This window comes from Methylomonas koyamae (assembly GCF_019669905.1).
Taxonomy (GTDB): domain Bacteria; phylum Pseudomonadota; class Gammaproteobacteria; order Methylococcales; family Methylomonadaceae; genus Methylomonas; species Methylomonas koyamae.
The window spans coordinates 565,794-621,842 of the sequence record NZ_AP019777.1; the positions used below are offsets into that span (position 1 = coordinate 565,794).

Genomic DNA, 56,049 nt, shown 5'->3' on the forward strand with positions numbered 1-56,049 from the left:
TCAGCCTGTTTCGGAGCCGGTTGCGGCGGCGAAAGTTCCAGGTTTACTGAGCCATTTTTAGCGCAGTAAAAATCAAGACGAAGCCGAAGTAACGTTTCAGTCTGTCTGCCGGTAAACGGTGCGCCAACTTGGCCCCGATAGGGGCGGTGAATACGCTGGTCAACGCGATGCCGGCGAATGCTGGCAGGTATAGATAGCCGAAGTGGCCGTGCAACCAGTCGTTTTCACCCCATCCGAGGACGGCATAACTCGCCGCCGCGGAAAACGCGATCGGTACTGCACAAGCGCTCGACGTGGCAACTGCATTTTTGATGCCCATGCCGCTGCCGGCCAAATAGGGTACGGTCATCGTGCCACCGCCGATGCCCAAGATCGACGATAGCCCGCCGATCAAAAAGCCGGCGATATAGTCGAGACGGTATGCGCTGGTTTGCAACATGGGTTTGTTTTGTCTCGGCCATAACATTCCGCTGCCGGTGAAGAGCAAATAGGCGATGAAACACCAGCGCAGCACATCCGGGCTAATGTGGTCGGCTGCTACTGCGCCGCCGGCAGCCCCGGCCAACAGGCTCGGAGCCAAACGCGATACGCGTCGCCAGGCGATGTTGCCCAGTTGATGGTGGGTGTGTGCCGAAGCTGCTGACGTCAATAAGGCCGTCGCCAGGGACGTGGCGACGGCCGAAAGCATGATCTGTTCCGGGGCGAAATCCTGGGTTTGGAACAGCCAGACCAAGGCCGGCACGATAATGGTCCCGCCGCCGATACCGAATAATCCGGCGGCAAGGCCGGCGAGCAATCCGAGCAATAAGCTGGCGAAGAATATCTCAGTCATCAGGTTTTCGATCCACGTTGTTTAGGTTGCGGGCAGAGCCAAGCATTTGTTTTTTATTTGGCTTTGGCTGCGGGTTTGTTCCGGGCATTCGGCGGTTGGAATAAGGCGGACGCCATCATAGCGACTCATTTATACTGTGTCTTTTTTGAAAATGCGGATTCGTTAGGCATGAAAACATATCTGGTCGGCGGCGCGGTGCGTGATCGTTTACTGGATTATCCGGTCGAAGAGCGCGATTGGTTGGTGGTCGGCGAAACGGCCGAGACGATGCTGGCGCGCGGATTTCGGCCGGTGGGAAAAGATTTTCCGGTATTTTTGCATCCCGACACCCATGAAGAATACGCCTTGGCCAGAACCGAGCGCAAAACCGGGAACGGCTATAAAGGCTTTGCCGTCCACGCCGCTCCCGACGTGTCGTTGGAAGAAGATTTGCAACGGCGCGATTTGACGATCAATGCGATGGCCATCGGCGACGACGGCGTATTGGTCGATCCGTTTCGCGGCCGGTTCGATCTCGAGCAAAGGTTACTACGGCATGTGTCGCCGGCTTTCAGCGAAGATCCGGTCCGTATTTTACGCGCGGCGCGCTTTGCCGCCCGATACGCTCATCTCGGCTTCCGGGTTGCCGATGAAACCATGGCGTTGATGGAGCGCATGGTCGCGGCCGGCGAGGCCGATTATCTGGTATCCGAACGAGTATGGGCGGAGTTGCACAAGGCGCTGTTGGAGCGCACGCCGCAGGCGTTTTTTCAGGTTCTGCGCGATTGCGGCGCATTGCGCGTCGTTTTTCCGGAAATTGATGCGCTGTTCGGAGTGCCGCAGCCGGAAAAATACCATCCGGAAATTGATACCGGAGTGCATGCCCTGATGGTGCTGGAACAGGCGGCGCGCCTGTCCTCCAAAGCCGAAGTGCGTTTGGCGGCGCTGCTGCACGATTTGGGTAAGGCCTTGACGCCGGCCGAGCATTGGCCTAGCCACCACGGCCACGAAAAAAAGGGTTTGCCGGTGTTGCAACGCTTTTGCGAGCGGTTACGGGTGCCGAAGCCGTTTAAAAGTTTGAGCGTGCAGGTCATGGAATACCACACCCATTGCCACCGGGCGTTGGAGCTGCGGGCCGATACCTTGGTCGACATGTTGCTGGCGATAGGTGCATTTAAGCCGGAAAATCGGCTGGAAGAATTTCTGGCGGCCTGCGAGGCCGACGCCAGAGGCCGTACCGGTTTCGAAGGCTGCGACTACCCGCAAGCGGACTATATCCGCGGCGCCGCAGCCGCCGCGGCCGTCGCCGATACCGATGGCCTGCTTGGACAAGGTTTGCGGGGCGAACAGATCGGTGCGGCGATTCGCAGATCGAGGATACAGGCCGTCAATAATTACAAAACCCGTTACCAATCGTCCGTTTTATGAATACCGTTCTGACTTCCGCCGGGCTGCTGGTGTGCAGCAATGTCTTTATGACCTTTGCCTGGTATGCCCATCTGAAAGAGTTGAACAATAAGCCGTGGTTGCTGGCTGCCTTGGTCAGTTGGGGGGTGGCTTTGTTCGAATACTTGCTGCAAGTTCCGGCGAACCGTATCGGCTATACCGCGCTCAGCGTCGGCCAGTTGAAGATCATGCAAGAGGTGATTGCGTTGAGCGTATTCGTGCCGTTCTCGGTGTATTACCTGAAGGAGCCGCTGAAACTGGATTATCTGTGGGCCGGATTGTGTTTGCTCGGCGCGGTGTTTTTTATCTTCAGGGCCAAATTCAATTAAACGAACACGGCAGCGGCCGCAACCACGGAATCCAATATGCTCAGTTACCGACACGGTTTTCACGCCGGCAATTTTGCCGATGTTTTGAAGCACAGCCTGCTGGCTCTGACCATCGCAGCGTTGAAGCAGAAACCCAAACCTTTCGTATATATCGATACGCATGCCGGAGCCGGCAAGTACTCGCTTAAATCGGAATTCGCCGAAAAAACCGGCGAGTATCGGCAAGGCATCGTCCGGGTGTGGCGCGAATCGGAACCGCCGGCCGAATTGCGCGACTATCTGGCGGCAGTGCGCGCCGAAAATACCGGCAGGCAATTGGCGCGTTATCCCGGTTCTCCACAGTTGGTGAGGCGCTTGGTCCGGCCCCAAGATCGGTTATTATTGTCCGAATTGCACGGCTCCGACGCAACAGCATTGCAGCAATTGTTCGCCGGAGATAAGCAAGTGGGCGTGGCTAAGGAAGACGGCTTAAACATGCTGCCGAAAAAGTTGCCGCCGATTCAGCGCCGCGGGCTGGTTTTGATCGACCCAAGTTACGAGATGAGAGACGAATACAAAAAAGTGGTCGCCGCTTTGGTAAGCGCCTATCGGCATTTCGCCACCGGTATCTATGCGGTCTGGTATCCGGTCATCGAACGGGCCGCAACCGAAGCTTTTATCGCTAAGCTGGCCGAGACCGGCATTCCCAGGCAATTGCGCATCGAGCACTGCGTTGCTGACGACGGAGCCGGGAGAGGGATGACCGGTTCCGGTATGCTGTTTATCAATCCGCCGTGGCTGTTGGCGAGCCAGGCGCAAACGCTGTTGCCCTGGCTGGACCGGGTCCTGGCTGACGGTGGCGGGCGCTGGAAAGTCGAATGGACTGTGCCAGAGGCCGGTGCGGATAGCGGGTTACGGAAATAGCCATGTTGAGAAAAAATCTCGATTTGATCGTCGTCGGTTTCATCGTGCTGGCGCTCGTCATGTACGACGTGACGCTGGAATTGCTTGGCGAATTGATGCATCTGATGTTCGAGGGTCTGCACGTGGCTTTCGAGTACGTCGAGTTGGGCATTGAGGAGGCGGTTGAGCTGGTGTTTCACGTGCTGGACGTCGGCGAGATTATCGAATATTTGTTCGAGTCCGATCGCCACGGCAGCCAAGTCGTGACCTTTTATATCCTGATGTCGATTATCGGTTTCGGATTTTACAAATTGTGGAAAACTCTGCCGCGGCTACACGCGTTTTTAAAACAGCGGCTATTGAATATCTGGGTCCGGCGCAAAACCGAGTTGCAACTGTACTGGTTGTCGCTCACCACCCGCAACAAAGTGGCCCTTGCCATTACCGTAGTGCTCGTCGCATACATTGCCTCGTTTTTCGTGATGTAGCTGCGGCGCTTTACCATACCGTTTTTGAGCTATCCGATGCCATTAGAACAAGTCACGCAATCCATTTTGGCCGGCAACGGCCTGCAAACCCAGGACATAGACCGAGTGATGTCCGCGCTGCTTAGCGCGCCGGTGGATGCCGCCGATATTTATTTTCAGTCCAGCCATTTCGAATCCTGGTCTTTGGAGGGCGGTATCATCAAGGAGGGCAGCCATTCCATCGAGCACGGTGCCGGGGTGCGCGCCGTCAGCGGCGATAAAACCGGATTCGCTTACAGCGATCGGATCGAGTTGCCGATTCTGCTGGAAGCCGCCAACAACGTTAAGGCCATTGTCCGCCATGGACAACAGGCGCAGCGTAGGGTCGAGAGCTATCGCAACGCACCTTGCCTGTACCGGCCCGTGAATCCGCTAAAGTCCTTGGATGATCGGCAAAAAATCGAACTGCTGATGCGCGTCGACCGGGAAACCCGCAAGTTGGATTCGCGTATCGAAGAAGTTATGGTCAGTCTGATCGCCGCCTATGACCACGTGCTGATAGCGAACCAAGACGGCTCGTTGGCGGCCGACATCCGGCCGCTGGTGCGGATGAACGTCACCGTGATCATGGCGGCAAACGGCCGGCGCGAACAAGGCAGCATGGGCGGCGGCGGCCGTAGCGACTACGCTTACTTTCTGGAGGACGACCGCGGCTTGGAATACGGCAGGGAAGCGGTGCGCCAGGCGCAAATCAATTTACAGGCTCAGGAAGCGCCGGCCGGCAATATGACCGTGGTCTTGGGCTCCGGTTGGCCGGGCATTTTGCTGCACGAAGCCATCGGCCATGGTTTGGAGGGGGACTTCAACCGCAAGGGGACCTCGGCCTTCAGCGGCCGAGTCGGCGAGCGGGTGGCTTCCGATCTGTGCACCGTGGTCGACGACGGCACGCTGCAAGGCCGGCGCGGTTCGTTGAACATCGACGACGAGGGCACGCCGACCGAAAATACCGTATTGATCGAGAAAGGCATTTTGAAAGGCTATATGCAGGATAAGCTGAACGCCCGGCTGATGGGAGTGGCTCCGACCGGCAACGGTCGCCGCGAATCCTATGCCCATCTGCCGATGCCCAGAATGACCAACACCTACATGCTGCCGGGGCAAAGCGATCCGGAAGAAATCATCGCCTCGGTCAAAAAAGGCTTGTATGCGCGCAATTTCGGCGGCGGCCAAGTGGATATCACCTCCGGCAAATTCGTATTCTCGGCCAGCGAAGCCTACCTGATCGAAAACGGCAAAATCACCCGGCCGGTGAAAGGCGCCACGCTGATCGGCAACGGTCCCGACGTACTGACTAAAGTATCGATGGTGGGCAACGATATGGCGCTGGACAGCGGTGTCGGCACCTGTGGCAAAGACGGGCAAAGCGTACCGGTCGGCGTTGGCCAGCCGACGCTGAAAATCGATGGGTTAACGGTCGGCGGCACCGGCGTCTGAAGCAAACAACTGCGAACGTATCGGCCTTCGCGCGTAACGATTAAACAAGAGATTTACCGTGCAAAACCAGGAAGAAATCAATCGATTAAAAGATGTTGTCCAGCAATTGTTGGACGAGGCCAGGTCGCAAGGCGCCACTGCCGCGGAAGCGGCGTTCAGCGTCGATAACGGTCTGTCGGTATCGGCTCGCCTTGGCGCAGTGGAAACCGTGGAATACCATTGCGACCAAGGTATCGGCGTCACGGTGTATTTCGGCAAAAAGAAAGGCTCGGCCAGTACCAACGACATTTCCGCGGGATCGTTGAAGGAAACCGTCAAAGCGGCGTGCAGTATTGCCCGCTATGCCAGCGAAGACGAGTTTGCCGGGCTGCCCGATCTGGAGTTGCTGGCCACCGAGTTTCCCGATCTGGATTTGAATCATCCTTGGGCCTTGAACGCCGAGCAGGCTATCGACGTGGCGATCGAATGCGAAAATGCCGCGCGCGAATATAGTCCGGCGATCAGCAATTCCGAGGGGGCTTCGGTCAATACCCATCAGGGCACTAGGGTGTTCGGTAATTCCTTGGGTTTTTTGCAAGGCTACCAGTCCAGCCGCCATTCTTTGAGCTGTTCCGTGCTGGCGGGTAGCGGCGATTCGATGCAGCGCGATTATTGGTATAGCGTGGCGCGTAGCCCGCTCGATTTGGAATCCGCCGCGCAGGTCGGCGAAAAAGCCGCACAACGTACGTTGGCCCGGCTTGGGGCGCGGACTCTCGGGACTCGGCAATGCCCGGTGTTGTTTGCACCCGAAATGGCTTCCGGTTTGATCGGCGCCTTGCTGGGCGCGATCAGCGGCGGCAGCCTTTACCGAAAATCTTCGTTTTTATTGGATAGTCTGGGTACGCGGGTATTGCCCGAGTTTGCGCGGATACACGAGCAACCGTTGTTGAAGTGCGCACTAGGCAGTGCCAGCTACGATGCGGAAGGCGTGGCAACGCGGGCGCGCGACATTGTCTGCAACGGTATTTTGAAATCTTACATTCTCAGCACTTATTCCGCTCGCAAACTGGGCATGCAGACCACCGGTAACGCCGGCGGCGTGCATAACCTGATTGTCGAGCCGGGCGAACGCGATTTTGCCGATATGCTGAAGCTGTTGGATACCGGTTTGTTGGTAACCGAATTAATGGGCCAGGGCGTTAATCGCGTTACCGGAGATTATTCGCGCGGAGCGTCCGGGTTTTGGGTTGAGAACGGCACGATTCAATTTCCGGTACAGGAGATCACGATCGCCGGTAACCTGAAGGAAATGCTGCGCAATATCGTCGCGATTGGCAAAGACGTGGACTTGCGCGGTAACATTCGGGTCGGTTCCATCTTGGTGGAGCGGATGGCCATCGCCGGCGAGTAGCCGTTGCCGTTTTGGTTGTGGGAATCTGTTTGCCACGGAAGCAGGGAGTATGTCCGGCTTCCGTGTACGGATAGTCTAGGCTTTACGGCGTAAGCTAAACCAGCCGACAAGGCTGGAACCAAATAACCATATTGTTGCCGGTACAGGAACTGCGGCGATCTCCGCTAACACCGCGTAATGAACTTGGGATTGGGCGCCGTCGACCAGAGACACGAAGGCAAAATCGTTGAAAGGATCGTAATCTTCGGTATGGAAACGCCAGTCGAAACTGAATGACTCGCCGGCCAAGGCCGTTAACGCAAACGTATAAAGTTCGCCGTCGGAGCCGAACTCGTTTTCGGCGTTAGCGTAGCTTGAGGTATCGACGGGTGTAGTCGGATTGGTTCTCAAGTATTGTCCGTAACCGGCAAGGTCGAGAAAGGACTCTACGCCCGAATCGCCTTCGTCACTGACCCCAATAATCACTGTGCCGGTAAAATCTGCGGCAAATGTATAGTTGAAGGTTTGAAGGCCGGAATCTCCGAAACTGGGTACAAAAATCGTTTCCGCGTGGGCAATGCCGGTTGCGGCCAGCGTTAAAAGTATTCCGAATAGGCAGTGTTTCATTGTATGCTCCAATTGAACTGAGATTGATAGGAATCTCTCCCCTTCAAGCTTTTCAGCATAAATCGGGCCAATAAAAATTATTCAAATAATTTTATGGTCTTATCTGGTTTTTGGCTTAGTGTCCAAAGCGAGTTTGTAAAAACGGTCGACGGTTTGCCGGTTGGGTCGATTAACAGGCTAAAGGGATTGGTCGTCGTCGGATCGGGGCGGCAGCGAATCTAAAATCTCTTCGATTAATTTCGGTCCTCGGTAAATCAAGCCGCTATATATTTGGATCAAGCTGGCTCCGGCATCGAATTTCTCTTGGGCGTCTGCGGCGCAGAGAATGCCGCCGGCGGCGATAATCGGGATACGGTTTTGCAGTGCATCGGCCAGGCCCTTCACCACGTTAGTTGCGGCATCCTTGACCGGCGCGCCGCTCAAGCCGCCGCTTTGTTCGGCGTGAATGTGGCCCTGGATTTTGTCGCGTGCGATCGTGGTGTTGGTCGCGATGACGCCATCAATGCCGAAATCCAACAGCAGGCTGGCGATGTGCCGGATTTCGGCATCGTTCAGATCGGGCGCGATTTTCACCGCAATCGGCGTGTATTTGCCGTGTTGGGCGTGCAACAGGCTTTGCTCGTTTTTCAGCGCTTCCAGCAGACGCTTGATTTCGTCGCCTTGTTGTAACTGGCGTAGATTTTTCGTATTCGGCGAGGAGATATTGATCGTGATATAGCTGGCGGCGGCGTAGCTCTTGCGTAAGCCAATCAGATAATCTTCGGTTGCCTGCTCCAGCGGCGTATCGGCATTTTTGCCGATATTGATGCCCAGAATACCTGTGTGGCGCCGCTTGCCGGCTTGTTCCAGCAGGTGGTCTATGCCCAGGTTGTTGAAACCCATCCGATTGATGATGGCTTGGTATTCCGGTAAGCGAAACAGGCGCGGTTTGGGATTTCCGGGTTGTGGCCTAGGGGTTACCGTGCCGATTTCGATGAAGCCGAAGCCTAATGCCGCGAGTGCATCGATGTAATCGCCGTTTTTATCCAAGCCGGCGGCCAGGCCCAGCGGATTCTCGAACTTCAAGCCCATGACCTCAACCGCCCGGCTTTCCGAATCGGCTTTGATCAAATTCGACAGGCCGCTCAAATGCGCCAGCTTTAACAAGTCCAGCGTCACGTGATGCGCTGTTTCCGGGTCGAGAGAAAAGAGTAAAGGGCGGATTGCGGGATAAAAATTCATGATTTAGCGTGTTCGATTCGGCGAATAAGGAGTTGGATCGATGTGGGTTGGGCGTTGCAATACCAAGTCGGCCAGCAATTGCGCCGCTGCCGGACCCATGACCAAGCCGTTACGGAAGTGGCCGGCGTTGATATAAAGATTTTCGAGGTCCGGATGGCGGCCGATGTAGGGGATGCCCTGCGGGCTGCCGGGGCGGAGACCGGCCCAATGGTGGCTGACCGGGTAGTCTTTCAGGGTTGGCAGCAGTTGCGTGGCAAACTGGTAGAGTTGGTCGCGGGCCTGTTCCGTAGTGGTTTTGCTGAAACCGGCCTGTTCGACTGTGCTGCCGGCCAGAATTTTGCCGTCGCGGCGCGGAATCAAATACTGGTCGCCGTCCAGTGCCATAAATTGCAGCGTGTCCGGTTTGGCGTCGAAGAGCAGCATTTGGCCGCGGACCGGTTTAATGTCGATGTCGACCGGCCAATCCGGCAATAAATTGTTTAAAAATTCGCTTGTCCATGCGCCGGTGCTGACGACCAATTCGTTCACGGCAAATCGGCCGTGTCTGGTTTTTACTCCGGCGATGCGGCGATTGACGATGTCGATTTGCTCGATTTCGGTATCGTTGATGAATTGGGTGCCGAGTTGGGACAGGTGTGCGGATAGAGATTTCAACAGGCGCGGATTGCGGGCCTGGGCTATGCCGGGCAGCCAGATCGGCCGCTCGAATCGGGTCGTGAGCGCTGAGGTCAGTTCGGCGGGTATGGTGGTTTGGTATGCCACCTTGTAGTGTCCGCACCAATCTATCGCGGCTTCAAGGTCCGGGGTTTTGCAAATCAACATGCCGCATGGTTGCCATTCCGGGTCGATTCCGGTCCTTTCCAGCAGTTCCGCGCTCAATTCCGGATACAGTTTCAGGCTCTGTATCGCCAGCTCGGAAATTGCGGGAGCCTGCCGCCACGGATAAATCGGTAGCAATATGCCGCCGCCGGCCCAGGAAGATTCCAGGCCGGGCCCGGATTTGTCGATGATTGCGACTTCGCGTCCGGCGTTGTGGAATTCGCGGGCGGCAAGTTGGCCGCTAATGCCGGCGCCGATGATCAAAATGTCAAGGTGGTGGGTCATGCGGAATAGGGGGATGTCGGGCTATAGTTGCCTTTTTAAGGTACCACGAAGCCGCGGTGCTCGGTAGGCTTGAGGTGTTTGTGTTGTCTGTGTTAAAAAGCAAAAGAATGTTGTTTATTTTTGACAATTTTTGATTTTGGATTACAAGTTTTCTATATCCATTTGAAATTAATGTATTTTTTTTGAGTGAAAAAATAAGCTCAAAACTTGTATGGCTGGTATTTTGCTGCTATTATTGCCCGCGTGAAGAAATCCTGTGTTGCTATAAAGCCAATTCAGTCTTAACAATAACAACCCTTGGGGGGGAACAACAATGAGTTTTACTAAAACCAAACTAGCGCTGGGCGTTGCCGCAGCGACTTTGACAATGGCTGGAGCGATGGTTGCCCCGCAAGCCCAAGCAGCTGACAACAAAGCCGAGCGCGTTGCCGACGCCGCCGCCAGAAAGGCTGAAGCGCTGGAAGCGCAAATGGAACAAATGAACAGCATGATGCAGCAGATGCAAGCCGAGTTGAGCCGCGTCAAATCTGCCGCTGCGAAAGACACTACCGAAACCGCCAAAATCCAAGAATTGGATCAGTGGATGGCTTCTGTTAAAGCTGCTCCGGCCGCGTCCGGCGCTAAAGACAACCTGGTTGCGGTGCGCGGCGGTTGGACTCGTCTGGATCAATCCAGAAAAGCAGGCGCTAATCAGCCGGGAGCTATCTTAAGCGGATCCGATTTGTTGTCTGATAACGGAAACGCAGACGGCTTCTACTTTGGTGGTGCTTTCGATTTCAACGTTAACAACGATTTGTTCGGTTTGATGGATGACACCTCATTTGGAATCGAATTGGGTGTTGAGTATTCCGAATTTGGTACGGGTACAAACAATTTGACAGGTACCTATGCTCAGGCTTTAACGGGAGTGGCTGGCACCGCGGTAAATCCGGGATCCTCAACTGACAATCGTTTGCGCATTAATGCCTCTCCTAAAATCAAATTCATGCACGGCAGCAAATTGCGTCCATGGATCATTCCGGTAGGTCTGGAGTTGAACATCCTAGGTGTTCCTTCGCGAGCGGTTTCCGTTCTTAATTCAGGTATGCAGTTCGGCGGTGGTTTGGAGTACGAATTGTTTAGAGGTATCGTGCTGGGTTCCGACGTGCGCTACCACTATTCAACCAGCAAGGTCGATGGCACGGAAACCGATGGTTTCAGCGCCGGCGGTTCTGTAGGTTTCAAATTCTAAATTCTCAAGCAAATTTGCTTGATCGCAAAAAGGGAAGGCTCAGCCTTCCCTTTTTTTATGCCGTAAAGACTTTGCTATACTGCCGCGCCCCGGCACTGCTGATGAGGCCGTGCTTGTCCAGTCGCATCTAATTAGAAGGCAATGAAGTCTCTTTATCCCGAAATCACTCCATTCCATACCTTTTTTCTGGAAACCGGCAGCGACCATCGCGTCTATGTCGAGCAATCCGGCAATCCCGCCGGGATTCCGGCGATATTTTTGCACGGCGGTCCCTGTTCCGGCACCAAGCCCGATCATCGGCGTTTCTTCGATCCCAAGCGCTACCACATCATTTTGATGGACCAGCGCGGATGCGGGCTGTCGGAGCCGTTCGGCGAGTTGTCGGGTAACACGACACAAGATTTGTTGGCCGATATGGAGCGTGTTCGCGAGCGCTTGGGTATCCGCCAGTGGTTGTTGTTCGGCGGCTCTTGGGGCGGAACCTTGGCCTTGCTTTACGCCCAGCGGCATTCGGAGCGAGTGTCGGCCATGATTCTACGCGGTGTGTTCCTGGCTCGGCGCCTCGATATGGACTGGTTTCTCAGTGTAAATGGCGTGAGCCGGATCTATCCGGAATTGTGGCAGCAGTTGCAGGATAATCTGCCGGATTTGCCGGGCGGCACCATGCTGGAGCGCTTCTGCGAAGCGGTATTTAGTGCCGATGTGGAGGTGGCCAAGCGTGCGGTAGGACTATGGCAGGCATGGAGCGGGCAAGTGGCGCTAGGTAACGATTACCAAGAAAGTCTGGAAGCGGTTAACGAAAAAATGCTGCGCCAAGTCAAGATGGAGTTGCACTATGCCGCTCATGATTATTTTATCTCCGAAAATCAGGTGTTGGCCGATTGTGCCGGTCTAGGCGGAATTCCAGCGATCATAATCCACGGCCGTAACGATTTGACGTGCCCTATCGAATCGGGTTGGCGGTTGCATCGGGCGTTGCCGCAAGCGCATTTCCGGGTTTTGCCCAATGCCGGCCATATTGCCCGCGGCGATGAAATGATCGATGCCTTGGTGTCGGCTACCGATGAAATGGCAGCGGTTTTGGCTTAAGGATTGAAGAATATGGCGGATATCAGGCGGATTGTGATCGGCATGACGGGGGCTACCGGTGCGATTTACGGTGTGCGGATGTTGGAAATCTTGCGCGCACGCGGTGGCTGGGAGACTCATTTGGTCATCTCGTCCGCGGGTTTGGTCAATCTGAAGTACGAATTGGATATGGATCGGGCCGAACTATACCGAATGGCCGATTTTACCCACGGCATCAACGACATCGCATCGTGTATCGCCAGCGGATCGTTCAAAACCGAAGGCGTGGTGATTGCGCCTTGCTCGATGAAGACTCTAGCCGCCGTAGCTCACGGATTCGGCGACAACTTGATTTCCCGGGCGGCGGATGTGGCGCTCAAGGAGCGGCGGAAAACAGTGTTGGTGCCGCGGGAGACGCCGTTGAATCTGGCGCATATCCGCAACATGGCTGCGGTGACTGAAATGGGCGGTATTATCTTTCCGCCAATGCCGGCCTTCTACAACAAGAGCGATTCGTTGCGCGCAATGGTGGATGAAGGGGTGGGTCGCATCCTGGAAATGTTTGGCGTCGATGCCTGTGGCTTATACAAGCCTTGGACCGGTCTGGGCGGCTGAATGCCGTCTATCCCGCGCCGGATTAAGGTTTTTCGCCCGGAAATAGCTGCTCTTCAATTGACAGGGCGCCACGTTCTGATTTAGAGTTGCCCCACTCGCTTTAACCGCCCACTGACAAAGGCTTGCGGCGCTCTCGATTTGGCGACAAAAGAGAGGTTTACGGTAGGGGTGGGTCTTAAAAACAATAACTGTAACTACAACAATCGGAGCACATAAATATGGCAAGACCATTAATTCAAATGGCGTTGGACTCTTTGGATTTCGACCAAACCGTAGCTTTGGCAGATAAAGTAGCGCCTTACGTCGACATCTTTGAAATCGGTACCCCTTGCATCAAATATAACGGCATTAACTTGGTGAAAGAACTGAGAAACCGTTACCCAGACAAATTGTTGTTGGTCGACCTGAAAACCATGGACGCCGGCGAATACGAAGCAGGCGCGTTCTACGCAGCCGGCGCAGACATCTGCACCGTACTGGGCGTATCCGGCCTGGCCACCATCGGCGGCGTAATCAAAGCAGCGAAAAAACACGCTGCTGAAGTCCAAGTCGACCTGATCAACGTGCCTAACAAAGCGGAGTGCGCACGCGAATCCGCTAAATTGGGCGCGCAAATCATGGGCGTTCACACCGGTCTGGACGCGCAAGCGGCTGGCCAAACTCCGTTCGGCGATTTGAACGAAGTTACTTCTTTGGGTCTGAACGTTCGCGTTTCCGTTGCCGGCGGTATCAAACCTGCCACGATTGACCAAACCGTCAAAGCCGGTGCGAACATCATCGTCGTCGGTGCGGCTATCTACGGTGCGCCATGCCCTGCAACCGCTGCTCGCGAAATTCGCGAACTGGTTGACGCTGCAGCTGCATAAGCCAACGTTGGCAACGCCTAGTTTCTAGGAAATACTGAGGACGGGTGGTTCGCGCCACTCGTCCTTTTGTTTGTTATATCCCCAGTTTTTTAGCGTGGCCCCGATCAAGGGTCTGCTAGCATCAATTCAAAGATTCAATTAGGAGACCAACATGCCTTCGCGTCGAGACTTAGCGAACGCCATCCGCGCACTTAGCATGGACGCGGTACAGAAAGCCAATTCAGGACACCCTGGAGCCCCGATGGGGATGGCCGATATCGCCGAAGTACTGTGGAACGATTTTCTGAACCACAACCCGAACAACCCGAAATGGGCCAACCGCGACCGCTTCGTGCTGTCCAACGGCCACGGCTCCATGCTGATTTACTCGTTGTTGCACCTGTCGGGCTACAACCTGCCGATCGACGAACTGAAACAGTTCCGTCAACTGCACTCGAAAACCCCGGGCCATCCTGAATACGGCTACACCGACGGCGTCGAAACCACCACCGGCCCGCTGGGCCAAGGCATCACCAATGCCGTCGGTTTCGCCATTGCCGAACGTGCCCTGGCCGGCCAATTCAACCGCCCAGGCCACGACATCGTCGACCACCACACCTACGTATTCCTGGGTGACGGCTGCTTGATGGAAGGTATCTCCCACGAAGCCTGCTCGCTGGCTGGCTCCATGAAACTGGGCAAACTGATCGCCTTCTACGACGACAACAACATCTCCATCGACGGCGAAGTCCGCGGTCACGGCAACGTTACCGGCTGGTTCCTGGACGATACCCCGAAACGCTTTGAAGCCTACGGCTGGCACGTCATCCCCAAAGTCGACGGCCACAACGCCGACGCGGTGAAAAAAGCCATCGAAGAAGCCAAAAAAGTCACCGACAGACCGAGCATCATCTGCTGCCAAACCACCATCGGTTTCGGCTCGCCGAACAAACAAGGCAAAGAAGAATGCCACGGCGCTGCCCTGGGTGAAGCCGAAGTCGCCGCCACCCGCGAAAACTTGGGCTGGTCGCATGCGCCATTCGAAATTCCGGCCGACATCTACGCCGGTTGGGACGCCAAAGCCAAAGGCGACCGTTTGGAAAGCGCCTGGAACGACAAATTCGCCGCTTATAAAGCCGCGCATCCGGAACTGGCTGCCGAATTCGAACGCCGCATGGCCGGTAAACTGCCTGCCGACTGGGCCGAAAAAGCCAACGCCTTCATCGCCGACGTCAACGCCAAAGCCGAAACCATTGCCAGCCGCAAAGCCTCGCAAAACACCCTGAACGGTTTCGGCCCGTTGCTGCCGGAACTGATGGGCGGCTCCGCCGACCTGGCCGGCTCCAACCTGACCCTGTGGAAAGGCTGCAAAGACATCAATGCGACCGGCCACGACGGCAACTATGTCTACTACGGCGTACGCGAATTCGGCATGAGCGCCATCATGAACGGCATCACCCTGCACGGCGGCTTCAAAGCCTACGGCGCCACCTTCCTTATGTTCTCGGAATACGCCCGTAACGCTCTGCGCATGGCCGCCCTGATGAAAGCGCCGACCATCTTCGTCTACACCCACGACTCCATCGGCCTGGGCGAAGACGGCCCGACCCACCAACCGGTCGAACAAACCGCCACCCTGCGCATGATACCCAACATGCACGTCTGGCGCCCGTGCGACGCGGTCGAGTCTGCCGTCAGCTGGAAAGCCGCCATCGAACGAACCGACGGCCCGAGCACCCTGATCTTCTCCCGGCAAAACCTGCCGCACATGGCGCGCAGCCAAGCCCAGATCGACGCCATCGGCAAAGGCGGCTACGTTCTGAGCGGCGAAGGCAACCCGGACGCCATCATCATCGCTACCGGCTCCGAAGTCGAACTGGCGGTGAAAGCGGCCGAAGCGTTGAAAGCCAAAGGCAAAAACATCCGCGTAGTGTCCATGCCGTCGACCAACGTGTTTGAAGCGCAGGATCAAGCCTACAAAGACAGCGTCCTGCCGCCAAGCGTGACCAAACGCGTCGTCGTCGAAGCCGGCGTCACCGACAGTTGGTGGAAATATGCCGGCAGCCAAGGCCGCGTCGTGGGCTTGGACCGTTTCGGCGAATCGGCCCCGGCCGGCCAACTCTTCAAAGAGTTCGGCTTCACCGTGGACAATGTCGTCGCTAACGTCGAAGCAGTGCTTTAAACTAAGAAGCTGTAAAACACGCGCCCTTGCCGGTTTGCCGGCAAGGGTTTAGTTCGAATGGTAAAGTAAGGTGGGGAATATGAAAGACATTAAACTAGCTGCTGTAGCTTTTGTTGTATCAATGTTCGCCGTGCCGTCCGTATGGGCCGTTGATTACCCGGCGGCGGATTTTCAGCCGAAAGTCGTCTACCGTGATCCTTCTATCGTCGAGGTTGCCCCGGCACCGGCGAGCGCCGCCGCAGCAACCGCAAACGTAGCAACGCCATGCGTCAATCAGCAACAACAGGCTGAGGCCGATCCGAAATATCCGGCCGCCAATTTTCAGCCTAAGGTTGTCTACAGCGGTTCTGGTTCGTAACGTGGCGAACGGTTTTGTGGCACTCTCTCGGTAGTGGGTCGCCGCTGTTGGTGTGTAGGCCGCAACATATAAAAATTATTACATTCAGGAGTATTCTCAAATGACAACAAGCAGTTTGATGAATAGCCTATTCGGCTTTTTATTCGACAAACCAACAGATGACGGTAGCTGGCTGGATGCCGATTCGAGCGTCGCCGCTGGCGATGGCCAACTGACCGGCGTCGCTCGTTATTTACAAAAACTCGAGCCGCCGAAGCCGGAGCTGGAGCTGGACGAAAACGGCGAGCCATTGACCGGGGTGGCGAAGTATCTGGCTATGCAGCGCCAGGCCGAACAAGTAGTGCAGCCGGCCGCTGAAGAAGTTGAGGTCGAGTCGGTTGCCGAAGAAGTCGAAGAAGCAGTAGAAGCAGTAGAAGCAGTAGAAGCAGTAGAAGCAGTGGCTGTGGAAGTCGAGAGCGAGCCCGCTCCAGCAGCCCCGACCGGCGTCGAGAAATATCTCAGCCAGCAGGCGGATAATCCGGTAACCCGCGTTACCAAATACTTAATCAAAGAATCGATACAAGCCAAGGCTGCGCCGGTGACTGGCGTATCCAAGTACGTCACCAAGCATGACCGTGAAGAGCCGGGTGTGACGGGGGTGGCCAAGTACGTTATCCGCCAGAATATGACGCAGCAGCCTGCAGTGACCGGGGTGGCCAAGTATGTGTTGAAAAAGGGGCTTGCGGCAAAAGACGCGCCTTTGGCAACGTCGGTCAGTAAATATCTGGCCAAGCAAGCTTTGGTAATCAAGGATGCGCCGATCATTACCGGAGTCGAGAAATATTTGATCCGCCAGGAACGTCTGCTGAAAGCGCAAGAGCCGGCAACCGGCGTAGCCAAGTTTCTTGCCGAACAAGCGCTGGCTGCAAAGAAAACCGCGGCGGCGGCATTGGTTGCGCGCTACGTTGAAGCCGAAGCGAAATTACAAGCCGAAAAGGCTGAGGCCCTGAGGAGTCAGCCGCAACCTGAAGATTTGATTGCCGATGCCGAGGTGGCGGTCGAGGGCTCGGCGGTCGATCGCTACCTGGCGCGGCAGGCCGCCGCCCAGGATAGTGCGCCAAAGCCGACCGGTGTGGCTAAATATTTAGCCCGTCAAGTACAACTGCAAAGCCAGGCCGAGCCATTGACCGGTGTGGCGCGTTACTTGGTAAAACAGGCGATTGCCGCCAAGCAAATGCCGACTCCTACAGGAGTCGCCAAATATGTTGCTAAGCAACGCTTGGTTGTCAATCCGGTCCAGCCGCTCAGCTCGGTAGCCAAATACGTGGCCAAACACGAGGCTGAGGAAAAGGCGGCCGGAGAAGTGACAGGCGTGGCCAAATATATGGCCAAGCAAGACGTCCGGCAAGTCGAATCCGCGGCTGTTTCCGGTGTGGCCAAGTATGTTGCGCGGCAGGCTTTGAGTGACGGCGAAGCCCCGTTCGCCAGGACGACCGGCGTCGAAAAGTATTTGCGTAATCAAGCTTAGCTGTTTGTGCTGCGATTAAGCCGGCATCTCGTAAGGGATGCCGGCTTTTTTGTCTCTAGGGTTTCTGTCCGGTAAAGGGCGCGGCCGATACAGCAAGCGAAAACTATATTATTATTGCCTGCCGTAATTAGCCTTAGAGATTCCGATGCGCCTCTTGATTCGCTGCCTTTCGCTTGTATTTGCTCCCCTAGCTGCGGCTCAGGCTGCTCCGGACGAACCGGCTCCTGTGCCTGAGCCACCGGATTTGCCGGCCCCGGTGCAATCGGGCGAGGAGATGGAACCGGATATCACGATCATCCGTAAAGGCAAGGATACGATCCAGGAATTTCGCCGCAACGGCAAGCTGTATATGGTCAAGATTCAGCCTCAGGTCGGACCGCCTTACTACATGCTCGATACCAACGGCGACGGCGAGCTGGACGTGAAGAAGAACGACTTGGACGAAAACACCAATATCAATAAATGGACCTTGTTCGAGTGGGATTGGCCTTGACGATTACGGCGCCCCTGGCGCGACCGTCCTGCGGACGGGCGCCGGGCGTTGCTATTCCGAAACTTTAAGCAGCCAGCCTTCTTCGGCGCTGCACTTTTCGAATTTTGCTTTCAAAGTGACCGATACCCGTACTGTGGCATTCTTAATGTCGGCGGGTAATTTGCCTTTAACCAGGTAAAACGTGTCTTTATCTTCCACCGTTATCGGTATCTGCTGTTGTTTGATGCTGACATGAATGTGGCCGGGGCCGTTGCTACCGGACGCGGCAAATGAAAATTCCGCTCCGGGCGCCACAGTGGACAAATGCTCGGGTTTGATCCGACTGACTTTGGCGCGGATGCAGCCGGATTCGCTGGCGTTTCCGCCGTGGCCAATATGTCCTGTCGATTGGCTCCAGCTCGGGTAGCTAAACCCGAGAGCCAGCAGTGCCGCGAGAATTTTTGAAGTTTGCATGGTTCCCCCCGTGTTTTGAAAATTAGTATTGCCCATCGCCATTGATTATAGGGCCGGGGTCGGGAAGTTTGAAGTTCGGGGTGTCGTTAGCGGCCCGGATTGCGCGATTGATGTTTCGCTACAAATTGATTACATTGGAATTTGCGGGTTGCGGTCCGTTTTCATAACAATAAATAAAAAGGAAGGGCGGGGTATGTATTTTTTAGCGAAGCTATTCGGAATTTTAACCTTGGTTTGGTTCTATATGACGGCCAAAAACCAGAATGCGCCTTTAATCAATTGGTCGATTATCGGTCTGGTCGGCTATTGGTTGACGTGGTGGCTGGCCAAGTTCTTTGTGTTGGAGCCATTATCCAAGTTGGTTGCCAAGCATTCGGTGATGGAGATGGTTTTGACTCAAGTCCCGGTGGCCTGCGCCGTACTGGCTTGTGTTTTTATCCGCAAGAAGTTGATAGCCAGCATTTCTGCGAATTAGTGCGTCCGCACAATGCCTAAAGTTGTAGTTGTCACCGGGGCCGCCCGGCGTATCGGAGCCGCTTGCTCCAGGATGTTACATGCCGCAGGCTACAACGTGGTGTTGCACTATAAAAACTCGGAGGCCGACGCGCTAGCCCTTTGCCAAGCGCTAAATGCGATTCGGAGCGATTCGGCGGTTCCGGTCAAGGCGGATTTACAGGGAATGAGCGGTATTGAGCGGTTGGCGGCGGGCGCTGTATCGGCTTGGGCTGGGGTGGATGCTTTGGTGAACAGTGCTTCCGTGTTTTATCCGCGACCGGTCGGCCAAGTGACCGAGCAAGACTGGGAGTTGACCTTCGCCGCCAATTTGAAAGCGCCGTTTTTTCTGTCGCAAGCTTTATATGCTTCGCTGAGGGCTAGGCGCGGATGTATCGTAAATATCGCTGATATCCACGGCGAAGCCGGTTTGCCGGGTTTTCCCGTCTACAGTATTGCCAAAGCCGGGTTGTTGGCTATGACACGTTGTTTGGCCAAAGACATGGCGCCGGACGTCCGGGTCAATGCCGTGTCTCCAGGTGCCATTTTGTGGCCGGAGCAAGGCGGCTCCGAAGCGGAACGCGTTGCGATTCTGGATAAAGTGGCGTTACGCCGCTGCGGCGAGGCTGACGACATTGCGAAAACGGTGAGATTTCTGCTTGAGGATGCCGGCTATATCACCGGGCAAACGATCAATGTCGACGGTGGCCGAAGTCTGTATCGTTAGGGGCGGCGTTTTTCTAATTTTCGCATTTGCCGAATGCTGAGCAGGCGTAGTTTAGACTTGCTCTGAACTTTCCAATTTTCGTTGCCTGATTTCGCGTTTGTCGAACTTTTGCCACAAATCGGCGTAGCTAACTTTGGTGATGGGGTGTGTCAAGTTGGGTGCTATTTCGGCCAACGGTTGTAATACGAAAGCGTATTTCTCGATTTCGTCCCTGGGGATTTGCAGGCGGCCGTCGTTGATAATTTCGTCGCCGTAAAGTATCAAGTCCAGATCCAAAGTTCTGGCTGAAAACTTTTGGCTATCCCTGCTGCGGCCGTGGTCCAACTCCACCTGTCTGAGTAATTTGGCGACGCTTTTGGCCGGCAGTTCGGACTGAAACCCGACAACCAGATTGTAAAAGCTGTCGCCGACGAAGCCGACCGGTTCGCTTTCGTAGATGCTGGATACCGTTAATTCGCCGAATAAGTCGCGCAGCGCATTCAGGCTCGACGGAATGTGGATTTCCTTGTCGATGTTGCTGCCGATGCTGATATATCCGGTGGGCATCGCGCTATCTTTGGCCGCGTTCAATGATGATGCCGACATCGCGCGCCCGGCTGATGGCGCCCTTTTTGTTCAGCGTGATTTTGATCCAGGGAATTTTGAATTCGCCGAGCAGAATGTTGGCGACTTCCTCGATTAGGGTTTCCACCAAGTAAAATTCACTGCGTTCCACGAAGTCCACTACCCGGTCCGAGACGGTTTTGTAGTCGAGAGCGTGGGCGATGTCGTCGCTGGCGGCCGCTTTGCGAATGTCGCAGCCCATTTCGATATCTAAAATGACTTTTTGTTTGATTTTCCGTTCCCAGTCGTAAATTCCTATCACGGTGTCTATTTCGAGGCCGCCTAAAAAGATGATGTCCATCGTTGCTTTCCGGTTATTATATTTCGTAACAAAATTGCCGCAGTATCGAGTAAATGGCTGCGCTGTACAAGCATTGATGTGAGGTTGGCTGAATGATGGATTGGTTGTTGGTGCCGGTGGCCTACTTGGCCGGTTCGGTATCGAGTGCGATTATTGTCTGTAAAATGATGGGCTTGGCCGATCCACGTGAAAATGGTTCCGGCAATCCCGGAGCGACCAATGTGATGCGCATCGGCGGCAAAAAAGCTGCGGCGATCACGCTGGTCGGCGATGCGCTAAAAGGTTTGTTACCGGTGTTGGTTGCCAAAGCATTGGCGGTCGATAGCTTGGTATTGTCCGCGGTGGTGTTTGCCGCTTTCATCGGCCATTTGTATCCGGTATTTTTTCAATTTAAAGGCGGCAAGGGTGTCGCGACTTCGCTGGGCGTGACGTTGGGAGTGACTTGGCTGTTGGGCGTGGCTGTCGCCGGAACTTGGTTTATCGTCTATAAGTTGGGCAGAATCTCGTCGTTATCTGCGCTGGTGGCCGCGACCTTGGCTCCGATCTACACCTGGCTGATTGTCGGTGATGCGTATTTGACGGCCACGTTTACTTTAATAGCCCTGATTTTGCTTTGGCGCCACAAAAGCAACATCCAACGGCTTTTGGCCGGTCAGGAGTCCTGATCACAACTGCGGTAGCTGTTCCATCGGCCAGCGCGGCCGGGCAAAAATTTCCAGGTTTTGTGTTTGTCCGGCCATCAATCGTTGGCCGCCGGCATAAGCGATCATGGCGCCATTGTCGGTGCAGAAGTCCGGTCGCGGGAAATAGATCTTAATGTTTGCGCTGTCGGCCATCGCCGATAGTTGTCGGCGAATTTCCCGGTTGGCGCTGACGCCGCCGGCAACAACCAGGGTTTTCATGCCGGTCAGTTGAATTGCGCGGCGGCATTTGATGGTCAAAGTCTCGGCAACCGCCTGTTGAAAGGCAAAAGCGATGTCGGCTTTGTCTTGCGGGGATTGGCCGGTTTCGTTCAATGCGTTCAAGGTGAAGGTTTTAAGGCCGCTGAAACTAAAATCTAAGCCAGGGCGGTCGGTCATGGGCCGAGGGAATTTGAAGCGGGGGTGGCCTTGGTTGGCTAGTTCCGCTAGTTTGGGGCCTCCGGGGTAGTAGAGGCCTAACATTTTTGCGGTTTTGTCGAATGCTTCGCCGGCAGCGTCGTCCAGCGATTCGCCCAGTAAGCGGTAGTTGCCGATGCCTTGTACTTCGATCAACATGGTGTGGCCGCCGGAAATCAACAGCGCGACAAACGGGAATGTTGGCGGAGTATCCTCCAGCATGGGCGCCAGCAAATGGCCTTCCATGTGATGGACGGCAATGGCCGGTATCTGCCAAGCCCAGGCCAGACTCCTGGCTGTGGCGGCTCCGACAAGCAGCGAGCCCATTAGGCCTGGGCCGGCTGTGTAAGCGATGCCGTTGATGTGCTTGGCTTGCAAGTCGGCTGCGGCCAGCACGGTTTTGATTAATGGAACCAGTTTGCGGATATGGTCGCGAGACGCCAGTTCCGGTACTACGCCGCCGTATTCGGCGTGGGTGGCGATCTGGCTGAATAGGGTGTGGGCAATCAAGCCTCGGTTGGCGTGGTAAACCGCGACCGCCGTTTCGTCGCAAGAGGTTTCTATGCCGAGAACAAACATTAGTTTTTGGAATAAAAGATATTTGTGAGTATAATCGGCCGTTTTCGGTGGGCAAGGTTCGCCGATAGCTTGAAAAGATACTAACACAATTCGGATTATTGATAATGCCATCAGTTAAAGTTAAAGAAAACGAACATTTCGACATTGCGATTCGCCGCTTCAAACGCGCTTGTGAAAAGGCTGGCGTGTTGGCTGAAGTCCGTCGCCGCGAGTTCTACGAAAAACCGACTACCGAGCGCAAACGTAAAGGTGCCGCAGCGGTAAAGCGTCATTTGAAGAAGTTGGCTCGCGAGCGTTATGCGTTGAAAAATTTGCGCCGCGGCCGTCCGCAGGTTTAAGGCTGTTAAATGGATGTGTTGAAGGAGCGTATCAAGGAAGATATGAAAGCCGCGATGAAAAGCGGCGACAAGGCTCGGCTCGGTGTCATTCGTATGATCTTGGCTGCGATCAAGCAAGTCGAGGTTGATGAACGAATCGAGTTGAGCGATGATCGAGTTATTTCTGTTCTCGACAAAATGCTTAAGCAGCGCCGCGAGTCGATCAAACAGTTCCGCGATGCCGAGCGCCACGATCTGGCCGATATCGAAGAGGCCGAGATTGTGGTGATTCAGGATTTTCTGCCGCAGCAACTCACCGATGCCGAGATTGATGGCATGGTTGCCGAGGCGATTGCCGAGGTCGGTGCTGCTTCGCTGAAAGACATGGGCGCTGTTATGGCTTTGCTGAAGCCGAAAATGCAAGGCAAAGCCGACATGGCTGTCGTAAGTGCTCGAATCAAGGCTCATTTTATAGCCTAATGTTCTGTCGGTAGTATGTCCGGCAGGATACCCCGCCAGTTTATCGATGATCTGTTGGTGCGGGTCGATATCGTTGATTTAATCGACTCGCGCGTTCCTCTTAAAAAATCAGGCGCCAATTATGTTGCGCGCTGCCCATTTCATACCGAAAAAACCCCCAGTTTTTCAGTAAACCGCGTGCGGCAGATTTATCATTGCTTCGGTTGTGGCGCCAGCGGCAACGCTATCGGTTTTTTAATGGAGTTTAATCATTTAGGCTTTGTCGAGGCGGTCGAGGATTTGGCGGCTTTTGCCGGTGTGGAGGTGCCTAGAGAGGCGGGCGATGGTTTCAATGCTCCTGCTGTAGATAAGCAAAGTTTGGTACGGCTTTACCGGGTATTGTCGGATGTCGCCGGATTTTATTCTGAGCAGTTGCGGTCGAGTCCGGAGGGTAGGCGAGCCCAGGAATATCTGCGTAAGAGAGGCGTCGGCGGCGACGTCGCCAAAAATTTTCAGTTGGGCTATGCGCCGGGCCGGTGGGATGCGCTTTTAGGGCGATTCAATCGCGAAGATCTAATTGAGGCCGGGTTATTGGTTGCCAAGGATGACGGCAAGGTATATGACCGGTTTCGCGGGCGATTGATGTATCCGATCCGCGACAAGCGCCAGCGTGTCGTGGGCTTCGGTGGCAGGGTGTTGGATGATTCTCTGCCTAAATATCTGAATTCCCCGGAAACTCCGGTTTTTTCCAAAGGTAAGGAGTTATACGGGCTATGCGAGCTGTTGCAGCGCAATGCCAAGCCGGCGCGGGTCTTGGTGGTCGAGGGCTATATGGATGTGATTGCCCTGGCGCAGTTTGGTATCGATTATGCGGTAGCTGCGCTCGGAACGGCGACATCTAAAGCGCAGATCGATTTGCTGTTCAGATTTACTTCCGAGTTGGTGTTTTGTTTCGACGGGGATAATGCCGGACGCCAAGCTGCCTGGAAGGCGGTCGATGCGTCGTTGCCTTGTTTGCGTGACGGTAGGCAGATCAAAATCATGTTGTTGCCGCAAGGGCAGGATCCCGATTCTTTGCTGCGGTCGGAGGGAGTTGAAAGTTTTTTGGAACGAATCGGCTCCGCCGAGGTCTTATCCGATTACTTTTTTGCAAATATTGGGGCTAGGGTCGATATTGCCACCGTCGAGGGTCGGGCGCAAATGTTGGCCGTTGCCAAGCCGGCATTGGATAAAGTCCCGGCTGGTTTTTTTCGGGAAATGATGTTCGCGCGCTTGCAGGCTTTAGTCGCGTTGCCGGGAGCGGTGGATGTTGTCGAAAAGCGGTCTAGAATTAAGGGCGGCCACAAAGAATTGGTAGCCGGCAAGGCTCCGCGGCATCTATCGCTTTCTCGCAAAGTTATCGCTTTGTTGGTGCAGCATCCCGGGCTTGCCGATTTGGTCGAGCGGCAGGGCGTCGAGCTCGAAGAGCTGGATTTTGTCGGTGTCGAAATGCTTAAGGATGTGTTGCGGGTCGTTGCTCTTGAAAAGCCGGAAAACAGCGCCATTTTGTTGGAAGCCTACCGGGGTTCCTCTCAGGAAAAGACGGTTAAGGCATTGGCGGCGTTGGAGTTGGATGTGCCTGCCGGCGGTGAGGAAGCTGAGTTTGGTGGGGCGTTGCGGCAGCTTTGCCGGCAAGCCAAGGAGCGCATGTTGAATGGGTTGATTGATAAGGAAGGCCGGGAAGGGTTGGTGTCCGAGGAAAAAGAGCTGCTACGGAAATTGTTGAGGGATAAGCTTTAGTATTTGAATGTGATGTTTCTAAAAGGCAAAAGCGTTGGTTGCGTCCGCTTGGCGGTGATGGCGCTGGCAGCGGCTTTTAGGTGACCGAGTCGGGATTTATCGTTATAATTTCCTGTTCTGCGGCGCTTGGTGCTGAAAACGTATTGTGAGTAAAGAATGAATCAAGAACAACAGCAATCCCAATTAAAACAACTGATAGCGAAAGGCAAGGCGCAGGGTTATTTGACTTATGCCGAGGTCAACGACCATTTGCCCAGCGATATCATCGATCCCGAACAAATCGACGATATTATCGGGATGATCAATGATATGGGCATTCAGGTTTATGAGGTTGCGCCCGATGACGACGATTCGCTGATTACTTCCGATGCGGTGGTTACCGCGGACGACGACGAAGAGGTTGCGGAAGTTGCGGCGTTGGCTTCGGTCGACAGCGAGTTTGGGCGGACGACCGATCCGGTGCGGCTCTACATGCGCGAAATGGGCTCGGTAGAGTTGTTGACCCGCGAAGAGGAATTGAAAATTGCCAAGCGTATCGAAGAAGGGCAGCGGCAGGTTGTCGGCGCGATTGCTCGATCCGGTTTTATTGTCGAATCGTTTATCGAGGCTTTCGATTCGGTGAAAGACGACGACTCCGGCGTGCGGCTCAACGATTTGGTGATGGGGTTTGCCGATTTTACTGAGGTCGAAGACGTCGATGTTAGCGGCATCGAAATCGAAGAGCCCGCCGAAGAAGCTGAGGAAGAGTCCAAGACGGTCGATTACGAAGAAGTCAAACAAAAAGTGGATGCCCTCCGTAAGGCGTTAAAAGCGGCGTTCGCTTCCGTTAAAAAGCACGGTTACGGGCACGATAAAACCGAAAAGGCTTTTGACGCTTTGGATGGGATATTTTGCGAATTCAAGTGGACTCCGCAGTATCTGAAAAAGATGGTATCCACTTCCGAGGAGTTGATGGCGGCGATTCGCGATGAAGAGCGTGCGATTCTGGATGTTTTCGTCAAGAAAGCTAAGGTTCCGCGTAAAGACTTTATTAACGCATTTGCCGAAAACGAGGCTAATTTCGACTGGCTTGGCCAGTTCGTCGCCAACCACCCCAGTTATGCCGATGCGCTGACCGAGAATGCCGAAACAATCAAGGCGGCACAGCAAAGATTGGCGGATATCGAAGCGCGCCATGGTTTAAGCATTGCCGTGCTGAAAGGTATTTGCCGGAATATTTCGCTGGGTGAAGCGAAAGCGAGGCGGGCGAAAAAAGAAATGATCGAAGCTAACTTGCGTCTGGTTATTTCGATCGCCAAAAAATACACCAACCGTGGCTTGCAATTTCTGGATCTGATTCAGGAGGGTAATATCGGTTTGATGAAGGCAGTCGACAAATTCGAATACCGTCGCGGCTATAAGTTTTCGACCTATGCCACTTGGTGGATTCGCCAAGCTATCACGCGCTCGATTGCCGATCAGGCACGTACCATTCGGATTCCGGTGCATATGATCGAAACCATCAACAAGCTGAATCGCGTGTCCAGACAAATTTTGCAAGAGCTGGGGCGCGAGGCGACTCCGGAAGAGCTTGCCGAGCGGATGGAGATGCCGGAAGACAAGATTCGTAAAGTGTTGAAAATTGCTAAGGAACCGATTTCGATGGAAACCCCGATCGGCGACGACGAAGATTCGCATCTTGGCGATTTCATTGAGGATTCGAAGATGCTATCGCCTATCGAATCTGCTACAATCGCCGGTCTACGCGAGTCTACCCAAAACGTGTTGGCGGGATTGACCGCACGGGAAGCCAAGGTTCTGCGGATGCGCTTCGGCATCAATATGAACACCGACCACACGCTGGAAGAGGTCGGCAAGCAATTTGACGTTACCCGAGAACGTATCCGCCAGATCGAGGCCAAAGCGCTGCGTAAGTTACGGCATCCGTCGCGCTCCGAGCAATTGAGATGTTTTCTCGACGGTGAGTAAAGCGTAGATAGCGTCTCAGATGCACCGGCAATTTCGGGCCCTTAGCTCAGTTGGTCAGAGCTTCCGACTCATAATCGGCAGGTCGTAGGTTCAAGTCCTACAGGGCCCACCATAGATACCAGGCCGTTTACGCGGCCTTTTTTTATACGCGCAAGTTTTCTTTTGACGAGGGTGTTAACCGTGAATAAAAACTACCTTTTTACCTCAGAATCCGTATCGGAAGGCCATCCGGATAAAGTAGCGGACCAGATTTCCGACGCAGTGGTCGACGCCCTGTTAGCCCAAGATCCTCGTTCGCGGGTAGCTTGTGAAACTCTGGTTAAAACCGGCATGGTGGTGTTGGCCGGTGAAATCACGACTAATGCTTGGGTCGATACCGAAGAATTGGTCAGAAAAGTAGTGTGCGAAATCGGCTACGATTCCGGCGACATCGGTTTCGACGGCAACAGTTGCGCGGTATTGAACGCAATCGGCAAACAATCCGCCGACATCGCGATGGGTGTGGATGAATCCGCAAACCACGAACAGGGTGCAGGTGACCAAGGATTAATGTTTGGTTATGCCAGCAACGAAACTGACGTATTGATGCCTGCTCCGATCACTTATGCTCACCGCCTGGTCGAGCGCCAAGCGCAAATTCGCAAAAACAAAACCCTGCCTTGGTTGCGTCCCGATGCGAAAAGCCAGGTGACTTTCCGTTACGAAAACAACAAACCGGTAGCTATCGATGCTGTAGTTTTGTCGACTCAGCACTCGCCGGAAATCGGTGGCAAACTGCTGGAAGAAGCGGTAATGGATGAAATCATCCTGCCGACTCTGCCGAAAGAATGGTTGCATAAAGACACTAAGTATTTCATCAATCCAACCGGCCAATTCATCATCGGCGGTCCCGTCGGCGACTGCGGTTTGACCGGCCGTAAAATTATCGTCGATACCTACGGCGGTATGGCTCGTCACGGTGGCGGCGCGTTCTCCGGTAAAGATCCTTCCAAAGTCGACCGTTCGGCGGCCTATATGGGGCGCTACGTGGCGAAAAACATCGTGGCCGCGGGTCTGGCCGAGCGTTGCGAGATTCAGGTTTCTTACGCTATCGGCGTTGCCGAGCCAACCTCGATCAGCATCGAAACTTTTGGTACCGGCAAAATCGAAGAAGAACGCTTGGTCAAGATTGTCCGCGAACACTTCGACCTGCGTCCGAAAGGTTTGATCGCGCAACTCGGCTTATTGAAACCGATTTACCGTCCGACTGCGGCATACGGCCATTTCGGCCGCAACGAAGCGACTTTCAGTTGGGAAAAAACCGACAAAGCCGAGGCTTTGAAAGACGCTGCCGGCATTTAATTAAGGATCAGGAAACTCAAATGACTCAAACCGATTACAAAGTAGCCGATATGGCCTTGGCCGAGTGGGGCCGCAAGGAAATCAAAATCGCCGAAACCGAAATGCCTGGCTTGATGGCGCTGCGTGCCGAATACGGCGCGCAACAGCCGTTGAAAGGCGCCCGGATTGCCGGCTGCTTGCATATGACGATTCAAACCGCCGTGTTGATCGAGACCTTGACTGCGCTGGGCGCGGAAGTGCGTTGGTCGTCTTGCAATATTTTTTCTACCCAGGACCATGCGGCGGCGGCGATTGCGGCGGCCGGCGTTCCGGTATTTGCCTGGAAAGGCGAAACCGAAGCCGAAGCCGAATGGTGCATCGAACAAACCATTCTGGGACCTAACGGCTGGCGGCCGAACATGATTCTGGACGACGGCGGCGACCTGACCAACATGATGCACGACAAGTTTCCGGAAATGATGGCCGATGTCAAAGGTTTGTCGGAAGAAACCACCACCGGCGTTCTGCGCCTGACCGAACGCGTCGCCAAAGGTACGCTGAAAGTGCCGGCATTCAACGTCAACGACTCGGTGACTAAATCGAAATTCGATAACCTGTACGGTTGCCGTGAATCCTTGGTTGACGGTATCAAACGCGCGACAGACGTGATGGTGGCCGGCAAAATTGCTATCGTCTGCGGTTACGGCGACGTCGGTAAAGGCTGCGCGCAATCGCTACGTGGTCTCGGCGCTACTGTTTGGATTACCGAAATCGATCCGATCTGCGCCTTGCAGGCGGCGATGGAAGGCTATCGCGTGGTAACTATGGACGAAGCGGCGGCGCAAGGCAATATTTTCGTTACCGCCACCGGCAATGTGCACGTTATTACCCACGAGCACATGAAAGCCATGCGCGACCAAGCCATCGTCTGCAATATCGGCCACTTCGATTCCGAAATCGACATTGCCTCGTTGCGCCACTACACCTGGGAAAACATCAAGCCGCAAGTTGACCACGTGATTTTCCCTGACGGCAAACGCATCATCGTCCTGGCGGAAGGCCGTTTGGTGAATCTGGGTTGCGCAACAGGCCATCCTAGCTTCGTGATGTCCAACTCGTTCTGCAACCAAGTCTTGGCACAAATCGAGCTGTGGAACAATGCCTCGGCTTACGAAAACAAAGTCTACATTTTGCCGAAAAAACTCGACGAAAAAGTAGCGCGTTCGCATTTGGCGCAGATCGGCGTAAAACTGACCCAGTTGTCCGCTGAACAGGCCGCCTACATCAACGTGCCGGTCGAAGGTCCGTACAAGCCGGAACATTACCGTTACTAATCGGTAGCGAATCCGCTATAAAGGGGCGCAAGCCCCTTTTTTGTGCATGCCATGAATAATCGAACGATAGTAGAACGCGACCTTGCCGTGCTGTGGCACCCGTGTAGCCAAATGAAGGATCACGAGCGAAATATGCCGATGATTCCGATCAAATCCGGCCGGGGGGTATGGCTGGAAGATTTCGAAGGCAAGCGTTATCTGGACGCGATCAGTTCCTGGTGGGTCAATTTGTTCGGCCACAGTAACCCCACCATTAACGAGGCGCTCAAGGCGCAGCTCGATACTTTGGAGCACGTCATCCTGGGCGGCTTTACCCATCAAGCGGCGTTGGAACTAGCGGAAAAATTGGTCGAGATTACCCCGCCAGGCCTGGATAAATGCTTTTATGCCGACAACGGTTCGTCGGCGATCGAAATCGCTCTGAAAATGAGCTTCCACTATTGGCGCAATCTCGGCCAAACCGGTAAAACCAAATTCATCACGCTGGAAAACAGTTACCACGGCGAAACGCTGGGCGCCTTGGCGGTCGGCAATGTAGCTCTTTACAAAGAGACTTACGGCCCTCTATTGATGGAAGTGATCACTGTGCCCGGCCCGGACTGTTACTACCGCGAGCCCGACGAAAGTTGGGAGGCATACTCGATTCGCCGGTTTGCCGATATGGATCGGGCGCTCGCGGAACACGCGGATCAAGCTTGTGCGGTCATCGTCGAGCCGCTGGTACAGTGTGCCGGCAATATGCGCATGTACCATCCCGTATATTTGAAATTGTTACGGGAGGCTTGCGATAAATACGGTGTGCATTTGATTGCCGACGAAGTCGCGGTTGGATTCGGGCGTACCGGTACCCTGTTCGCTTGCGAACAGGCCGGCATCAGCCCGGATTTCATGTGTCTTTCCAAGGGCTTGACCGGCGGCTACTTGCCGTTGTCTGCGGTCTTGACCGGCAACCGGATTTACCAGGCGTTTTACGACGATTATCAAAACTTGACCGGATTCCTGCATTCCCATAGTTACACCGGTAATGCGCTTGGTTGCCGAGCGGCGCTGGCGACCATCGGGATATTCCAAACAGAGGATGTTTTGCAGAGAAACCTTAGATTGGCGGCGGCAATGGCAAAGGCATTGGAGCGCTTTCGCGATCACCCGAATGTGGGCGAAATCAGGCAAACCGGTATGATTGCCGCCATCGAGTTGGTGAAGGACAAGCAGACCCGGGAAGCCTATCCCTGGCAACAGCGGCGTGGATTGCGGGTTTACCGCCATGCATTGGCGCATGGCGTATTGTTGCGGCCGCTCGGGAACGTGATTTATTTCATGCCGCCTTATGTGATAACCGAACAGGAGATAGCATTGATGGTGGACACGGCTTGGCAAGGCATTCAATTGGCGGTGCAAGACTGATGCGGGTGTCGCGTCTGTACGTCGATGTGGCGCTGAACGTTGGCCAACAGGTTGAGTTGAACGACGCCGCCGGACATTACCTGCGCACGGTTTTGCGTCTGAAGCGGGATCAGGGCATCATTCTGTTCAACGGCCGGTGCGGCGAATACCGCTGCCGGCTCGACGAAGTCAGCCGCAAGCGGGTAAGCGTAGCCGTCGAACAATTTATAGACCGCAGTGTCGAATCGCCGTTGGCTGTTCATCTGGGGCTGGGTATTTCGCGCGGCGACCGGATGGATTGGGCTGTGCAAAAAGCGGTCGAGTTGGGTGTCGCCAGCTTGACGCCGTTGATCAGCGAGCGCTGTGTGATCAAATTCGACGACGATAAAAAACAGCAACGCCAACAGCATTGGCAAGGCATCATTCAGCATGCCGCCGAACAATCCGGGCGTACCCGCTTGCCGAGTCTAAATCCTCCGTGCGAGCTGGCGGAATGGGTCGACGGTCAGAGCGGCCTGAAATTGTTTTTGGACCCCTATGCCGACCAGGTGTTATCCGGCCTGAATCCGGAGGGCGAGGGTGTGACTTTATTGTCAGGGCCGGAAGGCGGATTCAGCGACCAGGAGCGCCAATACGCCAAGGCCGCCGGGTTTGTTCCGGTCAGAATGGGCGGCAGAATCTTGCGCAGCGAGACCGCGGTGCTGGCGGCGTTGGCTGCCGTGCAAACCTTGTGGGGCGATTTTCGCTGATGCGCGGGCTAGCTTCCGCTCTGGCTCCCTTGTTACTGCTGGTGATGCTGGCCATGCTTGCCGGCTTGCTGGGCTACGCCGTGCTGAAGCTGGTCGGAGACGTTCTGCCCTTAGCCAAGATTGTCAGCAAAATTACGCTGGTATTATTGTTGCTCTGCGTATTTCCGTTCAAAAAATATCTGGATTTGAGTTGGGCGGATTTGGGATTTGCGCCGTGGCCCCAATTTATCGGACAAGCCGGCCGAGGCTTTGCTTTGAGTTTGGCCACTTTGCTGCCGGTCTTGCTGATGCTGTACCTGTTGCAAGTACATGTCTGGGACGATAGCCGGGTTTGGACTTGGCAAATGTTCGCCGGTAAAGCCTTGCTGGCTTTGTTATTGGCGATGCTGATTGCCGTCGGCGAAGAGTTGTTGTTTCGCGGTTTGCTATTGAGCGGCCTGCGCCGGCAAATGCCGTTGTATGCGGCTATGTCGGTCAGCTCGCTGTACTATGCGGCGCTGCATTTCTTGAAAAGTTCGACGCCAGTCGCTTACGCCAATCTCACTCCGCTGAGCGGTTTGCCGTTACTTTCGGAAGCCTTTGCCAATTGGCTTAATCCGGCAATCGGCAGCGCTTTTGCCGCTTTATTCGCGGTCGGACTGTTTCTCGCCGTGCTGAGAAACCTTAAGGTGCAAGGATTGGGGTGGTCGATTGGCTGCCATGCCGGCTGGGTCTGGCAGATCAAACTCAGTCGGGATTTGTGCAACGTCAATTTGCAAGCCGATTCGGTGTATCTGGTCAACACCTATTACGACGGTGTGATCGGGCCGTTGGTGGCCGCGTGGCTGATGTCGGTATTGGTTGGGTACGGTGTGTACGCCCGCTACCTTCGGTCTCGCTAAGCCAAGCGGTGCCGAGGCGGTGGATTGAAAAAACCGTTGCAACAGCTCGAACTGTTTTGCAATATTCCGTTAATTTTTTGTTTTTACTGCGTAACAAGAGGACATGATCATGCGCAATAACAACTGTCTGCTGGTTTCCCTTATCTTGCCTGTTTCGGCGTTACTGGTTGGCGGATGTGCCAGCGAGCCGGCGCCGAAGGCGTCCGCCGAAAAAATATTGTCGGGCGAACAAATGCTGCGCGACAGCCAGGGCATCGCCCAATTGGGCAGCCGTTGGCAGGAAGGTAAACAGATGGTAGAGCGTGGACAGGCTATGCAACGCGAGGGTCAGATCAAAATCGACGAAGGGCGCAATTTGATCGAAGAAGGCCAAAAAATCATGCGCGAAAGTGAAGAAGGCTACAAAAATTTGAAACAGTAAATTCGCTTACCGAATCGGTTCGAGCGGGCGTCGCTCGCGCCGGTTCTTTATGCCGTTTCCAACGCGGCAAGCGGCCGGTGCCGGCAACACACCCGCATCAAGCCGGTGAGCAGGAGCCGGATTTTGGTCTGCGGGCGATTCTTAACACAGTTTTCGGTTTCGACCGTTTTGCCGCGCGGATTTCATCCGCTTCCAAGGCAATGTTGCTGCACAACACACATAGCCCGGCATCCGGCAAAAACTGCAATTCATCGGGCGGGATATCGTCACCGCAACGCGAGCAAAAGGTTAGCGGCTTTGAAATCGGTTTCATAATCTCCCTCCTGGTCGTCGTTCTGGATGAGGATAAACGCAATCTAAGCTACCTTTTGTCGATACTTCGTCACTTTTAAGCATGCGCCGTTTCGTCATTGTGAAAAAGTCGAAAGTTCCGGCCGTAAACCGCTCTAAAGTTCGAATGTCGTTGTCACCGCCACATTTCCCGTTTTTGCGAAAAAAACGCCGCCTATTTTCGCATTAAATATTCACTCGAATTCGAAATGAGCGCTATTATTCATTGAAAACATTCGAAGAATATAAGCCGGTAGTTATGCCGGCTGAGCTCGGAGCCATCGGCGTTGAATCAGACAACAAAAAAGCAAAAATGAATCGACTTTTCTTGCGCATATTAATGCTAACGGCTGCAGCAATGCTACTGAATGCTTGCGGCGGCGGTACGCCTGTCAAACGCGACAGAGTCGCTAGCGTCAGGCCCAACTATATTCCCCAGCGGCCTGCCTACCAGCCGCAGTCTCCGGCTTATCGGCCCACCAGTTATTCGGGGATTTTCCCGAAGCCGGGGCCGCTGGAGCCGGCCGTGGAATTCTGGCGTAAAACCTACGCGGTCTGGCAGCGCTCCGAAGTCGCCTTCCACGACGACCGCTATTTGGATGTGATCTACGAAGTGATGACGTTGCCGGGCTATGTTGCCGAAGGACTGACGGCCGAGCAAAAAGATTTGGTCAGCCGGCGGCGCGATTATTGGAAGGCGCAATTGGCCGGCTTGGAAAGCAAATTGCGCTACGGCGCTGCGTTGAGTCCGGCCGATAAGCAATTGATCGCTAAACTGGAGGCTAGCGGCCGTTCGTTGGCAAACGTTTTGCCCGGCGCCGATAGCCGCGTGCGTTCGCAGCGGGGGACGCGCGAGCGCTTCAAACGCGGTCTGGAAATCAGCGGACGTTACGACCTACAGTTCAGAAAAATTTTCCGTGATGCCGGGTTACCGGAAGACTTGGCCTATCTGCCCCACGTCGAATCTTCGTTTCAGCCCGCCGCTCGATCTTCCGCAGGTGCGGTCGGCATGTGGCAGTTCACCAAAGCGGCCGCTAAAACCTTCATGCCCGGTGGCGGCGTAGTCGATCAACGCTTCGATCCGTTCGTTTCGGCTACCGGCGCGGCGCGATATCTGAGTTACGCCTACGGTAAATTAGGCGACTGGCCGGCAGCGGTCACCTCTTACAACCACGGTATCGGCGGTATGAAACGCGCCCAGAACCAAGTAGGCAAAGATTTCGCCCAGATCGTGGAGACTTACGACGGACCGGCATTCGGTTTCGCATCGCGCAACTATTACGCTCAATTTCTGGCGGCGCGCGAGATAGCGTCCAATCCGGAGCCTTATTTTCCGGAGGGAGTGCGTTACGAGGCGCCACTGGCTCCCGGACAATATTTAGCCGAAGAATAGGTCGGCGTCGGCCGGTTCGACCGGCGCAGTCCGGCTGAGTCGTCGGCTGAGGCCAATGTATGTCGGGCCAATTCCGGGGTGCTAAGGCCTTCGAACATGTCGCGTGCCGGCCGTGTCGGTTGGCTCGCATCAACGCTAACGCCTCGCCCCGTCATCATTTCCGTATTTCCGTAACGGCGTATTGCCAGTTACCTGATAAACCGAGCGGCGTTTCGATTGTCGGAGCGGTATTGCGTCGGCGACGCGTTACTTATAGTCGAGCTCGTTTATGAATTACCAATCTGCGACCGGAACGGTTATCGACAGCAACAAAAACCGGCCAACATTATCCGGGCCGGCGCCAATCCGTTTTGTAGCATCAGGCCTCTTAATATCCGGATTCGGTTTTAACCGTCCCGTTCAGCGGTTCGGGCGGCGCCTGGGGCTGGTTACTCTGCTGTTTTGTTTTGTATTTGGCGCCGTAGCGGAGCCGCCGCAACGTAGCGCGCCAGGTTACGGCGCGCTGCCTTTCCAGCCGCCGAGTCCCGGCAGCTACGCATTACCGGCCGTTGGCCAGGCGGCGGACGGCGAGGTGTTGGATACGGCTAATCGGCCGCTGCGCTTGCACGACCTGATGGGCGATAAGCTGGTGTTACTCAGCTTTATTTATGCGGCCTGCAGCGATGTTAACGGTTGTCCGTTGGCGACGCAGGTATTGCATAAAATCAGCCGCCAATTGCAAAAACAACCCGAGCTGGCGGATAAACTGCGCCTGCTGACCCTCAGCTTCAATCCGGCCCAAGATACACCGGAAATGATGCGCCATTACGGCGAAGGTTTTAAAACCCCCGGCTTTGATTGGCAGTTTTTGACCACTCGCGACGAACGGGCGCTGCAGCCTATCCTCGACGGCTATCAGCAAAACGTGCAGAAGATCTACGATGAGCGCGGGCAGTTTACCGGAACGTTCTCGCATCTACTGCGGGTCTATCTGATCGATAAACAAAAAAACGTCCGCAATATCTACAACGTTGATTTTTTGCACGCCGATACCGTGCTCAACGACGTCAAAACCCTGCTGGCCGGTACCGAGGCGCAATCCGCGTTGGCGCAAGTCGATGCCGGCCGCCTGTACCAAGCCGGCGACAACAAACAGGATTACCGCGCAGCGGACTACCGGACCCAGTCGTTGGCTCTGGCGCAACGGCGCGGCAAGCCCGCCAATTTGCTGGAATTTGCCCGCAAGCCGCCGTTGGGTCTGCCTGTACTACCGGTTCCAAAAGACAATCCGCTGACGCCGGCGAAAATTGCGTTGGGCCGCAAACTGTTTTACGACCGGCGTTTGTCGTTGAACAATACCTTTTCCTGCGCGATTTGCCACATCCCGGAGCAAGGCTTCGCCAACAACGAAATGGCGACCGCCGTGGGCGTGGAGGGGCGTAGCGTGCGACGCAATGCGCCATCGCTGTATAACGTCGGCTATGCCGAGCTGCTGTTTCACGACGGCCGAGAAAACAGTTTGGAACAACAAGCCTGGGGGCCGTTATTGGCCCACAACGAAATGGCCAACCCGTCTATCGGCCGTGTGGTGGACAAATTGAAAACCACTGCCGATTATCGCGGCTTGTTCGAAAAAGCGTTCAACAACAAAGGGCCGGGCATGGAAACGATAGGCCAGGCCTTGGCAAGTTACCAGCGGACGCTGAATTCCGCGGATTCGGCGTTCGACCGCTGGTACTTTGCGAAACAAGCCGATGCGCTCGCCGATTCGGCCAAGCGCGGATTCGAATTATTTACCGGCAAGGCGGCGTGCAGCGGTTGCCACACGATTGGCCGAAGCTCGGCATTGTTCACCGACCAAAAGCGGCATAACACCGGCGTCGGTTACGCGGAAGCCATGCAAACCGTGGACGGCAAACGCCGGATACAGGTTGCGCCGGGCGTATTTCTGGACGTCGACAGCGAGAATCTCCAGGGGCTGGATACTGTAAAGGCCAACGACTTGGGTTACTACGAAACCAGCCAGAATCCGTTGGACCGGTGGCGCTATAAAACTCCGTCGTTGCGCAATGTGGCATTGACCGCACCGTACATGCATAACGGCAGTTTTGCGACCTTGGACGACGTGGTACGGTTTTATAATCGAGGCGGAACGCCAAACGAAAATCTGTCGCCGCTAATTAAACCGTTGGACCTGTCTGAGGCGGAACAAGCCGATCTGGTCGAGTTTTTAAAAGCGCTGACCGGTGCCAATGTCGGTGCCCTGGTTGCCGACGGTTTTGCCGCGCCGGTTGGGGAAGCGGGCGGCGCGCCCTGACGCGCTCAACTGCGCTACTGCTCGGCTTCGGGTCTTTTTTGTCATAAAAGGGTAATATAGCGCTGCTAAATTCTGCATATCCTCGGAATCATTAGACTAAAGATGACTATGTCGAATTTGAACGTCCTGGTTGTGGAAGACGAAGATGCCATCAGGGAAATGTTGGTGATGGTGTTGGAGCAAGCTTCTTTTAAAGTGTTGGCGGTGGCCAGTGCCGAGCAGGCGCGGGAAAGCTTGGCCGATAATATGGTGGATTTGATTTTGCTGGATTGGATGTTGCCCGGAATCAGCGGGGCGGAATTGGCCAGACGCTTGAAAAGCGAGCCTGGCTACAAGGATTTGCCGATTATTCTGCTCACTGCCCGCGGCGAGGAGGAGGATAAAATCCGCGGTCTGGAGATCGGCGCCGACGACTATATTACCAAACCGTTCTCGCCCCGAGAGCTGATTGCCCGGATCAAGGCGGTGATGCGGCGTAGCGGAAAACTCTCCGAGTCCGGCCAGTTGAGCATTGGCGATTTGACGCTGGATGCCGAGCAGCACAAATTGACGATCGACGGCCGCAGCCTCGAAGTCAGTCCGACCGAATTCAGATTGATGCAGTTTTTTATGACCAATCCCGACAAAGTCTACAGCCGCACCCATTTGCTGGATCAAGTTTGGGGGCGTAGCGTTTACATCGAAGAACGCACTGTGGACGTGCATATCCGCCGCTTACGCAAGATTCTGGCCGAGTACGGCCGTGAAGAACTGATACAAACGGTACGCGGTTTCGGTTACCGGTTTTCCTTGGTGAATTAATCCTGCATGCAGCGCTGGCGGCGAGAAAGAAACATTGCGATCGCGTTGGTGGTGCCGGCTTTGATAGCCAGCATCTTCGTCGGCCATGTGAGCGAAATGCTACTGCTCGCAGTGACCTATCTGCACATCAGCCAAACCCTCAACATCAATAAACTGGAGCGCTGGCTGAGCCAGGGCGGCCAGGGGGAAAAGCCCGATTTCAAAGGAATCTGGAGCGATATTTACTATCACTTCTACAAGATCAGGAAGAGCCAGAAACGACGGAAGAAGAAGCTGGGCAAAATGCTGGACAGCTTTCGCAAATCCACCGGCGCCTTACCCGATGCCGTCGTGGTGTTGGGCAGTTACGGCGAAATCGAATGGAGCAACAAGGTCGCTCACGATTTTCTGGGGCTGAAAAAGTCCGACAACGGCCAGCGTATTCCGAATCTGGTGCGCCACCCCTTGTTTATCCAGTATTTAAAGGAACAGGATTACCGCCATAAAATTTGTATTCCGTCGCCGGTCAACGAAAACATGTTCTTACAGATCGGTATCGTGCCCTACGGCTCAGGTTTGCGCTTGCTGATGGCCCAGGACATCACCCACCAAAAAAACATCGAACGCATGCGCACCGATTTTGTCGCCAACGTCTCGCACGAACTGCGTACGCCGCTGACGGTATTGCGCGGTTATCTGGAAACGCTGCAGGAGATGGACGGCGCGCCCGGCGTTTACAGCCGCTCTTTCCAAAACATGGCGGCCCAGACCGAACGCATGCAGACCTTGATCGACGATTTGCTGCTATTGGCGCGTTTGGAAAGCAAGCAGAAAAAATCGGAGTCGGTGGCGGTCGCTGCGTTATTGCACGAGGTTTGCCAGGAAAGCGATTTGTTGGAAAAGGACGAGCGGCGTGTGGATTTGCAAATCGCCAGTAATGCCAACTTGCTCGGCGACGCCTCCGAGTTGCGCAGCGCGTTCAGCAATTTGCTGGTCAACGCTCTGAAATACTCTCCCCCAACATCGCCGGTAAAAGTCAGTTGGCGAGATGCTGCCGATGGCGGCGTTTATCTGGAAGTCGAAGACTTCGGCCCGGGCATCCCTGCCGCCGACATTCCCCGGATCACCGAACGCTTTTATCGGGTCGATGTAAAACGCAACCAAAAAATCGTCGGGACCGGTTTGGGGTTGGCTATCGTCAAGCACGTGCTGGTACGCCACGATGCCAAACTGGATATCGACAGCCAGTTGGGGCGCGGTAGCCGCTTCCGTTGCGTGTTTCCGAAGCAGCGGGTTTGTTGACTTGAGTCCGGTTCGGTAGGGCGCCGATTCCGGCTACATCGCATCCCGTACACCGGCAAACGCGTAACCGGAGGCCCGGCATTTTTTCAGGGCTTGCGCGGCGGCTTGTTGCAGACGGCCGGCTTCGCCGGCGTCGTCGGGGCAGACGGCGATACCGATGCGGCAATGCAATTGCAAATCCAGCGGCTGCTCGTCGAAGGCGAACGGCTCGCCCAGTTTTTGGCTGATTGTGCCGGCAATACGCTCGATATGATCGATCTTTTCCAGATCGGTTAGCAGCAGGGCAAATTCCACGCCGTCCATTCGCGCCACCACATCGGTTTCCCTGACGCTACGCAAGATGCGTTGCGCCGCTTCCCGCAATACGTGGTCACCTGCGGTGTAGCCCAAGCGCTCGTTCACGTCCTTGAATTTGTCGATATCGACCAGGAGCAATGCCAGAAACAGGCCGCTGCGGTGAGCTTTTTTGATTTCCTGGTCCAGGCGGTCGCAAAACATTCGGCGGTTGCCGATACCGGTCAACGGGTCGAAATAGGCTTGTTTGCGCAATTGTTCTTCGTTGAGTTTGCGCTGGGTAATGTCGAAAAACAGGCCGATGCGGCGCAACGGTAGGCCATTGGCGTCGAACACGGTGTTGATGCTGAGTTGTTCGACGTAAAGTTCGCCGTTTTTCCGTCGATTCCAGATTTCTCCGCGCCACTGGCCCAAGCTGACGATGGTTTGCCACATGTCCTGAAAAAAGGCGGAGTCGTGGCGGCCCGAGCCGAGGATGCTGGCGTTTTTGCCGATTACGTCGCCGGCGCTGTAGCCGGTGATTTCGCTGAAAGCCGGGTTGACCGAAATAATCGTGGCATCCACTTCGGTAATCATCATCGCTTCGTTGCAGTTCTGGTAGAACAGCATCGCCAATTGGCGATTTTCGTCGGCGAGCTTTTGCGCAGTGACATCCTGAATGATGCCGGTCATTCTGGGGTACAGGCTGTGGTGGCGGCCCGAGCCGCGGATCCAGCGGATTTCGCCGTCCACCCGGCGAATGCGGCATTCGAAATTCCAGTTGCTGCGTTTGCGGCCGGCGCGGCGAAAATCGTTGTCGACGCTGTCGCGGTGTTCCGGCACGACGTGGCCGAGAAAGGCTTGGTAATTCCAGGTCGCCAGCAGGAAGTCGTAGCCGAAAATCCGGTCGTGGATCGGAGTGCGCAGCACTGCTTCGGTTTCCAGGTCCATATCCCAAGCGCCGGTGTCTATGGTTTGCAAGGCAAAACTGAGCCGGTTTTCGCTTTCCTGCAGCGCTTGGGCTTTTTGCTCGCGGTCGTATAACATCAGGGCCAACGGGATGCCGACGCTGGCCAGCACCAGCAAGTACAGCCAAATGTTCAGCAATCCGCTTTGCAAATCGCCGTTGGCGAACAGGCCGATCTGGCGTTCCAATCCCCATAGCGATTGGACGGCGGTCATGCAAATCAATAGGATGACGCCATGGCGGCCGAAGCGCGCCGCAGCCCAGACCACGAACAGAAAAGTCCAATAACCGCGGGCATAATGGCCGGATACGCTGGGAAACCAACCCAAAAATACCGTTTGGCCGCTGAAAAAACTCAAAGCCAAAAACGCCGCGGTTTCCGGCAGGCGTTTCACAATAAACCAGCCGGTCGGCCACTTGCGCCAAATCAAAATGCACGGGGTGACCAAGGCGATGCCGAATACGTCCGCCATCCACCAGTGCAACATGCTCGGGAACAACTGGCCTAGCGTCAGGTAGCCGCCAAGCAATAACGACATCGGCCCGATCAGCGCGCTAAAGCAAGCGGTAACCGTGCCGGTGGCGGCCAGCCAGGCAAAGTCGCGCGGATGGCGCAATTTGATCGAGAACCCCGGATTGCCGAGCAAGAGCCAGGCGCCAAGCCAGGATTCCAGCGTGTTGCCGGCGGCGATGCAGGCCGATATGGTCCAGGAGTCGCCGACCAACAAGCCGGCGCAGAAGGCGCCTAACAAGATGCCGGCCCAATTGTGCTTGGCGTCGAGCAGCATCGCCGCCAAGCCCAAGCCCGCCGGAAACCAAATCAGCGTGACATTGCCCCGGTCGGAAAAATAAGCCAACACCAGCTTGGCCAATCCGGCGTACAGCAGCGCCAAACCAATGATTTTCAGTCCGATAAGCAGACGGGGGGAGGAGTTCATGGGGTACCGTAATCGCGGCCGGAGTCGGGCAAAGTGTATATCAGCGGCGTTCATTCGCCATGATGGGTCGGCGGATATAATGCGAATTGATCGAGAAAAAACGCAGACAAACAAGCGGATAACTCTATAATTGCCGGCATTTTGAGCTTGGGCCAGAGGTTGGGAATGGTTTCCGAAACGGTTGTGGAATTGTCTCGCTCGCAGTTTGCGATCAATGCGGTACAACATTTTCTATTTGTGCCGCTGACGGTGGGTTTGTCGTTTTTCCTATTGGTTTTGGAGGCCTGGGGGCTGGCCGGCGGCCGCAGCGATTACCAGCCGCTTTGCCGGTTTTGGGGGAAGTTGTTCGGACTCAGTTTCGGATTAAGCCTGGCCTCCAGTTTGGCGATGTTGTTCCAATTCGGCGGCAATTGGTCGTATTTCGCCCATTACGCCGGCGATGCGTTCGCCGGGCCGGTCGTCGTCGGCGTCTTGGCCGGGCTGTTTACCGCGGCCAACGGTTTGGGCTGGATGCTGTACGGTTGGGATAAGTTGGGAAAGTGGTATCACCTGCTGAGTACCTGTGCGGTATGCCTGGGTTGTCATTTGATTTTGTTCGGTTTTTCGGCTGCCAGCGGCTGGATGCAATATCCGGTGGGGGCCGAGTTCGATCCGCAAGCGTTACGGATGGAGTTGGTCGATTGGCATGCGGTGTTAACCAATCCTGTGGCGTTGGCCAAGTTCGCTCATAGCTTGCTGTCGGCTTATGCGGTCGCCGCCGGATTCGTGTTGGCGATCAGCGCTTACTACCGGCTGAGATCCGCCGAAACGGCTTTGTCGGAGCCGTCGTATTGCATGTCTGCCGGGTTGGGATTGCTGGCGATCGTCGCCACGTTGTTGTTGGGCGATGCCGGTATTTACAAGCAAAGTTCGTTTCAGCGCAGCAAGCTGATGGCGATTAACGGACTACCTGCCGACGATATCCTGGCGCAAAACCGGCAACGTATCGATAACGGCATCCAGGCTTACGCGATGTTGCAACAATTGCGCGACGATAATCGGCAACCGGAATTGCTGGCCGGATTCGCCGCCGCCAAGCCGGATCTGGGCTATGGCTTGCTGCTGAAGCGCTGGCACGACACTGTGGTCGATGCCGGCCCGGCGCAAATCGATTTGGCGGCGCAAGCCAGTTTGCCGCCAGCGGCGCCTTTGTACTGGGGGCATAAAGCGATGGTGCTGTTCGGCGTGCTGGCATTGTTGACCTTTCTGACGGCCGGCCTCGGTGCCGTAACCGGCCGCAGGCAGCCTTGGTTGTTGAAGTCGGCGATGTATGCTTTGCCGGCGACCTGGTTGGCCAGCGGCAGCGGTTGGTTCATCTCCGAGTTCGGCGACCAACCCTGGATTGTGGTGGACGTGTTGCCGACTTGGTTGGCGGTATCGGCCTTGGGGCCGAGCGATCTGGCACTGGGCTTGGCGGTATACGGTTTGGCCTATTCCGGCCTATTGTCGTTGGCAATTTTATTGGCGATGCAGATAGTCAAACAGGGAACGGCCGAGCTAGCGCTGCCGGTTGAGGAGAGTGGCGATGCTTGATTACGAAATTTTGCGTTTATTGTGTTGGGGCTTGCTCGGCTTGTTTGCCGTCGGTTTTGCGTTGACTAACGGTTTGGAGATGGGCGTAACGTTGCTGTTGCCGTTTCTGCAGCTATCCGAGCCGCAGCGGCGGCAAATCGCCGCCAGGCTGGCCCCGCTCAGCGCCGGAAACCAAGCTTGGTTGGCGGCGGCGATAGCCGTGTTGTATGCCGGTTGGCCCACGGTTTATGCCGTGGTTTTTTCCAGCTTTCAGAATCTGTTCCTGTGCGTGATGTTGGCCGCATGTATCAGGCCGCTCGGTTTTTACTTCAGAAATAGCCACGATCATCGGGAATGGCTGTCGTACTGGGATAAGGCGCTGTTTGTGAGCGGCTTATTGCCGGCCGCGCTGCTGGGGCTGCTGGCTGGAAATATGTTGAAGGGATTTCCGTTTCATTTGAGCAGCGATATGCACATCGCGTTTTTGGGTAGCCTGGCCGGATTGTTCAATCCGTTTTCATTGTTGGTCGCGGCCTGTAGCGTGGCGTTGTTGGCCGCTTACGCTGCGGCCTATTTGCAATTGCATGGCGGCCCGGATTTGCGCTTACGCGCCAAAACCTTGGCGCAAACTGCGGTAATTCTGTTTTTAGTGTTGTTCGGCTTGTGCGGCGCCTGGATTACGCATTTGGAAGGCTATCATGTCACGACCGAGATCGTGCCGGATGGCGCATCCAATCCGCTGGCCAAATTCGTCAAGCGCGGCGACGGTTTATGGCTGGACAATTACGAACACGAACCGGCGTTGTGGGCGCTACCCTGTCTGGTTTTTCTGGCCGGTATCGGCGCCTGGGCGCTATGCAAATTCGACCGGGCCTATTGGGCAATGTTGGCGTTGGCGTTGGCACTGGCGTTGGCGGTATTGACCTTGGGTGTGTCGATGTTCCCATTTTTGGCGCCGTCCAACATCTCGTTGAACAGTTCGTTGACGATTTGGGACGCCAGCGCCAGCCGAACGGCATTGCACGGCCTGCTCAGCTTTGCCGGGCCGGCCTGGTTGGTGATGGCGCTGGCTACGCGCGGCCTGTATAGAATTCAGCGTTAGCCGGTTTGGAACGGCGCCGGGCCGCCCGGCGTTTTCTAAGCGGGCTTAACTTTGATAAAACCGAGTATCGATAACAACTATAACTAACAAGGTAGGCGCATCATGAAGAAAATTCTGAACCACACTCTGATCGGTATTTTGGCGTTCATCCCGATCATGGTGATCGTGCAAATCGTGCTGTTCGTTAAAGACCGGCTCACCGATCTGTTTCAGTTCGTTTACGGCTACTCGGACAACTATCTGGTGACCTTTCTGCTGTTTGCCGCCAGCTTCGCCACCATCACCTATGTCGGCCATCGGGTCAGCATGGGCCGGTTTTCCATCATTGCCATGTTTGAACATCTGATCGAGCGCATCCCGTTGTTGAGTACGATTTATCGGGTCACCAAAAAGTTGGTCAACATGATTGCCGGCCATCAATTGCAGGAGCCGCGCGAGGTGGTCTACGTCGAATATCCGAAAGAGGGCATTTGGGTGCCGGCTTATGTGACCAATAAAACCGACGACCGCTACGTGTTGTTCGTGCCGACTTCGCCCAACCCGACCTCAGGTTTCGCCGTCATCGTCCACGAATCGAAAGTGATCAAATCCGAGATGAGCATCGAACAGGTCACCAGCTTTATCATCAGTGTCGGTGCCGACTTCGAAAAAGTCGGCGAAATCGCCAAACTGCCGAAATGACAGTTGGCTGCGGCGCCGAGAAGGCGAATTCGTTCCGACTGGTTGCGGGGCTATGATGCACGACCCCGGCTATTTGTTGGCCGAGCAGCTGGGCGACGGTTTGAGGCGCTTGAACCGGGTGTTGGCGTTGGCCGAATCCTGCACCGGCGGCGGCATCGCGGCGGCGGTGACCGATGTGCCCGGTAGCTCCGTCTGGTTCGACCGCGGTTTTGTCACCTACAGCAATGCCGCCAAAGTCGAGCTGTTAGGCGTGCAGACGCGAACCTTGCGGGCCTACGGTGCCGTCAGCGCCGAGACGGCCAGGGAAATGGCGGCCGGCGTACTCGCGCAAAGTTCCGCCGATTTGGCCTTGGCAGTTACCGGCATCGCCGGACCTGACGGCGGAACCGCCGAAAAGCCGGTAGGCACCGTATTCGTCGCTTGGTTGCAACGCGGTAGCGAACAGGCTGAGTGCGTTAGAAAACAATTCTCCGGCGACAGGCAAAACATCCGGCAGCAGACCGTTTTGTTTTGCTTGCAGCAACTGTTGCAGGCGGTGCGGGCCGGGTAGGTGCGTACCGCCGCGCATGCGGCCCTGCGAGCAGTCTCGCCGGCATCGTTGCTGCTTGCCGCCGAAGCCCTGTCCGGCGGGCGCTTTCGGCATCCGCTGGCAGAGCCGAAAAGCGTTTAACCCCCTGGCAAGTTAGGCTAAAATGCTGGGTCTTTTCTCTGCGGGTGGTTAAGCCATGTTGAATAAAAATCTGCTTATTGCTGCCGTTTCCGTCTTGCTCAGCGCTTGTGCAACCAGTCCGACCGGCCGTACCCAGTTCATTTACATGTCAGACAACCAAGTCGACCAAATGGGTTTGCAAGCCTTCGACAGCATGAAGAGCAAAAACCCGGTCAGCCGCAATTCTCGTTTCAACCAATTTGCCCAGTGCGTGGCTTATGCGATTACCCAGCAAACCGGCGGTCAGTGGGAAGTGGTGGTGTTCGAAGACGAAACTCTGAACGCGTTTGCGTTGCCCGGCAATAAAATCGGCGTGCATACCGGCTTGATCAATCTGGTCGATAATGCCGACCAGTTGGCGGCGGTGGTCGGCCACGAAGTCGGCCACGTCCTGTCGCGCCACAGTAACGAGCGCTTGTCGCAGGAAACCGCAGTCAGCACCGGCCTGGCGATGGTGCAGGCCGTGACTCAGCCGCAAACCGCGTTGGGCCAGACCGCGTTGGGCTTACTCGGCGTCGGCGCCCAATACGGCGTGATCCTGCCTTACAGCCGCATCCATGAAACCGAAGCCGATACCATCGGGCTGGATTTGATGGCCCGTGCCGGTTTCGATCCGCGGCAAAGCATCAATCTGTGGTTGAAGATGGACAAAGCCGCCCAAGGCGGCCAGCCGATAGAATTCATGTCGACCCATCCGTCGCATGCCAGCCGCATCGATAATTTGCAACAAAATATGAACCGGGCTCTGCAATTGCAGCAACAAGCCTGGAGCCAGGGACGCCAACCGCGCTGCGCCAAATAAGCCATGAATCCGCATTTAGCCGAACTTCACCCTTACCCGTTCGAAAAGCTGGCTTCTTTGAAGCAAGGCATTACGCCGCCGGCCGACAAAGCCCATATCGCCTTGTCGATCGGCGAACCCAAACACGCGACGCCGCACTTCATCCAGGAAGCGCTATTGCGCCATCTGCATGGCTTGACGCTATATCCGACCAGCAAGGGCTTGCCGGAATTACGCCAGGCGATTGCCGACTGGACTTGCCGGCGTTTCGGGATACCAGCCGGCGGCGTCGATGCCGAAACCCAGGTATTGCCGGTCAACGGCACCCGCGAGGCCCTGTTTTCGTTGGTGCAGGCGGTAATCGATCCGGCCGATAAACCGGTCGTGGTCATGCCGAATCCGTTTTATCAGATTTACGAAGGCGCAGCAGTGCTGGCCGGTGCCGAGCCGTATTATCTGAATACCACGGCGGAAACCGATTATTTGCCGGATTTCGATAGCGTGCCGGTAGCGATTTGGCAGCGTTGTCAGTTGGTCTTTATTTGCTCGCCCGGCAATCCGACCGGCACGGTGTTGTCGCAGGCCGACCATCTGAAATTATTGAGATTGGCGGAAAAATACGACTTCGTGATCGCCTCCGACGAATGCTACACCGAACTGTACGACGACGAGGCCAATCCGCCGCAAGGTTTGCTGCAAAGCGCTTATCAGGCCGGCAACACCGAGTTCAAACGCTGCGTGATTTTTCAAAGCCTGTCCAAGCGCTCCAACGCGCCGGGCTTACGCTCGGGCTTCGTGGCCGGCGACGCCGAGGTGTTGAAGCAGTATTTGAAATATCGCACTTACCACGGCTGCCCGATGCCGGTATCGACCCAGCACGCCAGCATCGCGGCCTGGAACGACGAGGAGCACGTCAAACATAACCGCCAGCTCTACCGCGACAAGTTCAGCGCCTTCATCGACATTTTAAAAGGTGTCTGCGAAATCGAGCGGCCGCCGGCCAGTTTTTATATCTGGCTGAAGACACCGATGTCAGACACGGAATTTGCCCAAAAATTGTTCGCCGAGCAAAACATCACCGTGCTGCCCGGAAGTTTCCTGTCGCGCGACAGCGATGGTATGAACCCCGGCGCCAATCATGTGCGCATCGCTTTGGTCGCGCCGATCGAGGAATGTGTCGAAGCCGCGCAACGTATCAAAGTTTTTCTCAATGAAAATTACGCCTAGGAATTTCCCCTCTTTGAAAAAGAGGGGTTAGGGGAGATTTTCAGATAAATCCCCCCTCAATCCCCCTTTGTTAAAGGGGGAGCAATTCCACCCTTTTTAAAACCCTTCCAACTAGAGAGCTCATGTCAAACCTGGAAACCATCATCAACGACGCCTTTGAAAACCGCGCCGAAATCAGTCCGTCCACCGTTTCTACCGAAGTCCGCAACGCGGTCGCCGAAGTCTTGAATATGCTCGACAAAGGCGAAGTCCGCGTCGCCGAGAAAAAAGACGGCGATTGGGTGACCAACCAATGGCTGAAAAAAGCCGTGCTGCTGTCGTTTCGCATCAACGAAAACAAAGTCATCGAAAGCGGCGACGTGCGTTATTACGACAAGGTGCCGACCAAATTCGGCAGCTACAGCGAAGCGGATTTTGCTCAAGCCGGCGTCCGCGTCGTTCCTAACGCGGTGGCACGCTACGGCTCCTACGTGGCGCCTGGCGCGATCCTGATGCCGTCCTACGTCAACATCGGCGCTTACGTTGACAGCGGCACCATGGTCGATACCTGGGTTACCGTCGGTTCCTGCGCGCAGATCGGCAAAAACGTGCACTTGTCCGGCGGCGTCGGCATCGGCGGCGTACTGGAACCCTTGCAAGCCAACCCGACCATCATCGGCGACAACTGCTTCATCGGCGCCCGCTCCGAGATCGTCGAAGGCGTCATCGTCGAAGACAACTGCGTGGTCTCGATGGGCGTTTACATTGGCCAAAGCACCAAGATTTTCAACCGGATGACCGGCGAAGTGACCTACGGCCGCATCCCGGCCGGCTCGGTAGTGGTATCAGGCAACCTGCCTTCCAAAGACGGTAGCCATAGCCTGTATTGCGCGGTGATTATCAAACAAGTGGACGAAAAAACTCGCAGCAAAACCGGGATTAACGAGTTGTTGCGGGATTGATTTATTTACAATGGCGTTTTTGCGGTAGCAAAACGCCATTGCCTCGTTGAGGCGTTGGTGGATTGCCTTGCGGCCGTCCATCATAAGGGGTTCGATTCACTTTTATTTCAAGTTTTGGATAAAGGCCAAATATGAGTACTAAGCAGTTTGCTAGTCAAATGAAGGCCATGATTGAAGATATTAAGGCCAAAGGTACGGCTGCAATCTATTGCGACAACCTTATTTCTTATCTGACCGAAGTTGAAAATTCGCCAGAAATAGAGCCAACTCCAATTGAAATTGAGAGATATAAAGCTGATCTTCAGAATTGGATTCAGGCTAACAAGCTTAATAGCGATAGCAATCTCGAAATGTTCCGGTCTGTTATTTCTTCCGGACAAAGCGCAATAAAATCATCCTTTCTTTTAAATGGTGGTGCATCTGTTGCTCTTCTCGCTTTCATTGGTCATTTAGCCCAGTTCCAACCGACCAAGGTTCCTGCCTTTGGCACTTGTCTGCTGCCATTTACGTTTGGAGTTTTGGCTATTGCAATCACATCTGGCCTGACTTATGTAACTCAATGGCTTTATGCCAGTTCCAATTCGACGACTCGCCGCATAGGCTTTTGGTTAAACGTTCTGTGTATTTTCCTTGGATTTGCCTCTTACGCATTTTTTGCTTTCGGGCTCATTTCGGCGTATCAGTTATTCGCCGCGTTTGCTTAATTGTTAATTCACGAGAAGTCAAACAATCTGGATAGGTGTCAGAAGCCTGGGGTTTTGATTCCGTTCTCTTTATGCTAACTACTGCTTTAAGTTTGACAATTTTTTCGCAAACATCAGTCTGTATGCGTGAATCGTAAACGCCAATACCAATTCTTCACTTTTCCGCAACGCCAGCGGCGTCGGCAAGCCGTCTGAGCCGAGTTGCTTGCCGATAATCGGCTCGATACAAACATATTCCGCTTTTTTGTCGCTCCAGATGCCGAACGCCAGTGCGATCGGCTGCGGCAGCGGGCTGATCTCGCAGGCCATCGATACGGCAAATTCCTCGGTGCTCAGTTTGACCGGATCATGCGGCGCTGCCGCCGGATAAGCGCGCATGCTATCGTGCGGCAGCGAGGCGATGTCTATCCGGCTGTCGCCAATATCCAGAAAACTGTTCGGCGTAATCGAAAAATACGGATGAAAGCCGGGGCGCACCAACGCGGTGTCCGATAGGGCGCGGATGGTGGTGGTGACTTTTAGCGTCTTGCTGTTTTGTTCGTCGGTTTCTTCCCAATCGCTGATTACCTCGATGTTGCCCCAGTTGTGTACGTCGGATGCCGACAGGTTTTTTTGATGCGGCAGCGTGACATCGCAAACGGTGGTGCGGTATTCGCCATGCTTAACGCTGAACGGCGGCGACAGTTCCTCGAAATTGGGGATGCAAAGGTAAACTCCGCCGCGCGAGCCGCCGCCCGGTTTGTCGTGGAGCGGCGCGACAACGTCGATATCGTCCAGTTGCCAGCTGATCAGGGTGCCGGTTTCGGTGAATTGCATGGGAGAAATGGTCCTTGTCTTTGACGGTAGTTCGTTCTTTGCCGGCGCCGATACGTGAAATATGCTGTCGGCAAGTTGTAGTCGCGCAAAACATGCACGGCGTGTACGCCGGTACCGGCCGGTTCGATAGCCGGTTATTGTAAACTTCAAGCGTTCAAATGGGGCGATAGAGTGCAGAATAATTTACTTCGGCGAATTAAAGGCCGATTGCTGTTTCGACGCTAACCGCAGTTTCACTGGGGACGTTCCGTGCAGGCGATCGATGTTTTTTCTCTGGCCAGCCATGCCGGCGATTACCGGTATTGGCCGTTGCAAACCCGGCTGTTACAGAACGGCGTGCCAACCGCTTGCTACGTTCCCGGCTATCGGTTGCTGCACCAATTTCAAACCGGAACCGGCGATTATTTGCTGATTTGCGATTGGGATTGCCCGTTCGAGGAAGCCAGCGAGTTCGTGTTGCTGAGCCCGGAATTGCGGATTTTGGCCAGGCGCAGCCTGGGTTTGCCTTATGCATCGTTCGTGCTGGACGGCGTCGAAATCGCCGGACTCGACCAATTGCGTTTGACGTATTATCCGGATCGGCAATGGCTGTTGCGTGTCGCCGCCCCCTTTAACAGGTTGCCCGGCTTTCTCGGCCGCTGCCGGTTGTTGCACGGCAGGCGGCGGCTTAATTTGCGACGCCTGGCCTGAGCCGAATAACTCGGCAATCGATGCGCTCGGAATACCGGGATTTTGCCGGCGTTATCCGGCATACTGTCGATCAACGGCGCGGCGTATCGTTCGCACCTGCCGAACTGCTCCAACAAGGAGACTTATATGGCAATGAATCTGTTGCTGTTCTGCAAAGAGGATATTTGGCGGCTGGATGAGCGGAGTCTGGCCTGGTGGCCGGCGCTATGCGTCCGTTGTCTGAAGATCGCGTTGTTGGCGGTGCAAGGCTTTCGCCGCGATTTATGCCAACTGCGAGCCTCGGCGCTGACCTTGTACAGCATCCTGTCCATCGTGCCGGTGATTGCGATGTTGTTCGGTATCGCCAAGGGCTTCGGTTTCGAAAAGCTGCTGCAACGGCAGCTATTGGAGCGAGCGCCGCAGCAGGACGAACTGATGCTGCGCTTGATCGGCTTCGCTCAAAACCTACTGGCCAAGACCCAGGGCGAAGTGGTGGCCGGCATCGGTATCGCCGTGTTGTTCTGGACCGTGGTCAGCCTGATCGCCAACATCGAAGAATCGTTCAATTTCATCTGGAAAATCGAGCAGGGCCGCAGTTGGAGCCGCAAATGCAGCGACTATTTATCGCTGATGTTGTTGGGGCCGGTATTGTTGATGGCGGCCAGCGGGCTTACCGTGTTCCTGCAAACTCAGGTCGGCTGGCTGGCCGGGGCGATCCATTTGCCGGCTTTCGGCGTCTGGTTGGTGTTAAAGGCCTTGGGCCTGTCGCCGCTGTTGCTGATGATCGTGCTATTTACGGTGGTCTTCGTATTTATGCCTAACCATGCCATAGACTACCGTGCCGGGCTGGTTGCCGGCGTTGTGACCGGGCTGCTTTACCACGGCTTGCAGTGGGCCTATTTGAGTCTGCAAATCGGCGTGTCCAGCTATAACGCGATCTACGGCAGTTTCGCGGCCTTGCCGCTGTTCGTGGTCTGGCTGCAAAGCTGTTGGATCATCGTCTTGTTCGGCTGCGAGATGGCGTTTTATATCCAAAATTATCCGATACACCGCCATGGCGACCGTTTCGGCAATCTGAGCTTTTCGTTGAAGAAAATTCTGGCGCTGCAAATCACTCATGCCCTGGTCAAGCGTTTTCTAAAGCAGGAGGCGCCGCCCTCGGCCGAAGAATTGGCGCGGGATTTGATGATTCCGCTGGCCTTGGTCCAGGCATTGTTGAATAAGTTGATCGCCAGCCGCATTGTCGTCGAATTTTGCCATCCGGAACAAACGGTCTCGGTGTTTCAGCCGGCGGTCGATATTAATATTCTCAGTATCGGCTATGTGGTCGATGCGTTGGAATGCTGCGGCCAGAACCAGTTGCCGGATATTCAGCCGCAGCAGGATTTTGCCGAAGCCGTCGACCATTTTCGACAGGCGATGGCGGATAGCGCCGGTAACCGCTTACTGAAAAACATTTGACGCCGAACGCCGCGGTTAACATCGCTTGCCGGCAATGCGTTACAATGCGGCCAAATTCGATGGAGGCGGTCCTTGCATGCATGCAACAACTATTGCCGGTTTTTGATACGGTCCAATCCCAGCAGCCTCCTGCTCAATTCTGTTCTTCCATTTCAACCTGCGAGCACACCATGCCAGAAAATATTTCGAATAATGCCCTGATCCTTGCGCTGCTGTCCCTGAACGGCGAAATCGCGATCCAGAAAGACTATTTGGAATCCGACGAGATTCCGGAAGACGAGGTGGCCGACGAAGAAGAAGTGCTGGACGATCTCGAACAAGCGTTCATGGAATTCGTCGACGTCTACAAGGCCCGTGCCCTGGCCGATAAGAGCCTGCCTAGCTTGGACGAATTATTGGCCGGCGAGGCATAAGCGGCAATGAAGGTGTTATACGGCATCAAGAATTGCGATACGGTGAAAAAAGCCAGAGCTTTGCTGGATTCCCGCCGTATCGAATACCGTTTTCACGATTTCCGCGCCGACGGCCTGGAGCCGGCTTTGCTGCAAAAGTTCGTCGATACGCTTGGAGTGGATGCCGTTTTAAACCAGCGCAGCACCAGTTGGCGCCAACTCGGCGACGAGCAAAAACGCGACTTGACTCCCGACAAAGCCGTGCAGTTGATGCTGGCCGTACCGACTTTGATTAAACGCCCGATCCTGGACGACGGCCGGCAACTGCTGGTCGGTTTCAATCCCGAGCAATACCCCAGCGCATAATGACAGAAACGCTTTCTCTGCTGGAAGAGCTGATTCGGCGCGAATCGGTCACTCCCAACGACGCCGGCTGCCAGGATTTGCTGGCCGAACGCCTCGGCAAACTCGGCTTCAACGACGAACGCCTGAACTTCGCCGATACCCAAAACCTGTGGCTGCGCCGCGGCAGCGAACCGCCGCTATTCGTATTTTTGGGCCATACCGACGTGGTGCCGACCGGACCGCTGGCGGCCTGGGATTCGCCGCCGTTCGAGCCGACGTTGCGCGACGGCAAACTCTACGGCCGCGGTGCGGCCGACATGAAAGGCGGTATCGCCGCGTTCGTCACCGCGGTGGAGCGCTTTATCGCCCAGTATCCGCAGCATAAAGGTTCGATTGCGGTGATGATGACCAGCGACGAAGAGGGCGCGGCGACTCACGGCGTCGTCAAAGTGGTCGAGGTATTGGAAGGCCGCAACGAAAAGATCGATTGGTGCTTGGTCGGCGAGCCTTCCAGCGATAAAACCGTCGGCGACGTGATCCGCGTCGGCCGCCGCGGATCGCTGTGCGCCAAACTGACCGTATTCGGTATTCAAGGCCATGTGGCTTATCCGGAGTTGGCGGAAAACCCGATCCATACTTTCGCGCCGGCTTTGAAGGATTTGACCGAGGAAGTCTGGGATCACGGCAACCGGTTCTTTCCGCCTACCCGGCTGCAGGTGTCGAATATCAATGCCGGTACCGGTGCCGAAAACATCATTCCCGGCCAAGCCGAGGTGCAGTTCAATCTGCGTTTCTGCACCGAACTCGACGAAGCCACGATCAAGGCCCGTACTCAGGCCATCTTGGACAAATACGGATTCAAATACGACTTGCAATGGCGGCTGTCGGGCAATCCGTTTTTGACGGCGCGCGGCGAGCTGATCGATGCCACTCACGGCGCGATCGAAACGGTGTGCGGCTTTCAGACCCAGGACGATACCGGCGGCGGCACCTCCGATGGTCGCTTCGTTGCCCCGACCGGTGCCCAGGTCATCGAGCTGGGGCCGTTGAATGCCAGCATTCATAAAGTCAACGAACATATCGGGCTGGACGATTTGGAAACGCTGAGCCGGATTTACCAGCAGATACTGGTCAACTTGCTGGCCTAAACCGTTGCCGGTCTTGTCAATCGCCTGAAGCTGAGCCGTCGCCCGCTCTGAGGGTGGCCGGCGGCGCGGGAAGGCCCTTATCTGCCGTCTGCCAAAGTTCCGCAAATCATAGGCCTGAGCAGCGGATTTTTCTCTATCCAATCGCATGGACCGCTTCCGCCGGTTAAGCCCGCTCCGCTTTAGAGCGCCGGCGAGGCCGAATCTACCCTGGTCATGCGCCAAAAATCATGTACTCTTAAACCCTGGATATTTTCCGGAAATCAATTGGCATCGTGCCAATGCCGGACACCGCTTCGATACCGCGAAACGCTTTGCCGATGTTTCGGCGTCGGCGGCCTGCCTCGATACGATAGGCGCGCGCCGCGCTGCTAACGGCGAAGCAAATCTTGAAACCGCCCTGAAAGCAGCCGATACGGCTTGGGGGACGCCATGGAGTTCAGCTCAGTCGGGAAGCCGTCGTTAGCGCGTTACCGGCATTATTTACCGGTGTTGCTGGTGCTGTCGGTGGCGGCGGGGTTTTTATTTTTCGCCTGGCAAGCGCTGGACCGGAACCACCGGCAACGGTTGCACGAATATTTCGAGTTCGAGGTGGAGCGAATCGCTTCGAACATCAGCGAACGCATGGCATTGCATGCGTTAACCTTGCGTAGCGCGGCAGGGGTGTTTGCCGCCAGCGACGAAGTGACTCGTAACGACTGGCGCGAATTCGTGGAAATGCTGGAGCTGGACCAAAACCATCCCGGCGTGCAAGGCGTCGGTTATGCGCAATGGATTCCGGCCGGCCAATTGCCGGCACACATCGCCCAAATTCGGGCTCAGGGTTTTCCGGAGTATGCGCTATCACCGGACACGCCTCGCGCCCACTACACCAGTATCGTGTTCCTCGAACCTTTTTCCGGCCGCAACTTGCGGGCCTTCGGCTTCGACATGTTCTCCGAGCCGGTGCGGCGGGAGGCGATGGAACGGGCCCGTGACAGCGGCGAACTGGCCTATTCCGGCAAGGTGGTCTTGGTACAGGAAACCAAAGCCGACGCACAGGCCGGCATGCTGGCTTACTTCCCGGTCTACCGCCACGGCCGCGTGCCGCAAACGGTGGAGCAACGCCGCGCCGCTTTGCAAGGTTGGGTGTATATCCCCTACCGGATGAACGATTTGCTCGGCGCCATTCTCGGTAAACAGTTGTCGGCGTTGCGGCTGGAAATTTTCGACGCCGACCGGCTCGATGGTGACGGCTTGTTATACGACAGCAACGACACATTGGATTTCCAGCAGCCGATCGCCGGCGGCGACCGCATCAGCTCGAACCGGCGCCTGGAGTTGGGCGGAAGGCATTGGACCTTGCGTTTTACCGAGCTGGACGGATTTCGCCGGACCAACAAGTTGGAGCCGCCCTGGCCGGAGTTTCTGGCGGCGGCGTTTATCAGTTTTTTGCCGGTTTTTTTCAGCGCAGCGTATATCAAGGCGCGGCGCAGCAGTCTGATTGCGGCGCACTTGACCGAATCCTTGAAGCAGAGCGAACGCCGCTTCCGCAGTTTGTTCGAAAACTCGCCGGTCGCTTACGCGGCGCTGGACCGGAGCGGCTGTCTGCTGGACGTCAATCCGCAGTTATGTGCGTTGCTGGATTATCCGCACGACGAATTGGTAGGCAAAAATTTATTCGATTTGCTGGCCGAGGACGCCGATAACGCACCGGATTTCGGGTTGAAACTGCAAATGCTGAACCATTACGGCGTGTTGGAGTGCGAACTGGCATTGCGCAGACGGTCCGGCGGCACCATCACGGTCATTCTCGACGGCCGCCTGCAAAGCCGAAAAACCGGGGGTGCCGTTATTCACTGTATTTTGACCAATATCACCGAGCGCAAACGCGCCGAGGACAAGTTACAGTTGGCGGCGCGGGTCTTCGCCGAGGCCCACGAGGGGATCACGATCACCGATGCCGACGGGACTATCATCGACGCCAATCCGACCTTTTGCGCGATTACCGGTTATCCGCGCGACGAGGTGATCGGCCGCAACCACAATTTCCTGAAATCCGGTAAACACGACGCCGAATTCTATAAAAATCTGTGGCAACTGTTGCAGACCGAGGGTTGTTGGCAGGGCGAAATATGGAACCGCAAAAAAAGCGGCGAGTTATACGTAGAATTGCTGACCATCTCGGCGATGCGTAACCCGAAAGGGGAGATCGTGAATTACGTCGGCTTGTTCTCCGATATCACCCAGTCGAAACTGCATCAACAGGCATTGGAAGAGATGGCGCACCACGATCCGCTGACGCATTTGCCGAATCGCACCTTGTTCAGCGACCGCTTTCAGCAAGCCATGGCG

Annotated in this window: 56 protein-coding genes and 1 tRNA gene (1 of these 57 cut by a window edge); 47 read left to right on the forward strand and 10 right to left on the reverse strand. The window is 55.3% G+C overall.

What is annotated here, in order from left to right; translation table 11 throughout:
- Positions 1-43 precede the first annotated feature (43 nt).
- Positions 44-832 (reverse strand): sulfite exporter TauE/SafE family protein, encoded by a 789-nt coding sequence (locus MKFW12EY_RS02680; protein ID WP_221053966.1) that lies wholly within the window; start codon positions 830-832, stop codon positions 44-46.
- 168 nt (positions 833-1,000) lie between these two features.
- Between MKFW12EY_RS02680 and MKFW12EY_RS02685 the strand changes: the two genes are divergently transcribed.
- From MKFW12EY_RS02685 to pmbA, 6 genes are read left to right on the forward strand one after another with little or no spacing between them, the layout of a single operon-like run.
- Positions 1,001-2,239, forward strand: a complete 1,239-nt coding sequence (locus MKFW12EY_RS02685) for a multifunctional CCA addition/repair protein (RefSeq protein ID WP_221053967.1) — start codon at positions 1,001-1,003, stop codon at positions 2,237-2,239.
- Positions 2,236-2,586: a DMT family protein gene (locus MKFW12EY_RS02690; protein WP_064020402.1), complete on the forward strand. Its 351-nt coding sequence runs from the start codon at positions 2,236-2,238 to the stop codon at positions 2,584-2,586. The genes MKFW12EY_RS02685 and MKFW12EY_RS02690 overlap by 4 nt, the downstream gene beginning before the upstream one ends.
- Before the next feature lie 36 nt (positions 2,587-2,622).
- Positions 2,623-3,489: a 23S rRNA (adenine(2030)-N(6))-methyltransferase RlmJ gene (locus MKFW12EY_RS02695; protein ID WP_054760119.1), complete on the forward strand. Its 867-nt coding sequence runs from the start codon at positions 2,623-2,625 to the stop codon at positions 3,487-3,489.
- 2 nt (positions 3,490-3,491) lie between these two features.
- Positions 3,492-3,956, forward strand: a complete 465-nt coding sequence (locus MKFW12EY_RS02700) for a hypothetical protein (RefSeq protein WP_054760117.1) — start codon at positions 3,492-3,494, stop codon at positions 3,954-3,956.
- A gap of 36 nt (positions 3,957-3,992) precedes the next feature.
- Entirely contained in the window at positions 3,993-5,429 is a 1,437-nt protein-coding gene (gene tldD, locus MKFW12EY_RS02705; protein WP_064020405.1) for a metalloprotease TldD, read from the forward strand.
- Between the two features lie 58 nt (positions 5,430-5,487).
- Positions 5,488-6,819: a metalloprotease PmbA gene (gene pmbA / locus MKFW12EY_RS02710; protein ID WP_221053968.1), complete on the forward strand. Its 1,332-nt coding sequence runs from the start codon at positions 5,488-5,490 to the stop codon at positions 6,817-6,819.
- 75 nt (positions 6,820-6,894) lie between these two features.
- Here the strand turns inward: pmbA and MKFW12EY_RS02715 are convergent, their stop codons facing one another.
- From MKFW12EY_RS02715 to MKFW12EY_RS02725, 3 genes are all read right to left on the reverse strand, one after another.
- On the reverse strand, positions 6,895-7,425 hold the full coding sequence (locus MKFW12EY_RS02715; protein WP_054760115.1) for a PEP-CTERM sorting domain-containing protein: 531 nt from the start codon (positions 7,423-7,425) through the stop codon (positions 6,895-6,897).
- Between the two features lie 177 nt (positions 7,426-7,602).
- Positions 7,603-8,646: a quinone-dependent dihydroorotate dehydrogenase gene (locus MKFW12EY_RS02720; RefSeq protein WP_054760113.1), complete on the reverse strand. Its 1,044-nt coding sequence runs from the start codon at positions 8,644-8,646 to the stop codon at positions 7,603-7,605.
- Between the two features lie 3 nt (positions 8,647-8,649).
- Positions 8,650-9,750, reverse strand: coding sequence for an NAD(P)/FAD-dependent oxidoreductase (locus MKFW12EY_RS02725; RefSeq protein WP_054760111.1), 1,101 nt, complete (start codon positions 9,748-9,750; stop codon positions 8,650-8,652).
- Between the two features lie 313 nt (positions 9,751-10,063).
- Here MKFW12EY_RS02725 and MKFW12EY_RS02730 point away from each other — a divergent pair, with 313 nt between their 5' ends.
- From MKFW12EY_RS02730 to MKFW12EY_RS02765, 8 genes are all read left to right on the forward strand, one after another.
- On the forward strand, positions 10,064-10,981 hold the full coding sequence (locus MKFW12EY_RS02730) for a hypothetical protein (RefSeq protein WP_054760109.1): 918 nt from the start codon (positions 10,064-10,066) through the stop codon (positions 10,979-10,981).
- Between the two features lie 141 nt (positions 10,982-11,122).
- Positions 11,123-12,070: a prolyl aminopeptidase gene (pip, locus tag MKFW12EY_RS02735; protein WP_054760107.1), complete on the forward strand. Its 948-nt coding sequence runs from the start codon at positions 11,123-11,125 to the stop codon at positions 12,068-12,070.
- Positions 12,071-12,082: 12 nt separating this feature from the next.
- Positions 12,083-12,664 (forward strand): UbiX family flavin prenyltransferase, encoded by a 582-nt coding sequence (locus MKFW12EY_RS02740; RefSeq protein ID WP_064020412.1) that lies wholly within the window; start codon positions 12,083-12,085, stop codon positions 12,662-12,664.
- A gap of 218 nt (positions 12,665-12,882) precedes the next feature.
- Positions 12,883-13,530: a 3-hexulose-6-phosphate synthase gene (gene hxlA, locus MKFW12EY_RS02745; protein WP_064020413.1), complete on the forward strand. Its 648-nt coding sequence runs from the start codon at positions 12,883-12,885 to the stop codon at positions 13,528-13,530.
- 151 nt (positions 13,531-13,681) lie between these two features.
- Positions 13,682-15,691, forward strand: a complete 2,010-nt coding sequence (tkt, locus tag MKFW12EY_RS02750; protein ID WP_064020414.1) for a transketolase — start codon at positions 13,682-13,684, stop codon at positions 15,689-15,691.
- A gap of 79 nt (positions 15,692-15,770) precedes the next feature.
- The gene (locus tag MKFW12EY_RS02755; RefSeq protein ID WP_082409710.1) at positions 15,771-16,049 is read left to right on the forward strand and encodes a hypothetical protein; all 279 of its coding nucleotides are present in this window, start codon (positions 15,771-15,773) and stop codon (positions 16,047-16,049) included.
- Positions 16,050-16,365: 316 nt separating this feature from the next.
- A complete protein-coding gene (locus MKFW12EY_RS02760) occupies positions 16,366-17,556 on the forward strand; it encodes a hypothetical protein (protein WP_245006420.1) in 1,191 nt (396 codons plus the stop codon).
- A gap of 226 nt (positions 17,557-17,782) precedes the next feature.
- The gene (locus MKFW12EY_RS02765) at positions 17,783-18,049 is read left to right on the forward strand and encodes a DUF2782 domain-containing protein (protein ID WP_310755336.1); all 267 of its coding nucleotides are present in this window, start codon (positions 17,783-17,785) and stop codon (positions 18,047-18,049) included.
- A 51-nt stretch (positions 18,050-18,100) separates the two neighbouring features.
- Here the strand turns inward: MKFW12EY_RS02765 and MKFW12EY_RS02770 are convergent, their stop codons facing one another.
- Positions 18,101-18,502: a hypothetical protein gene (locus MKFW12EY_RS02770; RefSeq protein ID WP_054760085.1), complete on the reverse strand. Its 402-nt coding sequence runs from the start codon at positions 18,500-18,502 to the stop codon at positions 18,101-18,103.
- 28 nt (positions 18,503-18,530) lie between these two features.
- On the opposite strand from MKFW12EY_RS02770, the gene MKFW12EY_RS22965 reads away from it, so the two are divergent.
- Positions 18,531-18,977: a hypothetical protein gene (locus MKFW12EY_RS22965; RefSeq protein ID WP_245006421.1), complete on the forward strand. Its 447-nt coding sequence runs from the start codon at positions 18,531-18,533 to the stop codon at positions 18,975-18,977.
- A 12-nt stretch (positions 18,978-18,989) separates the two neighbouring features.
- The gene (locus tag MKFW12EY_RS02780; protein WP_054760081.1) at positions 18,990-19,721 is read left to right on the forward strand and encodes a pteridine reductase; all 732 of its coding nucleotides are present in this window, start codon (positions 18,990-18,992) and stop codon (positions 19,719-19,721) included.
- Positions 19,722-19,772: 51 nt separating this feature from the next.
- On the opposite strand, the gene folK is transcribed toward MKFW12EY_RS02780, so the two are convergent.
- Positions 19,773-20,267, reverse strand: coding sequence for a 2-amino-4-hydroxy-6-hydroxymethyldihydropteridine diphosphokinase (gene folK / locus MKFW12EY_RS02785; protein ID WP_054760105.1), 495 nt, complete (start codon positions 20,265-20,267; stop codon positions 19,773-19,775).
- Positions 20,268-20,271: 4 nt separating this feature from the next.
- Positions 20,272-20,625 carry a dihydroneopterin aldolase gene (folB, locus tag MKFW12EY_RS02790; protein WP_054760079.1) on the reverse strand — a complete coding sequence of 118 codons (354 nt, stop codon included), beginning with the start codon at positions 20,623-20,625 and terminating at the stop codon, positions 20,272-20,274.
- A gap of 92 nt (positions 20,626-20,717) precedes the next feature.
- On the opposite strand from folB, the gene plsY reads away from it, so the two are divergent.
- Positions 20,718-21,290: a glycerol-3-phosphate 1-O-acyltransferase PlsY gene (plsY, locus tag MKFW12EY_RS02795; RefSeq protein WP_054760077.1), complete on the forward strand. Its 573-nt coding sequence runs from the start codon at positions 20,718-20,720 to the stop codon at positions 21,288-21,290.
- Here plsY and tsaD read toward each other — a convergent pair whose 3' ends face one another.
- Positions 21,291-22,301: a tRNA (adenosine(37)-N6)-threonylcarbamoyltransferase complex transferase subunit TsaD gene (gene tsaD, locus MKFW12EY_RS02800; protein ID WP_054760075.1), complete on the reverse strand. Its 1,011-nt coding sequence runs from the start codon at positions 22,299-22,301 to the stop codon at positions 21,291-21,293.
- 104 nt (positions 22,302-22,405) lie between these two features.
- On the opposite strand from tsaD, the gene rpsU reads away from it, so the two are divergent.
- From rpsU to phoR, 16 genes are all read left to right on the forward strand, one after another.
- Positions 22,406-22,639, forward strand: a complete 234-nt coding sequence (rpsU, locus tag MKFW12EY_RS02805; protein ID WP_054760073.1) for a 30S ribosomal protein S21 — start codon at positions 22,406-22,408, stop codon at positions 22,637-22,639.
- Between the two features lie 9 nt (positions 22,640-22,648).
- Positions 22,649-23,098: a GatB/YqeY domain-containing protein gene (locus MKFW12EY_RS02810; protein WP_064020423.1), complete on the forward strand. Its 450-nt coding sequence runs from the start codon at positions 22,649-22,651 to the stop codon at positions 23,096-23,098.
- Between the two features lie 15 nt (positions 23,099-23,113).
- Positions 23,114-24,856, forward strand: coding sequence for a DNA primase (dnaG, locus tag MKFW12EY_RS02815; RefSeq protein ID WP_221053970.1), 1,743 nt, complete (start codon positions 23,114-23,116; stop codon positions 24,854-24,856).
- A 156-nt stretch (positions 24,857-25,012) separates the two neighbouring features.
- A complete protein-coding gene (rpoD, locus tag MKFW12EY_RS02820) occupies positions 25,013-26,824 on the forward strand; it encodes an RNA polymerase sigma factor RpoD (protein WP_221053971.1) in 1,812 nt (603 codons plus the stop codon).
- A gap of 35 nt (positions 26,825-26,859) precedes the next feature.
- Positions 26,860-26,936 (forward strand) — tRNA-Ile (locus tag MKFW12EY_RS02825).
- 68 nt (positions 26,937-27,004) lie between these two features.
- A complete protein-coding gene (metK, locus tag MKFW12EY_RS02830) occupies positions 27,005-28,165 on the forward strand; it encodes a methionine adenosyltransferase (protein WP_054760103.1) in 1,161 nt (386 codons plus the stop codon).
- Between the two features lie 20 nt (positions 28,166-28,185).
- The gene (ahcY, locus tag MKFW12EY_RS02835; RefSeq protein ID WP_054760071.1) at positions 28,186-29,478 is read left to right on the forward strand and encodes an adenosylhomocysteinase; all 1,293 of its coding nucleotides are present in this window, start codon (positions 28,186-28,188) and stop codon (positions 29,476-29,478) included.
- A gap of 51 nt (positions 29,479-29,529) precedes the next feature.
- Positions 29,530-30,882, forward strand: coding sequence for an adenosylmethionine--8-amino-7-oxononanoate transaminase (locus MKFW12EY_RS02840; RefSeq protein WP_221053972.1), 1,353 nt, complete (start codon positions 29,530-29,532; stop codon positions 30,880-30,882).
- The gene (locus tag MKFW12EY_RS02845; protein ID WP_221053973.1) at positions 30,882-31,610 is read left to right on the forward strand and encodes a 16S rRNA (uracil(1498)-N(3))-methyltransferase; all 729 of its coding nucleotides are present in this window, start codon (positions 30,882-30,884) and stop codon (positions 31,608-31,610) included. Before MKFW12EY_RS02840 ends, MKFW12EY_RS02845 begins: the two co-directional genes overlap by 1 nt.
- Positions 31,610-32,491, forward strand: a complete 882-nt coding sequence (locus MKFW12EY_RS02850) for a CPBP family intramembrane glutamic endopeptidase (RefSeq protein WP_221053974.1) — start codon at positions 31,610-31,612, stop codon at positions 32,489-32,491. The genes MKFW12EY_RS02845 and MKFW12EY_RS02850 overlap by 1 nt, the downstream gene beginning before the upstream one ends.
- Before the next feature lie 109 nt (positions 32,492-32,600).
- The gene (locus MKFW12EY_RS02855; protein WP_054760101.1) at positions 32,601-32,912 is read left to right on the forward strand and encodes a hypothetical protein; all 312 of its coding nucleotides are present in this window, start codon (positions 32,601-32,603) and stop codon (positions 32,910-32,912) included.
- Positions 32,913-32,989: 77 nt separating this feature from the next.
- Positions 32,990-33,304, forward strand: a complete 315-nt coding sequence (locus tag MKFW12EY_RS02860) for a hypothetical protein (protein WP_054760069.1) — start codon at positions 32,990-32,992, stop codon at positions 33,302-33,304.
- A 296-nt stretch (positions 33,305-33,600) separates the two neighbouring features.
- On the forward strand, positions 33,601-34,635 hold the full coding sequence (locus MKFW12EY_RS02865) for a lytic transglycosylase domain-containing protein (protein ID WP_245006423.1): 1,035 nt from the start codon (positions 33,601-33,603) through the stop codon (positions 34,633-34,635).
- Between the two features lie 424 nt (positions 34,636-35,059).
- On the forward strand, positions 35,060-36,931 hold the full coding sequence (locus tag MKFW12EY_RS02870) for a cytochrome c peroxidase (protein ID WP_245006498.1): 1,872 nt from the start codon (positions 35,060-35,062) through the stop codon (positions 36,929-36,931).
- Between the two features lie 108 nt (positions 36,932-37,039).
- Complete coding sequence (gene phoB / locus MKFW12EY_RS02875; protein ID WP_054760067.1) at positions 37,040-37,732, forward strand: phosphate regulon transcriptional regulator PhoB; 693 nt, start codon at positions 37,040-37,042, stop codon at positions 37,730-37,732.
- 6 nt (positions 37,733-37,738) lie between these two features.
- A complete protein-coding gene (phoR, locus tag MKFW12EY_RS02880) occupies positions 37,739-39,013 on the forward strand; it encodes a phosphate regulon sensor histidine kinase PhoR (RefSeq protein ID WP_064020432.1) in 1,275 nt (424 codons plus the stop codon).
- Between the two features lie 33 nt (positions 39,014-39,046).
- On the opposite strand, the gene MKFW12EY_RS02885 is transcribed toward phoR, so the two are convergent.
- Positions 39,047-41,191, reverse strand: a complete 2,145-nt coding sequence (locus MKFW12EY_RS02885) for a sensor domain-containing diguanylate cyclase (RefSeq protein ID WP_054760065.1) — start codon at positions 41,189-41,191, stop codon at positions 39,047-39,049.
- Positions 41,192-41,374: 183 nt separating this feature from the next.
- Here MKFW12EY_RS02885 and MKFW12EY_RS02890 point away from each other — a divergent pair, with 183 nt between their 5' ends.
- The 8 genes from MKFW12EY_RS02890 (at position 41,375) to MKFW12EY_RS02925 (ending at position 48,887) form a co-directional block, all read left to right on the forward strand.
- Complete coding sequence (locus MKFW12EY_RS02890) at positions 41,375-42,763, forward strand: cytochrome ubiquinol oxidase subunit I (RefSeq protein ID WP_221053976.1); 1,389 nt, start codon at positions 41,375-41,377, stop codon at positions 42,761-42,763.
- A complete protein-coding gene (cydB, locus tag MKFW12EY_RS02895) occupies positions 42,756-43,844 on the forward strand; it encodes a cytochrome d ubiquinol oxidase subunit II (protein WP_221053977.1) in 1,089 nt (362 codons plus the stop codon). The genes MKFW12EY_RS02890 and cydB overlap by 8 nt, the downstream gene beginning before the upstream one ends.
- 102 nt (positions 43,845-43,946) lie before the next feature.
- Positions 43,947-44,525, forward strand: a complete 579-nt coding sequence (locus MKFW12EY_RS02900) for a DUF502 domain-containing protein (protein ID WP_054760056.1) — start codon at positions 43,947-43,949, stop codon at positions 44,523-44,525.
- Between the two features lie 55 nt (positions 44,526-44,580).
- A complete protein-coding gene (locus MKFW12EY_RS02905; RefSeq protein WP_064023344.1) occupies positions 44,581-45,075 on the forward strand; it encodes a CinA family protein in 495 nt (164 codons plus the stop codon).
- Positions 45,076-45,250: 175 nt separating this feature from the next.
- Positions 45,251-46,036 carry a M48 family metallopeptidase gene (locus tag MKFW12EY_RS02910; protein WP_054760054.1) on the forward strand — a complete coding sequence of 262 codons (786 nt, stop codon included), beginning with the start codon at positions 45,251-45,253 and terminating at the stop codon, positions 46,034-46,036.
- Between the two features lie 3 nt (positions 46,037-46,039).
- On the forward strand, positions 46,040-47,242 hold the full coding sequence (gene dapC, locus MKFW12EY_RS02915; RefSeq protein WP_221053978.1) for a succinyldiaminopimelate transaminase: 1,203 nt from the start codon (positions 46,040-46,042) through the stop codon (positions 47,240-47,242).
- 122 nt (positions 47,243-47,364) lie between these two features.
- On the forward strand, positions 47,365-48,183 hold the full coding sequence (gene dapD, locus MKFW12EY_RS02920) for a 2,3,4,5-tetrahydropyridine-2,6-dicarboxylate N-succinyltransferase (RefSeq protein ID WP_054760052.1): 819 nt from the start codon (positions 47,365-47,367) through the stop codon (positions 48,181-48,183).
- Between the two features lie 131 nt (positions 48,184-48,314).
- Positions 48,315-48,887, forward strand: a complete 573-nt coding sequence (locus tag MKFW12EY_RS02925) for a hypothetical protein (protein WP_054760049.1) — start codon at positions 48,315-48,317, stop codon at positions 48,885-48,887.
- A gap of 78 nt (positions 48,888-48,965) precedes the next feature.
- On the opposite strand, the gene MKFW12EY_RS02930 is transcribed toward MKFW12EY_RS02925, so the two are convergent.
- Positions 48,966-49,703 (reverse strand): hypothetical protein, encoded by a 738-nt coding sequence (locus MKFW12EY_RS02930; RefSeq protein ID WP_221053979.1) that lies wholly within the window; start codon positions 49,701-49,703, stop codon positions 48,966-48,968.
- Positions 49,704-49,952: 249 nt separating this feature from the next.
- On the opposite strand from MKFW12EY_RS02930, the gene MKFW12EY_RS02935 reads away from it, so the two are divergent.
- From MKFW12EY_RS02935 to MKFW12EY_RS02960, 6 genes are all read left to right on the forward strand, one after another.
- The gene (locus tag MKFW12EY_RS02935; RefSeq protein WP_054760043.1) at positions 49,953-50,393 is read left to right on the forward strand and encodes a hypothetical protein; all 441 of its coding nucleotides are present in this window, start codon (positions 49,953-49,955) and stop codon (positions 50,391-50,393) included.
- 126 nt (positions 50,394-50,519) lie between these two features.
- Positions 50,520-51,833 (forward strand): YihY/virulence factor BrkB family protein, encoded by a 1,314-nt coding sequence (locus MKFW12EY_RS02940; protein WP_064023345.1) that lies wholly within the window; start codon positions 50,520-50,522, stop codon positions 51,831-51,833.
- Between the two features lie 170 nt (positions 51,834-52,003).
- Positions 52,004-52,246, forward strand: coding sequence for a hypothetical protein (locus tag MKFW12EY_RS02945; RefSeq protein ID WP_054760097.1), 243 nt, complete (start codon positions 52,004-52,006; stop codon positions 52,244-52,246).
- 6 nt (positions 52,247-52,252) lie between these two features.
- Positions 52,253-52,591, forward strand: coding sequence for an ArsC family reductase (locus tag MKFW12EY_RS02950; protein ID WP_054760041.1), 339 nt, complete (start codon positions 52,253-52,255; stop codon positions 52,589-52,591).
- The gene (gene dapE / locus MKFW12EY_RS02955) at positions 52,591-53,718 is read left to right on the forward strand and encodes a succinyl-diaminopimelate desuccinylase (RefSeq protein ID WP_221053980.1); all 1,128 of its coding nucleotides are present in this window, start codon (positions 52,591-52,593) and stop codon (positions 53,716-53,718) included. The genes MKFW12EY_RS02950 and dapE overlap by 1 nt, the downstream gene beginning before the upstream one ends.
- 429 nt (positions 53,719-54,147) lie before the next feature.
- A protein-coding gene (locus tag MKFW12EY_RS02960; protein ID WP_221053981.1) for a sensor domain-containing diguanylate cyclase crosses the window boundary here: on the forward strand, positions 54,148-56,049 show its 5' portion. The gene runs 444 nt beyond the window's last position; only the first 1,902 of its 2,346 coding nucleotides appear in the window; the start codon lies at positions 54,148-54,150; its stop codon lies beyond the right edge, outside the window.

Excerpts from the sequence above, each read along its gene's own strand:
- MKFW12EY_RS02865 (WP_245006423.1), top strand. The coding sequence starts at position 33,601 with ATGCTACTGAATGCTTGCGGCGGCGGTACGCCTGTCAAACGCGACAGA.
- MKFW12EY_RS02940 (WP_064023345.1), top strand. The coding sequence starts at position 50,520 with ATGGCAATGAATCTGTTGCTGTTCTGCAAAGAGGATATTTGGCGGCTG.
- MKFW12EY_RS02840 (WP_221053972.1), top strand. The coding sequence starts at position 29,530 with ATGAATAATCGAACGATAGTAGAACGCGACCTTGCCGTGCTGTGGCAC.
- MKFW12EY_RS02680 (WP_221053966.1), bottom strand. The coding sequence starts at position 832 with ATGACTGAGATATTCTTCGCCAGCTTATTGCTCGGATTGCTCGCCGGC.
- cydB (WP_221053977.1), top strand. The coding sequence starts at position 42,756 with ATGCTTGATTACGAAATTTTGCGTTTATTGTGTTGGGGCTTGCTCGGC.
- MKFW12EY_RS02850 (WP_221053974.1), top strand. The coding sequence starts at position 31,610 with ATGCGCGGGCTAGCTTCCGCTCTGGCTCCCTTGTTACTGCTGGTGATG.
- MKFW12EY_RS02740 (WP_064020412.1), top strand. The coding sequence starts at position 12,083 with ATGGCGGATATCAGGCGGATTGTGATCGGCATGACGGGGGCTACCGGT.
- dapC (WP_221053978.1), top strand. The coding sequence starts at position 46,040 with ATGAATCCGCATTTAGCCGAACTTCACCCTTACCCGTTCGAAAAGCTG.
- folK (WP_054760105.1), bottom strand. The coding sequence starts at position 20,267 with ATGCCCACCGGATATATCAGCATCGGCAGCAACATCGACAAGGAAATC.
- MKFW12EY_RS02950 (WP_054760041.1), top strand. The coding sequence starts at position 52,253 with ATGAAGGTGTTATACGGCATCAAGAATTGCGATACGGTGAAAAAAGCC.
- MKFW12EY_RS02845 (WP_221053973.1), top strand. The coding sequence starts at position 30,882 with ATGCGGGTGTCGCGTCTGTACGTCGATGTGGCGCTGAACGTTGGCCAA.
- MKFW12EY_RS02760 (WP_245006420.1), top strand. The coding sequence starts at position 16,366 with ATGCAGCGCCAGGCCGAACAAGTAGTGCAGCCGGCCGCTGAAGAAGTT.
- folB (WP_054760079.1), bottom strand. The coding sequence starts at position 20,625 with ATGGACATCATCTTTTTAGGCGGCCTCGAAATAGACACCGTGATAGGA.
- MKFW12EY_RS02685 (WP_221053967.1), top strand. The coding sequence starts at position 1,001 with ATGAAAACATATCTGGTCGGCGGCGCGGTGCGTGATCGTTTACTGGAT.
- rpsU (WP_054760073.1), top strand. The coding sequence starts at position 22,406 with ATGCCATCAGTTAAAGTTAAAGAAAACGAACATTTCGACATTGCGATT.
- MKFW12EY_RS02945 (WP_054760097.1), top strand. The coding sequence starts at position 52,004 with ATGCCAGAAAATATTTCGAATAATGCCCTGATCCTTGCGCTGCTGTCC.
- pip (WP_054760107.1), top strand. The coding sequence starts at position 11,123 with ATGAAGTCTCTTTATCCCGAAATCACTCCATTCCATACCTTTTTTCTG.
- MKFW12EY_RS02725 (WP_054760111.1), bottom strand. The coding sequence starts at position 9,750 with ATGACCCACCACCTTGACATTTTGATCATCGGCGCCGGCATTAGCGGC.
- ahcY (WP_054760071.1), top strand. The coding sequence starts at position 28,186 with ATGACTCAAACCGATTACAAAGTAGCCGATATGGCCTTGGCCGAGTGG.
- tldD (WP_064020405.1), top strand. The coding sequence starts at position 3,993 with ATGCCATTAGAACAAGTCACGCAATCCATTTTGGCCGGCAACGGCCTG.
- MKFW12EY_RS02690 (WP_064020402.1), top strand. The coding sequence starts at position 2,236 with ATGAATACCGTTCTGACTTCCGCCGGGCTGCTGGTGTGCAGCAATGTC.
- MKFW12EY_RS02855 (WP_054760101.1), top strand. The coding sequence starts at position 32,601 with ATGCGCAATAACAACTGTCTGCTGGTTTCCCTTATCTTGCCTGTTTCG.
- MKFW12EY_RS02810 (WP_064020423.1), top strand. The coding sequence starts at position 22,649 with ATGGATGTGTTGAAGGAGCGTATCAAGGAAGATATGAAAGCCGCGATG.
- MKFW12EY_RS02715 (WP_054760115.1), bottom strand. The coding sequence starts at position 7,425 with ATGAAACACTGCCTATTCGGAATACTTTTAACGCTGGCCGCAACCGGC.
- tkt (WP_064020414.1), top strand. The coding sequence starts at position 13,682 with ATGCCTTCGCGTCGAGACTTAGCGAACGCCATCCGCGCACTTAGCATG.
- MKFW12EY_RS02905 (WP_064023344.1), top strand. The coding sequence starts at position 44,581 with ATGCACGACCCCGGCTATTTGTTGGCCGAGCAGCTGGGCGACGGTTTG.
- phoR (WP_064020432.1), top strand. The coding sequence starts at position 37,739 with ATGCAGCGCTGGCGGCGAGAAAGAAACATTGCGATCGCGTTGGTGGTG.
- MKFW12EY_RS02910 (WP_054760054.1), top strand. The coding sequence starts at position 45,251 with ATGTTGAATAAAAATCTGCTTATTGCTGCCGTTTCCGTCTTGCTCAGC.
- MKFW12EY_RS02730 (WP_054760109.1), top strand. The coding sequence starts at position 10,064 with ATGAGTTTTACTAAAACCAAACTAGCGCTGGGCGTTGCCGCAGCGACT.
- MKFW12EY_RS02755 (WP_082409710.1), top strand. The coding sequence starts at position 15,771 with ATGAAAGACATTAAACTAGCTGCTGTAGCTTTTGTTGTATCAATGTTC.
- MKFW12EY_RS02900 (WP_054760056.1), top strand. The coding sequence starts at position 43,947 with ATGAAGAAAATTCTGAACCACACTCTGATCGGTATTTTGGCGTTCATC.
- MKFW12EY_RS02930 (WP_221053979.1), bottom strand. The coding sequence starts at position 49,703 with ATGCAATTCACCGAAACCGGCACCCTGATCAGCTGGCAACTGGACGAT.
- MKFW12EY_RS02700 (WP_054760117.1), top strand. The coding sequence starts at position 3,492 with ATGTTGAGAAAAAATCTCGATTTGATCGTCGTCGGTTTCATCGTGCTG.
- dapE (WP_221053980.1), top strand. The coding sequence starts at position 52,591 with ATGACAGAAACGCTTTCTCTGCTGGAAGAGCTGATTCGGCGCGAATCG.
- MKFW12EY_RS02885 (WP_054760065.1), bottom strand. The coding sequence starts at position 41,191 with ATGAACTCCTCCCCCCGTCTGCTTATCGGACTGAAAATCATTGGTTTG.
- dnaG (WP_221053970.1), top strand. The coding sequence starts at position 23,114 with ATGTCCGGCAGGATACCCCGCCAGTTTATCGATGATCTGTTGGTGCGG.
- rpoD (WP_221053971.1), top strand. The coding sequence starts at position 25,013 with ATGAATCAAGAACAACAGCAATCCCAATTAAAACAACTGATAGCGAAA.
- MKFW12EY_RS02770 (WP_054760085.1), bottom strand. The coding sequence starts at position 18,502 with ATGCAAACTTCAAAAATTCTCGCGGCACTGCTGGCTCTCGGGTTTAGC.
- MKFW12EY_RS02695 (WP_054760119.1), top strand. The coding sequence starts at position 2,623 with ATGCTCAGTTACCGACACGGTTTTCACGCCGGCAATTTTGCCGATGTT.
- tsaD (WP_054760075.1), bottom strand. The coding sequence starts at position 22,301 with ATGTTTGTTCTCGGCATAGAAACCTCTTGCGACGAAACGGCGGTCGCG.
- MKFW12EY_RS02925 (WP_054760049.1), top strand. The coding sequence starts at position 48,315 with ATGAGTACTAAGCAGTTTGCTAGTCAAATGAAGGCCATGATTGAAGAT.
- hxlA (WP_064020413.1), top strand. The coding sequence starts at position 12,883 with ATGGCAAGACCATTAATTCAAATGGCGTTGGACTCTTTGGATTTCGAC.
- MKFW12EY_RS02720 (WP_054760113.1), bottom strand. The coding sequence starts at position 8,646 with ATGAATTTTTATCCCGCAATCCGCCCTTTACTCTTTTCTCTCGACCCG.
- MKFW12EY_RS02780 (WP_054760081.1), top strand. The coding sequence starts at position 18,990 with ATGCCTAAAGTTGTAGTTGTCACCGGGGCCGCCCGGCGTATCGGAGCC.
- phoB (WP_054760067.1), top strand. The coding sequence starts at position 37,040 with ATGTCGAATTTGAACGTCCTGGTTGTGGAAGACGAAGATGCCATCAGG.
- dapD (WP_054760052.1), top strand. The coding sequence starts at position 47,365 with ATGTCAAACCTGGAAACCATCATCAACGACGCCTTTGAAAACCGCGCC.
- plsY (WP_054760077.1), top strand. The coding sequence starts at position 20,718 with ATGATGGATTGGTTGTTGGTGCCGGTGGCCTACTTGGCCGGTTCGGTA.